General features: G+C 65.1%; 49 protein-coding genes, 1 tRNA gene and 1 pseudogene (1 of these 51 running past the window's edge). 31 read left to right on the top strand and 20 right to left on the bottom strand.

Features of this window, described 5'->3' with window-relative positions; translation table 11 throughout:
- Positions 1–1,745: the 5' portion of a putative bifunctional diguanylate cyclase/phosphodiesterase gene (locus D779_RS23175; RefSeq protein ID WP_052348218.1), read on the bottom strand. It extends 646 nt beyond the left edge of the window; 1,745 of the gene's 2,391 nt are visible here — the first part of the coding sequence; its start codon is at positions 1,743–1,745; its stop codon lies off the left edge, out of view.
- 624 nt (positions 1,746–2,369) lie between these two features.
- On the opposite strand from D779_RS23175, the gene D779_RS17035 reads away from it, so the two are divergent.
- From D779_RS17035 to D779_RS16990, 10 genes are all read left to right on the top strand, one after another.
- Complete coding sequence (locus tag D779_RS17035) at positions 2,370–2,948, top strand: TerD family protein (RefSeq protein ID WP_043756349.1); 579 nt, start codon at positions 2,370–2,372, stop codon at positions 2,946–2,948.
- A gap of 84 nt (positions 2,949–3,032) precedes the next feature.
- A complete protein-coding gene (locus tag D779_RS17030; protein ID WP_043756347.1) occupies positions 3,033–3,716 on the top strand; it encodes a TIGR00266 family protein in 684 nt (227 codons plus the stop codon).
- Positions 3,717–3,784: 68 nt separating this feature from the next.
- Positions 3,785–4,381, top strand: a complete 597-nt coding sequence (locus D779_RS17025) for a TerD family protein (protein WP_043756345.1) — start codon at positions 3,785–3,787, stop codon at positions 4,379–4,381.
- Positions 4,382–4,618: 237 nt separating this feature from the next.
- A complete protein-coding gene (locus D779_RS17020; RefSeq protein ID WP_043756365.1) occupies positions 4,619–5,782 on the top strand; it encodes a phosphoribosyltransferase domain-containing protein in 1,164 nt (387 codons plus the stop codon).
- 122 nt (positions 5,783–5,904) lie between these two features.
- Positions 5,905–6,483 carry a TerD family protein gene (locus D779_RS17015; protein ID WP_043756343.1) on the top strand — a complete coding sequence of 193 codons (579 nt, stop codon included), beginning with the start codon at positions 5,905–5,907 and terminating at the stop codon, positions 6,481–6,483.
- A 218-nt stretch (positions 6,484–6,701) separates the two neighbouring features.
- Positions 6,702–7,892, top strand: a complete 1,191-nt coding sequence (locus D779_RS17010) for a TerD family protein (protein ID WP_043756341.1) — start codon at positions 6,702–6,704, stop codon at positions 7,890–7,892.
- Between the two features lie 242 nt (positions 7,893–8,134).
- A complete protein-coding gene (locus D779_RS17005; protein WP_043756340.1) occupies positions 8,135–8,590 on the top strand; it encodes a tellurite resistance TerB family protein in 456 nt (151 codons plus the stop codon).
- 2 nt (positions 8,591–8,592) lie between these two features.
- A complete protein-coding gene (locus D779_RS17000) occupies positions 8,593–9,351 on the top strand; it encodes an HAD family hydrolase (protein WP_043756337.1) in 759 nt (252 codons plus the stop codon).
- Between the two features lie 16 nt (positions 9,352–9,367).
- Positions 9,368–10,237, top strand: a complete 870-nt coding sequence (locus D779_RS16995) for an HpcH/HpaI aldolase/citrate lyase family protein (protein WP_043756335.1) — start codon at positions 9,368–9,370, stop codon at positions 10,235–10,237.
- Between the two features lie 262 nt (positions 10,238–10,499).
- Positions 10,500–11,870 (top strand): reverse transcriptase family protein, encoded by a 1,371-nt coding sequence (locus D779_RS16990; protein WP_052348217.1) that lies wholly within the window; start codon positions 10,500–10,502, stop codon positions 11,868–11,870.
- Positions 11,871–11,882: 12 nt separating this feature from the next.
- Here the strand turns inward: D779_RS16990 and D779_RS16985 are convergent, their stop codons facing one another.
- From D779_RS16985 to D779_RS16965, 5 genes are all read right to left on the bottom strand, one after another.
- Entirely contained in the window at positions 11,883–13,130 is a 1,248-nt protein-coding gene (locus D779_RS16985) for an ATP-binding protein (RefSeq protein WP_043756334.1), read from the bottom strand.
- Between the two features lie 131 nt (positions 13,131–13,261).
- Positions 13,262–13,873: an HAD-IB family hydrolase gene (locus tag D779_RS16980; RefSeq protein WP_043756332.1), complete on the bottom strand. Its 612-nt coding sequence runs from the start codon at positions 13,871–13,873 to the stop codon at positions 13,262–13,264.
- A gap of 106 nt (positions 13,874–13,979) precedes the next feature.
- The gene (locus D779_RS16975) at positions 13,980–14,996 is read right to left on the bottom strand and encodes a TerC/Alx family metal homeostasis membrane protein (RefSeq protein ID WP_043756331.1); all 1,017 of its coding nucleotides are present in this window, start codon (positions 14,994–14,996) and stop codon (positions 13,980–13,982) included.
- A 148-nt stretch (positions 14,997–15,144) separates the two neighbouring features.
- Positions 15,145–15,678, bottom strand: coding sequence for an HD domain-containing protein (locus tag D779_RS16970; RefSeq protein WP_043756363.1), 534 nt, complete (start codon positions 15,676–15,678; stop codon positions 15,145–15,147).
- A gap of 41 nt (positions 15,679–15,719) precedes the next feature.
- The gene (locus D779_RS16965) at positions 15,720–16,676 is read right to left on the bottom strand and encodes a CHAD domain-containing protein (protein ID WP_043756330.1); all 957 of its coding nucleotides are present in this window, start codon (positions 16,674–16,676) and stop codon (positions 15,720–15,722) included.
- 175 nt (positions 16,677–16,851) lie between these two features.
- Here D779_RS16965 and tal point away from each other — a divergent pair, with 175 nt between their 5' ends.
- The 7 genes from tal (at position 16,852) to D779_RS16930 (ending at position 26,282) form a co-directional block, all read left to right on the top strand.
- Positions 16,852–17,823, top strand: coding sequence for a transaldolase (gene tal / locus D779_RS16960; protein WP_043756329.1), 972 nt, complete (start codon positions 16,852–16,854; stop codon positions 17,821–17,823).
- A gap of 217 nt (positions 17,824–18,040) precedes the next feature.
- Positions 18,041–18,871 (top strand): phosphate/phosphite/phosphonate ABC transporter substrate-binding protein, encoded by an 831-nt coding sequence (locus D779_RS16955; protein ID WP_043756328.1) that lies wholly within the window; start codon positions 18,041–18,043, stop codon positions 18,869–18,871.
- Positions 18,872–18,892: 21 nt separating this feature from the next.
- Positions 18,893–20,524, top strand: coding sequence for a HAMP domain-containing sensor histidine kinase (locus tag D779_RS16950; protein WP_043756326.1), 1,632 nt, complete (start codon positions 18,893–18,895; stop codon positions 20,522–20,524).
- A 108-nt stretch (positions 20,525–20,632) separates the two neighbouring features.
- Entirely contained in the window at positions 20,633–21,427 is a 795-nt protein-coding gene (rsmA, locus tag D779_RS16945; RefSeq protein WP_043756325.1) for a 16S rRNA (adenine(1518)-N(6)/adenine(1519)-N(6))-dimethyltransferase RsmA, read from the top strand.
- Between the two features lie 48 nt (positions 21,428–21,475).
- Positions 21,476–23,893 carry an endopeptidase La gene (lon, locus tag D779_RS16940; RefSeq protein WP_043756323.1) on the top strand — a complete coding sequence of 806 codons (2,418 nt, stop codon included), beginning with the start codon at positions 21,476–21,478 and terminating at the stop codon, positions 23,891–23,893.
- A 104-nt stretch (positions 23,894–23,997) separates the two neighbouring features.
- Positions 23,998–24,492: a universal stress protein gene (locus D779_RS16935; RefSeq protein ID WP_043756361.1), complete on the top strand. Its 495-nt coding sequence runs from the start codon at positions 23,998–24,000 to the stop codon at positions 24,490–24,492.
- Positions 24,489–26,282 (top strand): Na/Pi cotransporter family protein, encoded by a 1,794-nt coding sequence (locus D779_RS16930; RefSeq protein WP_081763567.1) that lies wholly within the window; start codon positions 24,489–24,491, stop codon positions 26,280–26,282. The genes D779_RS16935 and D779_RS16930 overlap by 4 nt, the downstream gene beginning before the upstream one ends.
- A gap of 65 nt (positions 26,283–26,347) precedes the next feature.
- On the opposite strand, the gene D779_RS16925 is transcribed toward D779_RS16930, so the two are convergent.
- Entirely contained in the window at positions 26,348–28,129 is a 1,782-nt protein-coding gene (locus D779_RS16925) for an ABC transporter transmembrane domain-containing protein (protein WP_043756320.1), read from the bottom strand.
- A gap of 307 nt (positions 28,130–28,436) precedes the next feature.
- Here D779_RS16925 and D779_RS16920 point away from each other — a divergent pair, with 307 nt between their 5' ends.
- A complete protein-coding gene (locus tag D779_RS16920) occupies positions 28,437–28,865 on the top strand; it encodes a CBS domain-containing protein (protein WP_043756318.1) in 429 nt (142 codons plus the stop codon).
- A 43-nt stretch (positions 28,866–28,908) separates the two neighbouring features.
- Here D779_RS16920 and nudB read toward each other — a convergent pair whose 3' ends face one another.
- The 3 genes from nudB to D779_RS16905 all read right to left on the bottom strand — a co-directional run bounded on the left by nudB (position 28,909) and on the right by D779_RS16905 (position 31,769).
- Positions 28,909–29,418 carry a dihydroneopterin triphosphate diphosphatase gene (gene nudB / locus D779_RS16915; RefSeq protein ID WP_094300804.1) on the bottom strand — a complete coding sequence of 170 codons (510 nt, stop codon included), beginning with the start codon at positions 29,416–29,418 and terminating at the stop codon, positions 28,909–28,911.
- Between the two features lie 32 nt (positions 29,419–29,450).
- Positions 29,451–31,229 (bottom strand): aspartate--tRNA ligase, encoded by a 1,779-nt coding sequence (gene aspS, locus D779_RS16910; protein ID WP_043756314.1) that lies wholly within the window; start codon positions 31,227–31,229, stop codon positions 29,451–29,453.
- A 234-nt stretch (positions 31,230–31,463) separates the two neighbouring features.
- Positions 31,464–31,769 carry an FmdB family zinc ribbon protein gene (locus D779_RS16905; protein ID WP_043756313.1) on the bottom strand — a complete coding sequence of 102 codons (306 nt, stop codon included), beginning with the start codon at positions 31,767–31,769 and terminating at the stop codon, positions 31,464–31,466.
- Positions 31,770–31,946: 177 nt separating this feature from the next.
- Between D779_RS16905 and D779_RS16900 the strand changes: the two genes are divergently transcribed.
- From D779_RS16900 to D779_RS16885, 4 genes are all read left to right on the top strand, one after another.
- A complete protein-coding gene (locus D779_RS16900; protein ID WP_043756311.1) occupies positions 31,947–32,801 on the top strand; it encodes an SDR family oxidoreductase in 855 nt (284 codons plus the stop codon).
- Positions 32,802–32,967: 166 nt separating this feature from the next.
- Positions 32,968–34,290 carry a DUF6118 family protein gene (locus tag D779_RS16895; RefSeq protein ID WP_043756310.1) on the top strand — a complete coding sequence of 441 codons (1,323 nt, stop codon included), beginning with the start codon at positions 32,968–32,970 and terminating at the stop codon, positions 34,288–34,290.
- Positions 34,287–35,168 (top strand): SPOR domain-containing protein, encoded by an 882-nt coding sequence (locus tag D779_RS16890; protein WP_043756308.1) that lies wholly within the window; start codon positions 34,287–34,289, stop codon positions 35,166–35,168. The genes D779_RS16895 and D779_RS16890 overlap by 4 nt, the downstream gene beginning before the upstream one ends.
- A 76-nt stretch (positions 35,169–35,244) precedes the next feature.
- Positions 35,245–36,030 carry a MinD/ParA family protein gene (locus D779_RS16885; RefSeq protein ID WP_043756306.1) on the top strand — a complete coding sequence of 262 codons (786 nt, stop codon included), beginning with the start codon at positions 35,245–35,247 and terminating at the stop codon, positions 36,028–36,030.
- A 46-nt stretch (positions 36,031–36,076) separates the two neighbouring features.
- Here D779_RS16885 and greA read toward each other — a convergent pair whose 3' ends face one another.
- The 3 genes from greA to carA form a co-directional block, all read right to left on the bottom strand.
- The gene (gene greA, locus D779_RS16880; protein ID WP_043756304.1) at positions 36,077–36,553 is read right to left on the bottom strand and encodes a transcription elongation factor GreA; all 477 of its coding nucleotides are present in this window, start codon (positions 36,551–36,553) and stop codon (positions 36,077–36,079) included.
- A 115-nt stretch (positions 36,554–36,668) separates the two neighbouring features.
- Positions 36,669–39,878, bottom strand: a complete 3,210-nt coding sequence (carB, locus tag D779_RS16875; protein ID WP_043756302.1) for a carbamoyl-phosphate synthase large subunit — start codon at positions 39,876–39,878, stop codon at positions 36,669–36,671.
- Positions 39,879–39,916: 38 nt separating this feature from the next.
- Positions 39,917–41,071 carry a glutamine-hydrolyzing carbamoyl-phosphate synthase small subunit gene (gene carA / locus D779_RS16870; RefSeq protein ID WP_081763569.1) on the bottom strand — a complete coding sequence of 385 codons (1,155 nt, stop codon included), beginning with the start codon at positions 41,069–41,071 and terminating at the stop codon, positions 39,917–39,919.
- Between the two features lie 265 nt (positions 41,072–41,336).
- Between carA and trxA the strand changes: the two genes are divergently transcribed.
- Positions 41,337–42,200 (top strand): thioredoxin, encoded by an 864-nt coding sequence (gene trxA / locus D779_RS16865; protein WP_043756301.1) that lies wholly within the window; start codon positions 41,337–41,339, stop codon positions 42,198–42,200.
- Positions 42,201–42,336: 136 nt separating this feature from the next.
- Here the strand turns inward: trxA and tilS are convergent, their stop codons facing one another.
- The 3 genes from tilS to D779_RS16850 form a co-directional block, all read right to left on the bottom strand.
- Positions 42,337–43,698, bottom strand: coding sequence for a tRNA lysidine(34) synthetase TilS (gene tilS, locus D779_RS16860; protein ID WP_043756299.1), 1,362 nt, complete (start codon positions 43,696–43,698; stop codon positions 42,337–42,339).
- Positions 43,699–43,752: 54 nt separating this feature from the next.
- Positions 43,753–44,709, bottom strand: coding sequence for an acetyl-CoA carboxylase carboxyl transferase subunit alpha (accA, locus tag D779_RS16855; RefSeq protein ID WP_043756297.1), 957 nt, complete (start codon positions 44,707–44,709; stop codon positions 43,753–43,755).
- 81 nt (positions 44,710–44,790) lie between these two features.
- On the bottom strand, positions 44,791–45,555 hold the full coding sequence (locus D779_RS16850; protein ID WP_043756354.1) for a metal-dependent hydrolase: 765 nt from the start codon (positions 45,553–45,555) through the stop codon (positions 44,791–44,793).
- Positions 45,556–45,680: 125 nt separating this feature from the next.
- On the opposite strand from D779_RS16850, the gene D779_RS16845 reads away from it, so the two are divergent.
- The 3 genes from D779_RS16845 to D779_RS16835 all read left to right on the top strand — a co-directional run bounded on the left by D779_RS16845 (position 45,681) and on the right by D779_RS16835 (position 48,109).
- The gene (locus tag D779_RS16845) at positions 45,681–46,571 is read left to right on the top strand and encodes a carbon-nitrogen hydrolase (protein WP_043756295.1); all 891 of its coding nucleotides are present in this window, start codon (positions 45,681–45,683) and stop codon (positions 46,569–46,571) included.
- A gap of 87 nt (positions 46,572–46,658) precedes the next feature.
- Positions 46,659–47,780: an anthranilate phosphoribosyltransferase gene (locus D779_RS16840; protein WP_043756293.1), complete on the top strand. Its 1,122-nt coding sequence runs from the start codon at positions 46,659–46,661 to the stop codon at positions 47,778–47,780.
- Between the two features lie 2 nt (positions 47,781–47,782).
- A complete protein-coding gene (locus tag D779_RS16835) occupies positions 47,783–48,109 on the top strand; it encodes a Rieske (2Fe-2S) protein (protein WP_043756291.1) in 327 nt (108 codons plus the stop codon).
- A gap of 94 nt (positions 48,110–48,203) precedes the next feature.
- Here D779_RS16835 and D779_RS16830 read toward each other — a convergent pair whose 3' ends face one another.
- Both D779_RS16830 and D779_RS16825 read right to left on the bottom strand, forming a co-directional pair.
- Positions 48,204–49,001: a DUF2726 domain-containing protein gene (locus D779_RS16830; RefSeq protein ID WP_043756289.1), complete on the bottom strand. Its 798-nt coding sequence runs from the start codon at positions 48,999–49,001 to the stop codon at positions 48,204–48,206.
- 2 nt (positions 49,002–49,003) lie between these two features.
- Positions 49,004–49,450 (bottom strand): hypothetical protein, encoded by a 447-nt coding sequence (locus D779_RS16825; RefSeq protein WP_043756352.1) that lies wholly within the window; start codon positions 49,448–49,450, stop codon positions 49,004–49,006.
- Positions 49,451–49,620: 170 nt separating this feature from the next.
- On the opposite strand from D779_RS16825, the gene D779_RS16820 reads away from it, so the two are divergent.
- On the top strand, positions 49,621–51,954 hold the full coding sequence (locus D779_RS16820) for a coiled-coil domain-containing protein (RefSeq protein ID WP_043756351.1): 2,334 nt from the start codon (positions 49,621–49,623) through the stop codon (positions 51,952–51,954).
- Positions 51,955–51,974: 20 nt separating this feature from the next.
- Here the strand turns inward: D779_RS16820 and mepA are convergent, their stop codons facing one another.
- Positions 51,975–52,778, bottom strand: coding sequence for a penicillin-insensitive murein endopeptidase (mepA, locus tag D779_RS16815; protein ID WP_043756287.1), 804 nt, complete (start codon positions 52,776–52,778; stop codon positions 51,975–51,977).
- A gap of 175 nt (positions 52,779–52,953) precedes the next feature.
- Entirely contained in the window at positions 52,954–54,363 is a 1,410-nt protein-coding gene (gene ffh / locus D779_RS16810) for a signal recognition particle protein (RefSeq protein WP_043756285.1), read from the bottom strand.
- 161 nt (positions 54,364–54,524) lie between these two features.
- Between ffh and D779_RS16805 the strand changes: the two genes are divergently transcribed.
- The 4 genes and pseudogenes from D779_RS16805 (at position 54,525) to D779_RS21825 (ending at position 57,262) form a co-directional block, all read left to right on the top strand.
- The gene (locus D779_RS16805; protein ID WP_043756283.1) at positions 54,525–55,331 is read left to right on the top strand and encodes a cytochrome C assembly family protein; all 807 of its coding nucleotides are present in this window, start codon (positions 54,525–54,527) and stop codon (positions 55,329–55,331) included.
- Positions 55,332–55,501: 170 nt separating this feature from the next.
- Positions 55,502–55,577 (top strand) — tRNA-Ala (locus tag D779_RS16800).
- Between the two features lie 92 nt (positions 55,578–55,669).
- Positions 55,670–55,843, top strand: a pseudogene (locus D779_RS23325) (DUF6538 domain-containing protein); the annotation flags it as partial.
- Complete coding sequence (locus D779_RS21825; protein ID WP_081763566.1) at positions 55,844–57,262, top strand: site-specific integrase; 1,419 nt, start codon at positions 55,844–55,846, stop codon at positions 57,260–57,262. It abuts the pseudogene before it with no gap.
- The last annotated feature ends 409 nt before the right edge of the window (positions 57,263–57,671 follow it).

Genomic DNA, 57,671 nt, shown 5'->3' with positions numbered 1-57,671 from the left:
AGCAGCGCCTCGAACCCGACCACCGAATGGTCCGAGGCGGCGACCTTGGGCTGATAATGCAGCGACAGTTCGCGACGATCCACCGCCTCGCGCAGCGCCAGTTCCAGCTCCAGCCTCCGCCTGGCCTGCTCGGCGAAGACCGGACGAAAGAAATGAAAGGCGTTGCGTCCGGCGGACTTGGCCGCATAGAGCGCCATGTCGGCATTCTTCATGAGGACATCCGGATTCGTCCCGTCGTCCGGATAGATGGCGATCCCCAGCGAGGTACGCATGTGGATGCGGTGACTCGGAAGCTCGAATGGCTGGGCGAACGAATCGAGCAGTTCATGCGCCAGCACCGCGGCATCGCCCGGCCGATCGAGACCGGCCATGAGGATCACGAACTCGTCGCCGCCGAGCCGCACCAGTGTGTCGCTGGCGCGCAGCCGGCCCTCGAGCCGCGCGGCGACCTCGCACAAGAGCTGATCTCCGACATGATGACCGAGGCTGTCGTTGACGGCCTTGAACTGATCCAGGTCGAGGATGAGCACGCCGAATTTCCGAAACAGACGCCGCGCTTGCGCGATGCCGTGCTCCAGCCGCTCCAGCAACAGTTTGCGGTTGCCCAGGCCGGTCAGCGGATCGTGCAATGCCTGATGCAGCAGTTTCTGATCCTTGTGGTAATCCTCGGTGACATCGTTGAAGACGGAGACGTAATGGGTGGGGATTCCCTCGGCGTCGCGGACCACATCGATGGTTCGGCGCTCGAGGAACGCCTCGCCGTTGCTGCGGCGGCTCCACATCTCGCCATCCCAGCGTCCCGTCGAGCGCAACCGGCTCCACAGAAGATCGAAGAAGTCGTCGTCGTGCCTGTCCGAGCGCAGCAGGCTGGCCGAGCGCCCGATGATGTCCTCGGATGCATAGCCCGTGATCCGCGTGAAGGCCGGATTGACCTCGAGCACGATCCCGTTGGGCGCCATCACCATGACGCCCTCGGCGGTATTCTCGATCACCGAAATGGCGAGCCGCATGCGCGCGGACCGCTCCTCGGCCTCGGTCTCCAGTTTCAGGCTGTGCTTCAGCAGACGCTCCTGGGCGGAGAGGAGCTCCTGATTGAGCCGCTCGACCAGCACCCTCTGCTCGTCCATCTCGCCGAGCAGCGACTGATTCTCGATCAGACGCTGCTGGGAGATCACCAGGGCATTGCGCGCCTGCGAGTGGCTGAACAAGGCCGCCAGGGCGAAACAGAGCCCGAGGATGAAGACCACGGGCCCCGAGCCCGGCGTATCCAGTATCATGATGGACGCCGGAATCATGAGACTGAGGATGTAGATGCGCGACGGCCACAGAACTGGAGCCAGGAGGGCCGCGCCTCCGCCGGCCAGGCCCGCGATGATCGTGATCAGCGCGAGCCGCTCGGTCGGCTCGGCGGCGGGAAAGACCAAAACCGGGAGCAGGGCCCAGACCAGGGAATTGAGCATGAGCGGCCACTCGAACATCCGGGCGCGGACCCTGATGCTCAGCCGTTCCCGCCGGAGCGCATGCAGGACGACCATCGCCATGCGCAGCGAGACGACGGACAATCCGGCCAGCAGCCAGAGCGGTTCGATCAAAGTGTCCGTCATGAGCCAGTGGATGCCCGCCATCCCGAGCATGGCGATCGCCATCATGGGGATACCGGCCCGGCCTTGCCGGAACGCCTCCTCGATCAGGGCGGAGCGGAGTGGATCGTTCGCGTCCGGGCGGGCGTCGACACGACTGGACATCACCGAATCGAGACCACCCCGAGCCGCGCTCGCCGACGCATCGGCATCGGCCGTGCCCCTGATAGGAGGGGACTCATCCATCCGTCGTCACATCCTGCGCCAGCACCTCTGCCTCCCTCGATGGCCGGTGGAAAGGACAGCCCGATTGCCTAGAGACCGAAACAGACTGCCAGCCACATTTTGCAACCGCTTTCAGAGTCACCGCAATACGCAGGGCGGAGGATCGCACCATCGCGCGGACCCTGTCATATCCGCCCGAGGAACACCGGATTCACAGCGTTGTCTTCTGATGGGCCGCAACCGATCCCAAGAGGGAGATCCAGGGCACCTGGACGGCGTTGAACCCCGCCAGGACTGGGCACGCTGTACCCTGCGAGCCGTGACTCGACTAAACTAAGCGGATTCCGCGCCTGGATCAGGAAACCGACGGCGCGATACCGGACAGGCCATCGCACCGGGCTTCGGCCGGTGTCCGCAATCGCGACCAGGCATCCTACCCCGCGAACCCCATCAGGTACGACGGGCGGGCAACAAGCCGATTTTCAGCCATCGAAGGCTCGATCGAATCATTAGTCTCAATCACCCGATTCACCACCCATCCCCCATTGAACTGAGGAGAAGCACATGGCCATCAGCCTGCAAAAAGGCGGCAACGTCAGCCTGACCAAGACCGACCCCGGTTTGACCAACGTCCTCGTCGGGCTCGGCTGGGACGCACGCTCCACCGACGGCGCCGCCTTCGACCTGGATGCGAGCGTCTTTCTGGTCGGGGAGGACGGCAAGGTCCTTTCGGACGCCCACTTCGTCTTCTACAACCAGAAGACCTCGCCCGACGGCGCCGTGGTCCATGCCGGCGACAACACCACCGGCGAGGGCGAAGGCGACGACGAGACCGTGACCATCAACCTGCCCGGCGTCGAGGCCGGCGTGCAGCGCGTCGTCTTCGCCGTCACCATCCACGAGGCCGAGACCCGCAAACAGAACTTCGGCATGGTCCGCAACGCCTTCATGCGCGTCCTCAACAAGGACTCCAACACCGAGCTGGCCCGCTTCGATCTCTCCGAGGACTACTCCACCGAGACCGCCATGGTCTTCGGCGAGATCTACCGTCACGGCGACGAGTGGAAGTTCAAGGCCGTCGGCCAGGGCTTCGCCGGCGGTCTGGCCGCGCTGGCCAAGGACCACGGCGTCAACATCGGCTGATCTTCAGCGGTCAGCTTCCAGCCGCCAGCCGCCGGCCGAACGCTGGCGGAGGCGGCGGCTTCCATGTAGCCAGAGAGGAATGCCATGCCGAATTTCACGGTCACCGGGGAGATCGATCCCTTCCTGCACGTGAGCATGCAGAAGGGCGAGAAGATCTATTGCGAATCCGGCGCCATGGTCATGATGGAGGAGGCGCTGCAGGTCAAGGGTCAGATGCGGGGCGGCCTGGGACGCGCCCTGATGCGCCGGCTCGCCACCGACGAATCCCTGTTCCAGCAGGAAATCGAGGCGGTCGGCGGCGGCGGCGACTGTCTGCTCTCGCCCGCCCTGCCGGGCGGCATCGAACTGCTCCAGGTCACCCCGGGCTCGCCCTTCACCCTGTCCGACGGCAGCTTTCTCGCCGCCGACAACGGCGTCGAGGTGCGCTCGCGGATGAATAGCCTCGGCGGAGGTCTGTTCGGCGGCACCGGCGGTTTCGTCATCATGGAGGCGGTCGGACAGGGAACGCTGGCGATCTCGGGATTCGGTGCGCTCTTCACCCTGGACATCTCGCCGGATCGCGACACCGTCATCGACAACAGTCACGCGGTCGCCTGGTCGTCCAACCTCCAGTTCGAGGTCGGCATGCCCCGCACCGGAGGCGGCTTCTTCGGCAACGTGGTCAATTCGGTGACCTCGGGCGAGGGTCTGGTGATCCGCTTCCGCGGCCAGGGCAAGGTCGTGGTCTGCTCGCGCAACCGTTCCATCTTCAATCCGCAGACGCACTGAGCGCGCTCCCCGGGGCCAAAGCGCCCGATACAGACACGACAACGATTCCACCACACGAGGTATCAGAGATGGGCATCAGTCTTCAGAAGGGTCAAAAGATCTCGCTCGACAAAGAGGCCGGCGGCGGCCTGACCCGCATCGTCATGGGTCTCGGCTGGGATGCCGCCCAGACCAAGAAATCGGGCTTCCTCGGCGGCATGTTCGGCGGCGGCGGCGACGACAGCATCGACCTCGACGCCTCCTGCCTCATGTTCGACGAGCAGGGCAACCTCCTCGACGCCGTCTGGTTCCGCCAGCTGCACAGCAAGGACGGCAGCATCATGCATACGGGCGACAACCGCACCGGCGAGGGCGAGGGCGACGACGAGCAGATCATCGTCGACCTGTCCAAGGTCCCGGCCGGGGTCAAGAGCCTCGTCTTCACCGTCAACAACTACACCGGACAGGACTTCTCGCAGGTCGCCAACGCCTTCTGCCGCATCGTCAACGCCGCCGACAAGGCCGAGATCGCCCGCTACGACCTCAGCTGCCAGGGCACCCACAACGCCATGATCATGGCCAAGGTCTATCGCCACAACGGCGAGTGGAAGATGCACGCCATCGGCGAGGTCGGCCAGGGCCGCACCTTCGAGCAGCTGCTGCCGCAGATCCAGCCGCACATCTGAGCGCCGCCCGTCCGAGTGACGGCGGCACGTCCGGCCCGATCCGAGTCCGGCTCGACCGGACCGGCCGCCCTCCCGGTATCCCGAAGGTATCCCGCCGGCATCGGCGACGGAGACGTCGCCGACTCGAACCGACCATACACCAGCATTCGAGGGCTCGTTCCGCGCATTCCTTTCGAGCGGAAGGCCCATAGCCGCGATCGAGGGGACACCCCTGCATCGCCGCGTCGAGGATCATTCGTGACGACACGCCATGTTCGACTGGACACGGGACGGCTCGCCGTCCGGGTCCATGAATCCGCCTTCGTGCTCGACGAGCTGTGCGGATTCGCCGCACGCAACAACCGCAACCGCGGATTTCTCTTTCTGAGCAAGGTGCTCGGCAAGCATTGGCCCGCCCGCCCGAGCCAGATGCGCCGCATCCATCGCCATCTGGCCGCCCAGCTGGCGCCGGCCGAAGGTCCCAGGGTCTTCATCGCCATGGCGGAAACCGCCACCGGGCTCGGACAGGGCGTCTTCGAGGCCGCACTGGAGCTCGAGCCGCACACCCCTGGACTCTTCGTCCATTCGACACGCTACCGGGTCGAGGAGCGGCGCTTCCTGGAGTTCCTGGAGCCGCACTGCCATGCCCCCGACCAGTATCTCTATCTTCCGCTGCGCCCGGACCATCTGGAGACCTTCGGCCAGGCCCGCGAGCTGGTCCTGATCGACGACGAGATCAGCACCGGCACCACACTGTGCAACCTGGTCGAGGCCTATCGCGCCTTCAATCCGGCGATCGAGCGGGTCCAGTTCGTCTGCATCACAGACTTCAGCGGAGCGGACAGCGCCGCACGCTTCAGCGACCGGCTCGGACTGCCGGTCTCCTGTCTGGCCGCGCTGCATGCCGACTTCGATTTCGAGCCCTGCCCGCCCCCGTCCGCGGAGCCGCCGCCGGCGGCGGTCGGCGACAATCGGCGCGAGCCCGGACAGATCGCCGACGGACTGGGACGCTTCGGTATCGATCGGCCGCTCGCGGTCCCGACCGAGGCGCTGTTCCATGCGACCCGGGACCTGGCCCCCGGGGCGCCGATCCTCATCCTCGGGACCGGAGAGTTCATGCACGCGGCCTTTCGCGTCGGTCTGGAGCTGGAGGAATGCGGATTCGCCGTCTCGATCCAGTCGACCACACGCTCCCCGATCCTGGTCGGGGCCGACGTGCAACGACGCCTGATCTTCGGCGACAATTACGGCGAAGGGATCGCCAACTATCTCTACAACGTCGATCCGGCCGACTACGCGCGGATCCTCGTCTGTCACGAGACGCCGCGCTCGGGACTCGAAGATCTGATCGATGCACTGAATCCGAATGGAATATCAGGGTCGAACTGCACGACCTACCATTATCCGGATGCCCCCGGCTGACGCCGGGCCCGCGACAGGGTCGCCCTCCCGCCGCCGTCGGACGCGATGCGATTCACCCGGCGGTCACGGCATCGGGGCAGAATAGACAGCAATTCATCTCTCGACAGCGAACGGAGACTCTCATGGCCATCAGCTTGAACAAAGGCGGAAACGTCAACCTGAGCAAGGAGGCGCCCAACCTGGTGAATGCCCTGGTGGGCCTGGGCTGGGACGCGCGCGCGACCGACGGACAGCCGTTCGACCTGGACGCCAGCCTCTTCATGGTGAAGGAGGACGGCAAGGTCCCGAGCGACGCGCACTTCATCTTCTACAACCAGAAGACCTCGCCGGACGGATCGATCAACCATACGGGCGACAACCTAACAGGTGCCGGCGAGGGCGACGACGAATCCATCGAGGTCGCCCTGCCCAAGGTCCCGCCCGAGATCCAGCGACTGGTGATCGTGGTCACCATCCACGATGCCGAGGCCCGTCATCAGAACTTCGGACAGGTCAGCAACGCCTTCGTGCGAGTCGTCAACAAGGACACCAACCAGGAGGTGGTCCGCTTCGACCTCTCCGAGGACTATTCGACCGAGACCGCCATGATCTTCGGCGAGCTCTATCGCCACAGCGGCGACTGGAAGTTCCGCGCCGTCGGCCAGGGCTACGCCGGCGGACTGCGCGCCCTGGCGCTGCAGCACGGCGTCAACGTCGGCTGACCCCGGAACCAATGAAAATCTGAACCGCAAAGGCGCGAGGAACGCAAAGACCTCGATTCCCGGGTAGGGCGCAATAGCGATAGCGTATTGCGCCGCAAGGAAGTCGGCACGGCGCCCGTTCGGTGCAATACGCTTCGCTATTGCACCCTACAGGATTCAGCCTTTGCGCCCTTTGCAATCTTTGCGGTTCGACTCTCATCCACAGAGGTAACGAGCGGATGAATTTGACACGCGGACAACGGGCGAAGATCGCCGACCTGGTACCGAACGGCCAGCGCTTCACGCTCGGGGTCACGGTGAGCGCGCCGGGCATGATCGTCGACATCGCCTGCTTCGGACTGGACGCCGACGCCAAGCTCTCGGACGAGCGCTACATGACCTTCTTCAACCAGCCGAGCACGCCCTGCGGCGGCGTCGCGCTCGCCACGCCGCCGGGCGACACCGCCGGCTTCGCGATCGACCTCTCCCGACTGCCGGCGAGCATCGCCCGCCTGACCATCACCGCGGCCATCGAGGGCGCGGGCACCATGTCGCAGATCGCCAGCGGACAGGTGCGCTTCATGGACGGCGGCTCCGAGGTCGGACGCTTCGCCTTCAGCGGCGGCGACTTCGCCCAGGAGCGCGCACTCATGCTGCTGGAGATCTATCGCAAGGACGGCGTCTGGCGCACCTGCGCGCTCGGTCAGGGCTTCAACGGTGGCCTCGATGCACTGGTCACCCATTTCGGCGGCACCGTCGCCGAGACCCCGCCAGCGCCTCCGCCCGAACCGCCCAAGCCCCAGGCTCCTCCGGTGGATTTGAGCAAGATCACACTCGAGAAGCGAGGCAACTCGGTGGCCCTGGAGAAGGCGGCCAACGGAAACCACGGCGAGATCCTCATCAATCTCAAATGGCGCAGCCTGCCCCAGCCGCAGAAGAAGGGACTGTTCGGCGGATTCGGTCCCAAGCGGACCGATCTGGACATCGGCTGTCTCTACGAGCTGATCGACGGCGACAAGAGCGCCGTCCAGGCACTTGGAAACACCTTCGGCAGCTACAACACCCCGCCCTATATCGCGCTCGACGCGGACGACCGCACCGGCACCAGCTCGGAGGGCGAGAACCTGCGTATCAACGGTCGGCATTGGGACCGCATTCGCCGGGTGCTGGTCTATGCCTTCATCTACGAGGGCGCTCCCAACTGGGCCGAGGCGAACGCGCTCATCACGCTCAAGACGCCGGGACAACCGGAGATCGAGGTCCGACTCGACTCGCACCGCAACGACCGGCCCATGTGCGCCATCGCCCTGCTGGAGAATCAGGGCGGCGCGGTCAAGGTCACCAAGCTGGTGGACTATTATCGAGGCCATGTCGACATGGATCTGGCCCACCGCTGGGACCTCGAATGGGCGCGCGGGCGCAAGGACTGAGCGGCTGAAGGATCCGATCTGCGTCCGCGCCGGGAGGACTCTGCTAAAATCCGGCCGCCGAGCGACCAGCGATCATTCCGGGTCTCTTGCCCCTTCGGAACAGGGACTCGGACCGAAAGGTGCCGAAGAGGGCACGCGAACAGGCGGGAGTGAACGAATTCGATCCCGGCCGGACCAAATTGGACGCGGACCGGCCGAAGCGCCACCCACATTCCACCGACAATAATCCCAAAGGTAACACCATGGCCTTCCAAGATTTCCTCAACAACCTCAAACAGAAAGCGGGCGACCTCAAGAACGAGGCGATGAAGTTCAAGAACAAGGACTTCCTCAACGCCGCCGTGAGCGGATCCGTGCTCATCTCCATGGCCGACGGCAACATCTCCTCCGAGGAGAAGCAGAAGATGATGCGCTTCATCGAGAACTACGAGCCGCTTTCGGTCTTCTCGAGCAAGGAGCTGATCGAGTCCTTCCAGAACGCGGTCACCCAGATCGAATTCGACAAGGATCTGGGCGAGGCCAAGGCCTACGACGCCATCCGCAAGATGAAGAACAACGACTCCGCCTCGCGTCTCATCCTGCGCCTCATCATTTCGATCGCCGGCGCCGACGGCAACTTCGACGACGACGAGAAGCGCGTCGCCCGCAAGATCGCCATGGAGCTGGGTCTCGACCCGGCCGAGTTTGAACTGGCCTGAGCGTGCGGACGCTGGTCTTCCTCGATCTGGACGACACACTGTTCCAGACCCGCCGCAAATGCCCGCCCGAGGCCGATCTGCACCCGGTCGCCTATCTGGAGGATGGCTCGGCCAATTCCTTCATGACCGAGGGGCAGAAGGCCTTGTGGCGGCTTCTGGACGACAACGCCACCCTGATCCCGACCACGGCCCGCAACCTGGGTGCGCTGCGCCGGGTGGATCTGCCGTTCCGGAGCTGGAGCATCCTCGACTATGGCGGGGTCATCCTGGATCCGCGGGGGGAGCCGGATGCGGGCTGGATGGAGCGGATGCGCGCGGCCTCGGGGGAGACCCTCGAAGAACTGGAGGCTCTGCTCGAGGAGGCGGAGTCCTTCGTCGCCCGCTCGGCGCTCTCGGTTCGGATCCGCATCATCGAGGATTTCGGTCTCCCCTTCTATCTGGTCGCCAAATACCGTTCCGGTCGTGCCGAAGATCTGGAGCGTCTTCACCGCGATCTGGTCCTGCCCTGGCTGAGCCTGCGCCAGGACCGCTTTCGTCTGCATCGCAACGACAACAACCTGGCCGTGCTGCCCGCCACGCTCGGCAAGGAGTACGCGGTGCGCTACCTGACCGAGCGTCTGAGCGATGCGGGAGAGACCCTCATGACCATCGGTGTCGGCGACAGCCTGATCGACGGGGCCTTCATGGCCGCCTGCGATTTCGCCATCACACCCCGCAACTCGCAGTTGTTCGGCGCGACGCTCGGGCGATTCGCCCGCTGAACAGGAGGTCTATCACATGCTCGAGGCATACCGTCTGCGCGGATCGCTCTACGTCCCGGTCACCCACAAGGACCTGCTGAACATCGCGAACGGGGCACGCTGGCCCGAGCTGCCCTCGGTCATCTTCTGCACCGAGGATGCCGTGGCCGACGAGGAGCTGGAATTCGGCCTGGACAGACTGCGCGACTGTCTGGCCCACATGAATCCGCGCTCGAAGACCATGCGCTTCGTGCGTGCCCGCAATCCGGACATCCTCGCCAGGCTGCTGGCGCTCCCCGGAGTGGACAAGCTGGACGGATTCGTCCTGCCCAAGACCGATCTGAGCAACATCGACGACTACATGGGGCTGCTCGCCGACTCGCCGCATCTCTGCATGCCGACCCTGGAGACGCGCGACGTCTTCGATGCCGGACGCATGACCGCGCTGCGCGATCAGATGCTGGAGCGCGGCTACCGAAACCGCATCCTGGCGCTGCGCATCGGCGGCAACGACCTGCTCTCCATTCTCGGCATCCGCCGCCCGCGCGACCGCACCCTCTACCGCACCCCGCTCGGCCACACCATCGCCCAGCTGGTGACCATCTTCAAGCCCTACGGATTCCAGCTCACCGCGCCCGTCTTCGAGCATATCGACCGCCCGGAGATCCTGAGCGAGGAACTGAGCGAAGACATCGCCCACGGTCTCTGCGGCAAGACGGCCATCCATCCGGTCCAGATCCCGGTGATCGAATCGGCCTTCGACATCTCGCCCAACGACCTGGAGGCCGCCCACCGCATCCTCCTGGGCGACCGCGCCGTCTTCAAGTTCGACGGCTCCATGTGCGAGGTAGCGACCCACAGCTCCTGGGCCCAGCACATCGTGGCACGTACCGCAGCCGATTCCTGAGCGGCCGGAAATCCCGAAGGTTGACGCTGCCATCGGCGCCCACATAGAGTGAGGCTGCGGACGGCGCCCCGAGGCGGCCGCGATCGGCGGCCTCTCCGGGGCTACCCCGGGGGAGATCCCCAACCAGGCATTCCGACGCACGTGCGTCCCTGCGCTCCGCGCAGGGCTGCACGCGCCTCCACGAGACGGGTCGGGGCGCCGCTCCGCCTCTCCCGCGCCAATCCGTCGGCACCGGCCCCGAATCGGACGGAGGTGATGCGGCTTGAACACCCTGAGACGCGACATCCAGACACTCGCCGCATCGCTGCTGGCGGGGCGATGGGCGCTTCCCGATCTGACCGATCGCCTCCAGCGGGCGCTGCACTGGCCGCATCCGCCAGCCAGCCTGCTCGCGGCGAGGCTGCTCCGCGATCTCGGCGAGCACCATGCGCCGGAGGCACGAACGCTCGCGTCCTGGCTGCTCCAGGACGCCCTTCTGCTCGCCCATCTGGAGCGCGGCTCGGACGCCCGCCCCCACATCGAATGGCTCCTGGATGCGCACGTCATGGAGGCCCAGCCGCCAGCCATGGCGGCAGACGTCCCTCAGCTCCCGACCACCGGCGACCTGGCGGACTGGCTGCGCATCTCCCCCGGCGAGCTCGGCTGGTTCAGCGACCTCTGGTGCAGTCAGGCCCGAGCGTCCCGCGAGCCGCTGCGTCACTACCGCTACCAGTGGCGCCACCGCGAGGATCGGCCACGTCTGATCGAGATCCCCAAGCCCCGGCTCAAGCGCCTTCAGCGCCGCGTCCTCCACGAGATCCTGGATCCGCCGCAGCCGCATCCCGCCGCACACGGATTCCGCGCCGGCCGTTCCTGTCTGACCTATGCACGGCCACACACCGGTCAGCCGGTCGTCGCGCGCATGGATCTGCGTGACTTCTTCCAGAGCGTCCCGATCCGGCGGGTCACCGCATTCTTCCGCTGTCTCGGCTATCCGGCACCGGTCGCGCGCGTCCTGCGCGGACTCTGCACCCACGGCGTCTCGCGTGACGTCCTGACCCGGGCCGGCCTCGATCTGCCCTGGGAGCGACGCCAGCGGCTCGCCTCTCCGCACCTTCCGCAGGGAGCGCCCACCTCGCCCGCGCTGGCCAACCTCTGCTGCTACCGGCTGGACTGCAGACTGACCGGACTCGCCGACAAGCTCGGCCTCCGCTACACCCGATACGCCGACGACCTGGCCTTCTCCGGAGCGGAGAGCCTGCGACACGGATTCGAGCGCTTTCACATTCTGGTCGCCCGCATCGCCTTGGAGGAGGGCTTCGAGCTCAACACCCGCAAGACCCGGCTTATGACCGCCGCCCAGCGCCAGTCCCTGACCGGAATCCTGGTCAACGCACACCCGAATCTCCCCCGCCGGGAGTACGACAGCCTCAAGGCCATCCTGCACAACTGCATCCGCACCGGACCCGCCGCCCAGAACCGCGCGGGGCTGCCGGACTTTCGCGGCCACCTGCGCGGCCGGATCGCCTATCTCGCTCAGATCAACCCGGATCGAGGTGCGCGCCTGCTGCGTCTCTGGGAGGCGATCGAGTGGCCGGACCGGCGAGCGACGGACTCGGCTGACGCAGAGACAGCCGGCCGGCGAGCGCGTTGAAGATCGGTCGATTCATCCCTCGCGCTCCTCAGGCAGAGTCGCGGCAAAGATCGTCAGACAGAGTTCGAGATCGCCGATCGTCTCGTAGAGAGGAGGCCGGCCCGACAGCCGCTCGCCCTCGCGCAGGATCAGCTCGACACCGAAGCCCCGCCGATCCATGAGATAGCTCCGGCCAAGCTCTGGATCCTCGATCGGGTAGTAGCGGGCGAAGAGGCTGGCAATGACCTCGTTGCGTGGAACGGACAACCGGGCCATGGATTCCAGCGACAGCGTGTTCGGCAGCGTGCCCGGCGAGTGGATCTCCAGACGGTCGCGGAACATGAAGAGACGGATCCGCTGACTGTGCAGCGAATAGTCGCGGTGCGCGACGGCGTTGACGATGGCCTCGAAGACGGCATCGAGCGGATACTGGGGATAGTCGATCCGGCCGAGCGGCTTGCGGGCCGAGGTGCGCATATTGCGCTGGACGAAGTGGAAGGCGTCCATGATCTGGCGGTCCAACGGCCCCCGGATCTCGCGCGCGTCGATCTGATCGTTCGGATCGTTCTCCAGCCCGCTATGGGCCACGGCGATGATCTCGGCGTTTCGCAGCCAGCGGCTCGGGTCCAGGGTACAGAGCAATACCCCCGCGACGCTCGGGACCCTTTGCCCGTCGACATCCCGCAGCAGATGCAATCGCGTCAGCTGATCGGCGGGATCGCCCTGCTCGGGCTTGAGAAAACGACGGAGCAAGAGGGCGTCCAGATCGTCGAAACCGCATCCCGGGACCTCCTGCTCCTCGAACCGGATCAGCCGAGCCTGGCTGCGCTGCTGAAAGAGCCGCGCCAAGGCATCTGGAGTCAGCTTGCGCTTGGCGTGCCCGACGCGGCGAAAATAGCCGTTGGCACTTTCGTGGACCCAGAGGCTTTTCGGGACCTCGGCCAGGATCACCGGCCGCGGCGCCCCATCCGGACCGGGCAACTCGAGATGACGCGTGACCAGGTCCAGAGGCGGCCTGATCCGATCCGTGCAGATCGCGGTGAGCCAGGTCTCGACGGCATCCAGATCCTCGAGCGGAATCCCTGGAATCTCCTTCGTCTTGTCGTCGACCCCGAGAACGAGCAGACCGCCGCTGGCATTGCCCATCGCCGCCAGCTCGTCCGACAGCCCGTCGGCATGCGGCTCGACGACCTTGCCGGCGCCACGCACCCTGACTTGCTTCATCTCCAGCGTCGAATCCTCACCGAGTCGGATACGGCGCATCAGTTCGTCAGCACGCATGCCTATGCCTCAAAGACGAAGAAGGATATTCGAGAAGTACGGTTTCCGTACCTCCAGTGTATCCGGCAACGCTTGGTGCCAGTGTCCGCGCAGGATAACCGGCACCATTTCTGGCATGCACTCCTTCCTCATCAGCCCGACTCGAACGGCCGATAGTGAGGATGATCGGCCGCGGCCAGCATCTCGCGGTCGCCGGCCGAATCGCCGTAGGCATGGAGCTCGACGGCCGAGAGATCGCCGAGCAGCGTCTCGAGACGGCGCACCTTTTCCGGACCGCGGCAGTTGAGCCCTTCCAGGCCACCGTCGAAGGCCGACTGGGTGCGCGAGGGCGCGGTGCAGAGCAGATCCTGGAAGCCCAGATGCTCGGCGATATCCTCCAGATAGAGGTCGAGCGAGGCGCTGACCATCACCAGACGATGCCCCTGGTCGCGATGCCAGCGAATGCGCTCCAGCGCCTGCGGACGCACCAGCGAAACGATACGCTTGGCGTGCTCGCGTCCGGCTGCGCTCAACCGCGGCACCGATTGGTCGCGGAAGAGTCTGGCCACGATTTTCTCCTTGAAGCGGTCGCGATTCGAGAGCCGCAGACCCACCTTGAGCCCCTCGAACGCGAGGCTGGCGAAGGCCAGACCGACGGTGAACCGGCCGAAGGCCAGGTTGAGAAAGGGGACGAAGGTGTCCCTGGTGGTGATGGTGCCGTCGAAGTCGAATGCGGCGACCACGGGCTTGGCTGTATCGGCCATGATGTAAATTCGGGTCTCTTCGGATTTGGCCGTCAGCCTCCAGCGGCCAGCCGCCAGCTGAAGCGCTGCGAGCTAGCCGCTGGAGACTGACGGCTCCAATAGCGGTCTACGCCGGCTCTTTCTTCTCCGGAAAGAGGAAGGAGGCGATCACGCCGATGGCGAGCGTCCCCAGCACGATCAGGAGACTGGCGGAGGGGCTGATATGGATCCCGGTATCCCCGATCGCGTGATTCCAGGACTGGACGACCATCTTGGCGGCGATGAAGAAGAGCAGCGCGATGACCGCCTTCTCCAGATGGACTAGATAGCGCGTCAGGGCCGCCAGCACGAAATAGAGACTGCGCAGACCCAGGATGGCGAAGATCATGGCCGCATAGACCAGCAGCGGCTCCTGGGTCACGGCGATGACGGCGGGAACCGAATCGAAGGAGAAGGCCAGGTCGGACGTCTCGATGGCGGCCAGACAGAGGAAGGCCGGGGTCGCGTAGACCAGACCCTTGCGGGTGACCGAATCCTTGACGTCGTCGCCGTCGCCGTTGACCAGAAGCTCGCGGTGCTTGACGAAGAATCGGTCGAAATGGAGCCTGGTGTAGATGGGCATGAGCCTGCCGGTCAGCCGCACGCTCCAGTGGTCCGAATAGTCCTCGATCTCCTCCTCGCCGCCACCGGCCTTGAGCATCTGCACGGCGCTCCAGGCGACCAGGGCGGCGAAGGCGAAGCCGACCCAGGGACTGGCCATGAAGAGGCTGGTGCCAACCAGGACGAAGATGGCGCGGAAGACGAGGGCGCCGATGATGCCCCAGTAGAGGATGCGGTGCTGCAGACCCGAGCGGATGCCGAAGGAGGCGAAGATGGCCATGAAGACCATCAGGTTGTCCACCGAGAGACTCTTCTCGAGCGCGTAACCGGCGAGATAGAGGTCGGCCCATTCCTTGCTGAAGCGCAGCCACAGATAACCGTAGAAGCTCAGGGCGAGCGCCACCCAGAAGATCGACCACTTGGCGGCGTCGGCGACGCTGATCTCCTTGACGTTCTTGTGGGCGAATAGGTCGAGATAGATGGATAGCCCGATGGCTGTCAGGAAGATCAGAATGGCTTCCGTGGGAAACCCGAAATGCTCCATAAATGGCTCCTGAGTGAGCTGGATGACTCAAGTGTGATGGAATGAACGAAGTGGGCTGGAACGACCGAGAAAGCCGCCCCCGGATGCCGGGCAGACGACTTTCGGCGAATCGGCGCTAAAAGACAAGACCGCGGCGCGCTAGGTTCCCTCAAGGCTTGGCCGCATAGGCCGCATCGAAGATGGCCTCCAGACCGGCGTGGGTGCCGCGCAATCGATCCACCACGTCGCGCGCCCAGTCGAAATAGGCGCGCCGACGCTCCAGATCCCAGGTGCTGGGCGGACTATTGACCATGTCCCAGAGGTTGCAGGTCTTGTCGGCCAGCTTGACCAGCCGCGCCGCTTCGCTCAAATCCGCGGCATGCTCGATCTGCAACCGCTTGCGCTCGGCCCTGGGCAGCGACTTGTCGTCGGTGACCTCCATCACGATCGCAGAGATCTCGCGGCCGAAATGTTCGGTCAACTCCTCGGGCATCGTCTCCGTATCCTCGACCGTGTCGTGCAGGAGCGCCGCGCAGAGCACGACCGGATCCGCGACCCGCGCCTCCGTCGACAGCAGACGCATGAGCGCAATGGGATGGTTGATGTAGGGCGAGGCATCCTGGTCCTTGCGCCGCTGATCCCGATGCTTGTGCGCGGCGAAGCTGAGCGCCTCGACCACGCGGTTGAAGTCGATCGTCTCCATGAAGTCTCCCGGGTCGTACATCGTTGGAACCGGTCCGCCGTTCAGCGTCCGGTGGCGAACAGCGCGCGGAAGAACGCCTGGTGGTCCTCTTCCAGATAGAACTCCAAGGCCGATTCGCAAGACTCGCGGGTCTCCTGCTGGCGCGAGAGCAGGTGGCCGATCAGGGCGCCCATGGCCAGCAGCGTCTCGGTCGAGGCCCAGCCCGCGTCGCGCATCCGCCGGGCCGTGTCGGTCAGGAAATGCACCTGAACCGAAAGATCCTGATAGGCGCCCAGATGATCGAGCAGGCGCTTGAGCGACTTGATCAGCCGGCGCGCATCGGCCTGGGGATAGAGCGGGGTGAAGAATTCGATCAGATAACGCAGCTTCTTGCAGCTCTTGCGCAGTTCGTGGAGCTGCTCGGGCGGCGAGGAGGCGCGGATTCCACGTGCCTCGCGCCGTACCCGCTTGGTCAGACGCCAGAGACGCTCGTCGGCCACCGCCCCGATCTCGCGCCCGGCGTTGGGTTCGTCGGGGTCGTCCGGGACCGGTTCGGCGAGAAAGGTGCTCCAGTCCTCGACCAGACCGCGAAATCCGTCGGACGCCAAGGCGGCGACCAGAGCGGCGCGCTCGCTGTCGTAGCGGCTGGCGAGATAGCGGCGCAGCGGCTCGAGGTGCGGACGCAGGGCTGGCGGCAGGCTCGCCGCGTAATCGTCGAAGGCATGCAGATAGACGTCGAGATCGCGGGTCGGGCCCGTCACCTGCTGCAGCCAGGCGAACCGGTACTTGAAATCCGCGGCGATCTCCTCCGAGAATACCCCTTTGATCTGACCCAGCGCCGAGCGGGTGCGGCGCGTCGCCACCCTCAGGTCGTGGAGACACTCCGGATCCCGATTGTCTCGCGCCCCGTCGACATTGGCGATCAGGGTATCGAACAGGTCTCCGAGAATGCGCTTGGCGGCGGCGGCGGCGCGCTCGTCCCGCTCGCGTCCCGGCTGAACGCCATTGGAATCATTCATCTACTGTCCCCTTTATCACGCGGCGAACGACGGCGCATGAGCGCGAAACCGGATCGCGAGCCGCGGGCATCGCACTTCGGTCCGTCGTAACCGTCATACAGATAGGCTATGTTCGGAGTCTGATGCTCGAGCACAGCGGATCCCCCCCATCCCTTCCAACGCGAGGTGCAGACCCATGAGCCGACTGGCGCAACTCAAGAGCATGACCACCGTGGTCGCCGACACCGGCGATTTCGAGGCGATCGCCGACTATCAGCCGCAGGATGCGACCACCAACCCGTCCCTGCTCTACAAAGCCGCCCAGATGCCGCAGTACCGCGAGCTGGTCGAGGATGCCGCACTCTTCGGCCGGGAGCGAGGAGGCGAGAACCGCATCGCCCAGGCACGCTGGACCATGGACAAGCTGGCGGTCAATTTCGGCACCGAGATCCTCAAGATCGTCCCGGGACGGGTCTCGACCGAGATCGACGCCCGTCTCTCCTTCGACACCGAGGCCACGGTGCGCCGCGCCGAGGGACTGGCCGAGCTCTACCAGCAGATCGGCGTCGATCCGAGCGAACGGGTCCTGTTCAAGATCGCCTCGACCTGGGAGGGCATCCGGGCGGCGGCCAGGCTCGAGCGTCAGGGCATCCACTGCAATCTGACCCTCCTGTTCAGCTTCGCCCAGGCGGTGGCCTGTGCCGATGCCGGGGTGACGCTCATCTCGCCCTTCGTGGGACGTATCCTCGACTGGTACAAGCATGCCGAAAACGTCGCCGGCTATCCGGCCGACGAGGATCCGGGCGTCCAGTCCGTGACCCGCATCTTCAACTACTACAAGCGTCATGGCTATGGGACCGTGGTCATGGGCGCCAGCTTCCGCAATCTCGACGAGATCCTCGAGCTCGCCGGCTGCGATTATCTCACCATCGCCCCCGCACTGCTGGGCGAGCTCGCCTCGACCGATGGAGAGGTACCGCGCAAGCTGGATCCGGAGAAGGCGATGACCATGGACATCGCCAAGGTCGATTACGACGAGCCCAGCTTCCGCTGGGAGCTCAACGAGGAGGCCATGGCGACCGAGAAGCTCGCCGAGGGCATCCGGCTGTTCGCGGCCGACACCCGCAAACTGGAGCAATTCACCCACGAGGTCTGCCAGACCTGCTGAGCCAGTCCAGGTACAGGGCCGAGGATGCCGCCTGGGTGGAATTGACCTCGCCCAGGCACTCCCTCCAGACCTGACCCGACACGGCAGGTCACCGCAAGAGCAGGCTGGTCAGCCGGGACGAAGGCTGACATCATCCCCTCCGAATCGCCGGCAAGCTGGACTGGCGCGAGACCGTCCCACATATTCCAGACTCGTGACTCACTCGAGGAGGCATCCGATGAAGCGCTCCATCCGTCTCGTGCTGGCCGCCATCCTGTGTGCGACAGCCGGTCTCGGGGTATCCGCCGAGCCGCTGACCTTCGGCATCGTCCCGCAGCAGTCGGCCAAGACGCTGGCTCAGCGCTGGACACCCATCACCACCTATCTCAGCAAGAAGACCGGGGAACGGATCCGGTTCGCAACCGCGCCAGACATCCCGACCTTCGAGCAACGGGTCCTGGCGGGCGAGTACGACATCGCCTACATGAACCCCTACCACTACACCGTCTTCCATCGGAGGCCCGGTTATGAGGCGATCGCCAAGGAGGCGGACAAGAAGATCAGGGGCATCCTGGTCGTCCGCGAGGATTCCGACCTCGAGACCCTCGCCGACCTCGCCGGACTGAAACTGGCCTTCCCCTCGCCCGCCGCCTTCGCCGCGAGCGTCCTGCCGATGGCCGAGATCAAGCAGCGCGGGATCTCCTTCGAGCCCAGCTACGTCTCCTCGCACGATTCGGTCTACATGGGCGTCGCGCGGGGCTTCTTCGCCGCCGGAGGCGGCATCATGCGCACCTTCGACAATACCGACCCGAGCGTCAGGTCGCAGCTGCGGATCCTCTGGACCACGCGCGGCTATACGCCCCACGCCATCGCAACCCACCCCAGGGTCGGCCCCACCGTCGCGAAGGCGTTGCAGCGGGGGCTCCTGGAGATGAACCGAGATCCGCGCGGACGTGCATTGCTCGAAGGCATCAGCTTCAAGGGCATCGAGGCCGCGCAAGACAGCGACTGGGACGATGTCAGGGCGCTGGACATCGATCTGCTCGACGCGCTGCTCGAACGGCACTAGCCGCACCGCGCTCGGCCGCACATGTCGATTCAGCTCAAGACCATCCTGGGGATCGCCCTGATCGAGGGTGTGCTGCTCATCGTCATCATCCTCACGATGATGGGCTTCATCCGCGAGTCGAACTACGAGGGTCTGCTGAAACGGGCCTCGACCACCGCGACCCTGTTCGCCGCGACGACCAAGGATGCGGTGCTCTCCTACGATTTCGCCTCGCTGGAGTCCTTCGTCGACGAGGTCCTGCACAATCCGGATCTGGTCTATGCCCGCGTGGTCGCGCCCGACGGACAGCCGTTCGCCGAGGCCGGCGACCTGTCCAATCTCGAAGACGGCCGCTTCGTCGCGGACCGTGGCATCGAGCATGTCGACGACGACGTCTTCGATACATCGGCCGACATCGCCGAGGGCGGCGTCATCTTCGGCCGCGTCGAGATCGGTCTGCACATCGGCGGCGTGACCAAGGCCATCCAGGCGGTCACCCGATGGAGCGCCGCGCTGGCCACGATCGAGATGGCGCTGGTGGCGCTCTTCTCCTTGATCCTCGGCAGCTATCTGACCGGCCAGCTCAAGAATTTGCGCGCCGCCGCGCGCAGCGTGGCCGAGGGCGATTTCGACATCGCCATCCCGGTGAAGGGCCGTGACGAGATCGCCGAGGTATCAAGCGCATTCAACCGCATGGCCGCGAACCTCAAGCACACCAACGAGGAGCGGAGCAGATACGAAAGACAGCTCAAGGAGCTGAACCAAACCCTGGAGCAACGGGTCCGCAAGCGGACCGAGGAGCTTCAGTTCAAGAACGACGAGCTCCAGACCGCCTACGAATCATTGAAGGATACCCAGGCCAAGCTGCTGCAGTCCGAGAAGATGGCCACGGTCGGCGTGCTCGCGGCCGGGGTCGCCCACGAGATCAACAACCCCATCGGTTTCATCATGGGCAATCTGGCAACGCTGCGCGAATACGTCGAGATCTACCACAGGATCATCGACGACTACGATGCCTGCTGCCGGGCCGACTCCGAGTCCGAGCGCCTGAGCCGATTGGACGCGCTGCGCCGATGGATGGAAGCCCAAGGCTACGACTTCATTCGCGACGACGTCCCGGGGCTGCTCGAAGACTGCGCGGAAGGCACCGAGCGCGTGCGTGACATCGTGCTGAATCTGAGAGAGTTCTCGCACCCGGCCCAGGCCGAGCTATCCGGACCGATCGACCCCAATCAGTGCGTCGTCTCGACACTCAAGATGCTCAACAACGAGCTCAAGTACAAATGCCGGATCAATACCGATCTCGGGGAACTCCCCGCGATCCAGGCATCGCCCGGACAGCTCAATCAGGTCCTGCTCAACATGCTGGTCAACGCCGGGCACGCCATCGAGGACCAAGGCGAGATCCGGGTGACCACCCGCCGCGAGGGCGACTCGATCCATATCATCATCGAGGACGACGGCAAGGGCATCGCCCCCCAGGCCCTGCCCCGGCTCTTCGATCCCTTCTACACCACCAAGCCGGTCGGCCAGGGAACCGGTCTCGGGCTCGCGATCTCCTATGGCATCATCAAGGATCATGGAGGCGAGATCGCTGTCGACAGCGAACCGGGCAAGGGCACGCGCTTCACGATCCGTCTTCCGATCGGCGCATCCGATCCAGCCGAGTCCTGAGCGGGCCGGGGCAGAGGACGAGAGACACCGCGCGGCCGGCTCACCCCTCGCCGATGAAGACGATGGCGGGGTCTACGCCGACAGGGGCCTTTCGGGTACCCTAGCCCGATGGAACACCAACCCCGCAAGCGCTTCGGCCAGAACTTCCTTCACGACCCCACGGTCATCCAGCGCATCCATGCCGCGATCGGCGCCAGACCCGGCGATCGGCTGGTCGAGATCGGCCCCGGACAGGGCGCCATCACCCAGGGACTCCTGAGCGCGGCCGGCACGCTCGACGTGGTCGAGCTGGACCGCGATCTCATCGAGCCGCTGCGCGCGCGGCTCGGCCCGCTGGGCGATCTGCGCATCCACAACGTCGACGCGCTCAGATTCGCGCTCTGCGATCTGGTCGGAGCGGAAGGCGGACTCAGGGTCGTCGGCAACCTGCCCTACAACATCTCGACACCGCTGCTGTTTCACTTCCTCGATCAGGCGGATTGCATCCGGGATCTCCACCTGATGCTCCAGAAGGAGGTGGTGGACCGCATCGTGGCGGATCCCGGCGACAAGATCTACGGCCGACTCTCGGTGATGGTGCAGAGCGTCTGCAGCGCCAGCAGCCTGTTCCGCATCGGCCCCGGGGCCTTCAATCCAGCCCCCAAGGTCGACTCGGCCTTCCTGCGTCTGCGCCCGCTGAATCCGCGCCCCCATCCGATCGAGGATGCGGCGCTGCACGCCCGCATCGTCGCCGCCGCCTTCGGCCAGCGGCGCAAGACGCTGCGCAACAGTCTATCCAAACTGATCGAACCCGCCACCTTCGCGGCCGCCGACATCGATCCGGGGCTGAGGGCCGAGAACCTCGACGTGGCGAGCTACGCAAGACTGGCGAACGCCGCTTGCAATTCCATGTCGAAGCCGTGAGATTCATGGACCAATAGTCAGATATTTTCCGAGAGAGGCATTGCTGTAATGGTGGAAGAGGAACGGACGGACGAGACCCAGGCAAGCGAAGACCAGGAGCACGAGCAGGAAACGGTGGCGGAGACGACGGTCCAGCTCGCCCGCGCCAACGACGTGCTGCCGACCGAGATCCACCTGCTGCCGGTCGCCGCGCGTCCCTTCTTCCCCGGCCAGGCCGTGCCGCTGATGATGAGCGCCGAGCACTGGGCACCGACCATGAAGGCGGTCGCCGATACCGAACATAAGATCCTCGGGGTGGTGCTGGTCGACAGCGAGACCTCCGAGGAGGCCGACAGTCACAACTTCCGCGGCATCGGCACCGCCTGCCGGGTCCATCGGATCCATCAGCAGGACGGCCATCTGCAGGTTCTGGTCGAATGTCTGCAGCGCTTCCGGCTCACCGGCTGGGTCAACCGCGCCGCCCCCTTCCTCGCACGGGTCGCCTATCTGCCCGAGCCCGAGGGCCCGCCGAGCAGCGAGATCAAGGCCTACGCCGTGGCGGTCATCAACACCATCAAGGAGCTGCTGCCGCTCAACCCCCTCTATGTCGAGGAGCTGCGCATGTTCCTCGACCGCTTCGGCCCGGACGACCCCTCGCACCTGGCCGATTTCGCCGCCAGCCTGACCACCTCCTCCAAGGATCAGCTCCAGGAGGTGCTGGAGATCGTGCCGCTGCTCCAGCGCATGGAGAAGGTGCTGGTGCTGCTCAACAACGAGCTCGAACTCGCCCGCGCCCAGCAGAAGATCCGGCGCACGGTCGAGGAGAAGATGCACAAGCAGCAGCGCGAGTTCTTCCTGCGCGAGCAGCTCAAGGCGATCCAGAAGGAGCTGGGTATCGCCAAGGACGACCGCACCGCCGAGATCGACACCTTCAAGGAACGACTCGAGGGGCTGACCCTGACCGAGCAGGCGCAGAAGCGGGTCGACGAGGAACTGAACAAGATGGGCATGCTGGAGACCGGCTCGCCCGAATACGCGGTCACCCGCAACTATCTGGACTGGATCACGCTGCTGCCCTGGGGCAAGCATTCCAAGGACAAGCTCGACCTCAAGCGCGCGCGCCGCGTGCTCGACCGCGACCATTACGGCCTGGAGGACGTCAAGGCGCGCATCCTGGAGTTCCTCGCGGTCGGCATCCACAAGGGCGAGATCGCCGGATCCATCATCCTGCTGGTCGGCCCGCCCGGCGTCGGCAAGACCTCGATCGGCCGCTCGATCGCCGATACGCTGGGACGGCGCTTCTATCGCTTCTCGGTCGGCGGCATCCGCGACGAGGCCGAGATCAAGGGCCACCGGCGCACCTATATCGGCGCCATGCCGGGCAAGTTCCTCCAGGCCATGCGCGACGCCGGCACCTCGAACCCGGTCATCCTGCTCGACGAGATCGACAAGATCGGCGCCTCCTACCACGGCGACCCGGCCTCCGCACTCCTGGAGGTGCTGGACCCCGAGCAGAACAGCGACTTCCTCGATCATTATCTCGACCTGCGGTTCGATCTCTCGAAGGTCCTCTTCGTCTGCACCGCCAACCAGCTCGACACCATTCCGGGACCGCTTCTGGACCGCATGGAGGTCATCAAGCTCTCCGGTTACATCGCCGAGGAGAAGCTCGAGATCGCCAAGAAGTACCTGCTGCCGCGCCAGATCGAGCGTGCCGGACTGGACAAGAAATCGGTCAAGCTGGACGTCAAGACGCTGCGCGCCCTGATCGAGGGCTATGCGCGCGACGCTGGGGTGCGCCGCCTGGAGAAGCAGCTCGGCAAGATCGTGCGCAAGGTCGCCGTGCGTCTGCTGGAGGACGAGGAGACGCCGATCCGGGTCGAGCGCGACGCCCTCAAGGACTATCTCGGCAGCCCGGTCTTCCGCGACGAGCGCAAGCTCTCGGGACCGGGCGTGGTCACCGGCCTGGCCTGGACCGCCATGGGTGGCGCGACCCTCTCGATCGAGGCGGCCCGCACACACACCTTCAATCGCGGATTCAAGCTGACCGGCAAGCTCGGCGACGTCATGAAGGAATCCGCCGAGATCGCCTACGGCTATCTGGTCAGTCACGCGGAAGCCTTCGATGCCGATCCGGCCTTCTTCGAGAAGTCCTTCATCCATCTGCACGTGCCGGCGGGGGCGACGCCCAAGGACGGACCCTCGGCGGGCATCACCATGGCATCCGCCCTGCTCTCGCTCGCCCGCGACGAACCGGTGCGCCGCATCGCCATGACCGGCGAGATCACCCTCACCGGCGAGGTCTTCCCGGTCGGCGGCATCCGCGAGAAGCTGATCGCCGCACGTCGAGCCGGCATCAAGGAGATCATCCTGCCGGCCGACAACGAGGGCGATTTCGAGGAGGTCCCCGAACACGTCGGCAAGGGATTCGAGGTCCACTTCGCCTCGCGCTTCGAGGACGTGGTGCCGCTGCTGTTCAAGGGCTGAGCGCGAACGCCCGGCCTTCTTCGTCGTCCAATAGGGCTCCTGATGTCGGGAAGGGGTTGTACACTCTCGACATCGGAGAGCATGCCTGGGAGATGGCGACGACGATGACAGACCCGACGGATCCGCGACCGATCCTGGTCCCGGTCGATTTCTCGACCCATTCCGAGGCGGCGCTCCTGTGCGCGGTCGAGCTCTCCAGGTGTTATCGAAGGCCGCTGCTCATCCTGCATGTGGTCCACGACCCGGCCACCATGCCCGGATACTACAGCCGGGCGCTCAAGAAGAAGCAGCTGCACCGCATCGAGGACGGCGCGACCGACATGCTGACCGAGTTCCTGCGCACCCTCGGCAGACACCACCCAGAGCTGAAAGAGCTGAGCGATGCCGAATCGCTGCTGGTCAAGGGGCTGCCCAGCACGCGCATCCTGGAGATCGCCGCCCAGCGATCGGTCGGCATGATCGTCATGGGCAGCAAGGGCCTCACCGGGCTCAAGCATCTCTTCCTCGGCTCGGTGGCCGAGCGCGTGGTGCACCGGGCGCGGATCCCGGTCACCATCGTCAAGTCGCCGCACGCACCCACGGCGGCCTCCCCCAAATGAGATGGAGGACGAGGCCCCCGAACCGCGCCGACCGGTGGAGACCGGCGCTCGGCGCCCTGCTGCTGGGTCTGACGGCAATCGCCGGCGCCGCCGAGGGGCTCTCGGGAACCGACAGCATCGACTGGACCGTCATGGGCATGGGGCTGTTCGGCGGTCTGGCGCTCTTCCTGTCCGGCATGGACCAGATGGCGGCAGCACTCACCGCCGTGGCCGGCGAGCGGATGAAGGACATCCTCGCCAAACTGACCACCAACCGCTTCATGGGGGCCCTGACCGGCGCCTTCGTCACCGCCGTCATCAACTCATCCTCGGTCACCACCGTCCTGGTCGTCGGCTTCATCAGCGCCGGGCTCATGTCGCTCGCCCAGTCGGTCGGGGTCATCATGGGGGCCAACATCGGCTCCACCGTCACGGCCCAGCTCATCGCCTTCCGCATCGACCACGCGGCGTTGCTGATGATCGGCATCGGCTTCGCCCTGCCCTTCGCAACCAGGCGCGAATCCGTCCGCCACTACGGCAACATGCTGATGGGTCTGGGGCTCGTCTTCTTCGGCATGACGGTCATGAGCGACGCCATGGCGCCGCTGCGGACCTATCAGCCCTTCCTCGACTTCATGACGACCCTTGAACAGCCGGCGGTCGGCGTCCTGGTCGCCGCCGTCTTCACCGCGCTCATCCAATCCTCGGCCGCCACCACGGGCATCGCCATCGTCATGGCCAGCCAGGGCTTCGTCACCCTGCCAGCCGGTATCGCCCTCGCCTTCGGGGCCAACATCGGCACCTGCGCCACCGCCATGCTGGCCTCCATCGGCAAGCCGCGCGAGGCGGTGCGGGCCGCGCTGGTGCACGTCTTCTTCAATGTCGCCGGGGTGCTCCTCTGGTTCGGGCTCATCGACCAGCTGGCACACTTCGTCCAGTGGATCTCGCCGTCACGGCCCGAATTGACGGGAACCGCCCGTCTGGCGGCGGAGGTCCCGCGCCAGATCGCCAACGCCCACACCCTGTTCAATCTGGCCAACACGCTCATCTTCATCGGCCTGGCCGGACAGTTCGCACGACTGGCCGAATGGCTGATCCCGGACAAGCCGCTCGGCGAGCAGTCCTTCATCGTCCAGGCAAAATATCTCGACGAGGAACTGCTCACCACCCCGTCGCTCGCCCTCGACCGGGTGCGGCTGGAGATCCTGCACATGGGCGAGAGCGTGCAGACCATGATGACGCGCATCATGCCCGCCATCCTGAACGGCAACCGCCAGACCCTGCGCGAGATCGAGCTGATGGACAACGACGTGGACACGCTGCACGAGCAGATCATCCTCTATCTGGGCAAGATCAGCCGCACCACACTCACGGAACACCAGACGCACGAACTGCTGCGTCTGCTCGACGCGGTCAACGACCTGGAGAACATCGGAGATCTGATCGAGACCGATCTGGTGGAGCGCGGCCGAGCGCGGATCGATGCCGGCGTCTCCATCAGCCCGCCCACCCGCGAGGTCCTGCTCGGACTGCATCGCGCGGTCGGCCGATCGCTCGCGTCCGCCCTGCAGGCGGTCGCCCAGAACAACGAGATCGCGGCCCGAGCCGTCACCTCCATGAAGCAGGAGATCGCCCGGATCGCCGAGTCGGCGGCCGCCCACGAGGCACGCCGACTGGTCGCGGAGGAGCCCAACCGCATCCCCGCCTATACGCTCGAGATCGACATCATCGAGAAGCTCAAGCGCATCTTCTATTTCGCCAAGCGCATGGCCAAGACGGTCGACGAGGAGATGGCCGGCGAGGCGGCTTGAGTCCAACCGCCAGCCGATCGACTCATTGCTCATGCCGCGCGATCCCTGCGTCTTGGCGGCTCACATCATCGAGCGTCCTGGAACTGCAGCGCCGCCAGCCGGGCATAGAGCCCGCCCTGGGACATGAGCTCCTCGTGCCGGCCGGAGGCGAGGATGCGGCCCTGATCCAGGACCAGGATACGGTCGGCGTTGCGCACCGTGGCCAATCGATGGGCGATCACGATGCTGGTGCGTCCGTGCATGAGCCGCTCCAGGGCGTCCTGGACCAGACGCTCGCTCTCGGCGTCGAGCGCGCTGGTCGCCTCGTCGAGCAGCAGCAGCGCGGGATCGCGCAGAATGGTGCGGGCGATGGCGATGCGCTGACGCTCGCCGCCGGACAGCCGCACGCCGCGCTCGCCGAGATAGGTGTCGAAACCCTGAGGCAAACGCTCGATGAAATCGAGCGCGTGGGCCGCCTCGGCGGCACACCGCACCTCGGCGTCGCTCGCCTCCAGGCCGTAGCGGATATTGTCCCAGGCATCGGCGCCGAAGATGACCGGATCCTGGGGGACCAGGGAGATGCGCCGGCGCAGATCGCCTGGGGTCAGCTGGCGGATATCCACCCCGTCGAAGCGGATCGTTCCCAGGGCCGGATCGTAAAAGCGCAGCAGGAGCTGGATGAGCGTGCTCTTACCGGCACCCGATGGCCCGACCAGGGCGACCCGCTCTCCCTGGGCGATGGTCAGAGAGAGATCGTCCAGGGCCGGGATCTCCGGACGCGCCGGATAGACGAAGCGCACCGACTCGAAGACGATCTCGCCGCGCGCCGGTGTCGGCAGGGACAGCGGCTCGGCGGGCGACTCGATCGCCGACCGGACTGCGAGCAGCTCCATCAGACGTTCGCTGGCACCGGCGCCGCGCAGCAGCTGCCCGACCAGATCGCTGAGCGACCCGACCGCACCGGCCACCACGATGGCATAGAAGAGAAAGGCCGAGAGCTCGCCGCCGCTCAAGGTACCGTCCAGCACCCGATGCCCGCCGACCCAGAGCACCAGGCCGATCGCACCGAAGGTGAGCAGGGTCGCGGTGCCGGAGAGGATGGCGCTGTTGGCCGAGCGCTCCATGGCGACGTCGAAGGCCGCCTCCACCTGCCCGGCATAGTGGCGGCGGTCGACCGGCTCGTGACAGCAGGCCTGCACCGTGCGGATGCCGTGGATGACCTCGTCGACATAGGCCCCCACATCCGCGATCCGGTCCTGACTGCTCCGCGACAGCCGGCGCACCCGCCGGCCCAGGATCCAGGCCGGACCGATCACCAATGGCAGCCCCAGGAGCACCAGACCGGTCAGGGCCGGACTGGTCACGGCCAGCATGATGATGCCTCCCAGGATCAGCAGCGAGGTGCGCAGCGCCATGGCCAGCGTCGAGCCCACGACCACCTGCAGCAGGGCCGTGTCGCTGGTCAGACGCGAGATGACCTCGCCAGCCCTGGTGGCCTCGAAGAAGCCGACGTCGAGCACCAGCACCCGCTCGAAAACGGCCTTGCGGATATCGGCGACCACGCGCTCGCCGATCCAGTTGAGCAGATAGCTGCGCGCCATCATGGCGCCGGCGGTGAGCACCACGACGCCGAGGAAGAGGATCAGCGACCGGTTCAATGCCTCGGCCGATCCCGTCCCCAGCCCCGAATCCACGACCACCCGAATCACCTGACCGAATGCCAGCACCGAGCCGGCGGCGATGACGAGCGCGACCAGCGCCAGCAGCATTCGCCTGGCATAGGGACGGGTGAAACGGATCAGATGTCTCAGCGCGCCCAGATTGCGGGTACCTGGGCGGTTGAGATCGGCGGTCGATGATTGGCGCATGACTTCTCTCTGACGAATGCTGAAGGTGGCCCTCGCCGGCGGCGAGGCTGGTTGCCAGACCCCATAGATGCGGCGAGCGCGCGCGAAATGCCAGCCAGAAACGTCCCGAGCCCCGGCGATTGCGGCGCGATGACCGCCAAAGGCCGCGAGGACTATTGAACTGACATCATTCGGAATTATATTGAATGATTGGCCACCGCCTCGTCTCAGCGCCCGACACCGCCGACCCGTGACCACTGGATGGCACCCTGAGGCACGACCTGGACCCGAAGCACCGCGCCCGAGGCCCCGACCGTCCGGAGGAACCATGAAGACAGCCCTGGAACTGCTCGACGAAAAAGGCAGCCGCGTCTGGTCGATCGGCCCGGACGCCAGCGTTCACGAGGCGCTCGGGCTCATGGCCGAACATCATATCGGCGCCCTTCTGGTCATCGACGACACGGGTCCGGTCGGACTGGTTTCCGAGCGCGACCATGCCCGGGACGCGGCGCGCAACGCGCGCTCGCCCCTGGAAACGCAGGTGCGCGACATCATGACCCGGCACCTCATCTGCGTCTCGCCCGACCTCGAACTCGATCAGGCCATGGCCGTCATGACCGAGCGGCGGGTCCGCCATCTGCCGGTCCTCGACGACGGGGTGATCCTGGGCATCATCTCCATCGGCGACATCGTCAAATCCATCAACGCCGGCAAGCATTTCGCCGTCGAGCATCTGGAGCGGGTCCTGGAATCCTGACGGCCCACGAAAGGACCGGATAGATTCCGGCCGAGGATGCGTCTCATCCGAGCACGGCGGCCAGATCCAGGATGGCATCGCGATTGGTCCAGGATCCGGTGAGCTCCGCCGCCTCGCGGGCCGGAAGCCAGAGATATTCCTGATGCTCGCGCGGATTGAGGCGGACGAAGCGCTGCGAATCCAGGACCAGCGCGAAGCGATACTCGCGGTTGAAGCAGATGTTGGGGCCATAGCGCCTGCGCCAGGCCGGGATGATGGGAAAGAGCGTCGAACGGCGCATGTCCACCAGCCCGCCACCGGCCAGGATCCCCGTCTCCTCGCGCACCTCGCGCGCGGCGGCGCTTCTGGGCGTCTCGCCCGGCGACAGGCTGCCGGTCACCGACTGCCAGAACCCCGCCGGACGCGTCCGCCGCAGCAGCAGAAAATCGCCTCGACGGGTGCAGATGACGACCAAGACGGACTGCGGCCGCTTGCGTTCCTCATGGGACTTGGCGCTCGCATCCTCGCCCTGACCGAGGGTCTCGGGGTCGGATCCCGCGACGAGATCCGACATCCTGCCGAACTCGAAGCGCCGCATCCCGGTCCTCAAGCCTTGGCTCTGAGACGCAGGGCCAGTTCCTTGAGCTGGGCCTCGTCCACCGCGGACGGCGCATCGGTCAGCAGACAGGCCGCGGTCTGGGTCTTGGGGAAGGCCATGACGTCGCGGATCGAGTGCGCGCCCGTCATCAGCATCACCAGACGGTCCAGACCGAAAGCGATGCCGCCGTGGGGCGGACAGCCGAACTTGAGCGCCTTGAGCAGGAAGCCGAAGCGGTCCTCGGCCTGCTCGTCGCTGATGTTGAGCAGCTTGAAGACACGGCGCTGGACGGCGTCGCGATGGATACGGATGGAGCCGCCGCCGATTTCGGTGCCGTTCAACACCATGTCGTAGGCGCGCGAGAGACAGGCGCCCGGATCCTGCTCCAGGGTGTCGAGCTGCTCCTCCTTGGGCGCGGTGAAGGGATGGTGCAGCGCGACCCAGCGGTTGCTGTTGGGATCGTGCTCGAACATGGGGAAGTCGACCACCCACAGCGGACGCCACTCGCCCTCCATCAGACCGCGATCCTGGCCGAGCTTGACGCGCAGCGCGCCGATCGACTCGTTGACCACCTTGGCCTTGTCGGCGCCGAAGAAGACCAGATCGCCGTCCTCGGCCCCGGTGCGCTCCATGATGCCCTGGACCGCGTCGTCGGGGAGGAACTTGAGGATGGGCGACTGCAGACCCTCGCGGCCCTTGGCGGCCCAGTCGTTGACCTTGATGTAGGCCAGACCCTTGGCGCCGTAGATGCCGACGAAATTGGTGTAGCCGTCGATCTCCTTGCGGCTCAGCTCGCCGCCCTTGGGCAGACGCAGGGCGACCACGCGGCCCTCTGGATCCTTGGCCGGACCGGAGAAGACCTTGAAGTCGACACCGCCCATGAGGTCGGCGACGTCGATCAGCTCCAGGGGCACGCGCAGATCGGGGCGGTCGGAGCCGAAGCGGCGCATCGACTCGGCATAGGTCAGACGCGGGAAGGGATCGGGCAGCTCGATCCCGTTCACCTCGCGGAAGAGGGTGCGGATCATCTCCTCCATCATCTCCATCAGCGCGTCCTCGCTCATGAAGGACATCTCGATGTCGAGCTGGGTGAACTCGGGCTGACGGTCGGCGCGCAGGTCCTCGTCGCGGAAGCAGCGGGCGACCTGGTAGTAGCGGTCCATGCCCGACATCATCAGCAGCTGCTTGAAGAGCTGGGGCGACTGGGGCAGCGCGAAGAACTCGCCGGGATGGGTGCGGCTGGGCACCAGATAGTCGCGCGCACCCTCGGGGGTGGACTTGGTGAGGATGGGCGTCTCGATGTCGAGGAAGCCCTGGGCGTCGAGGAAATTGCGCAGGACCTGGGTCACGCGGCTACGGGTACGCAGACGCGCCTGCATCTCGGGACGGCGCAGATCGACGTAGCGATAGCGCAGACGGATCTCCTCCGAGGCGTCGGCCGAGTGGGTGTCGAGCTGGATCGGCGGGGTATCGGAGGCGTTCAGGATCTCCAGACCCAGACCCAGGACCTCGACCTCGCCGGTCGGCAGATCCGGATTCACGGTGCCCTCGGGACGCGGACGCACCCGGCCCTTGATCTCGAGCACGTACTCGCTGCGCACCTGCTCCGCGAGCGCGAAGATCTCGGCGCGGTCCGGATCGAAGACCACCTGGACCAGACCGTCGCGGTCACGCAGATCGATGAAGATGACGCCCCCATGGTCGCGCCGCCGTTGAACCCAGCCGCACAGCACCACCTCCTGGCCATCATGACTGCTGTTCAACTCTCCACAATAATGCGTGCGCATCGGTCTATCGCCCCATCTGTTTTAGCGGTGGACGATCCGGCATGGAAATGGGCCGGGATCGTCATGAAAAAGCAGGGAAGGTTACTGTTAGCACTTGGTTGGCGCAAGTACGAAGCGACGCTAGGGCGCCTGTTGCGAGCCGGCCGAGACGAGGATGTCGAGCCCATACGGAGATCTCGGGCACGAGGGAAAAACCGGCCGGGCGCCAGCCATCGCTGGTACCCGACCGAACGATCAGGCGGCGCTCTTCTGGGCGGGCTTGGAGGCGGAGGAGCCGTCGCTCTTGCCGGTGCCGGCACTTGCGGACTTGGCGGTATCCTTCTTCTCGCCCGAATCGTGCAGGTTCTTCTTGGAGCCGCCCTTCTTGAAGTCGGTCTCGTACCAGCCGCCGCCCTTGAGGCGGAATCCGGCGGCCGAGATGAGCTTTTTCAGCGCCGGCTGGCCGCAGGCGGGACAGTCGGTCAGCGGCGGATCGCTGATCTTCTGCATCGCCTCCAATTCATGATCGCAGTTCTCGCAACGATACTCGTAGAATGGCATCGGTCGTTCCTCAATCAAACATCAGGTGGACAAAGACGCGAAGCCCATCGGGCTTCGAGCGTCGAAAACCAAAACCGCCCGCCGACTGGATCCATATCGAATCGGCTTGCAGCCGACGGCGAGATTCGCGTTAATGGGGCATCCTCAATCTGACGCCATCGATCATCCCGGGCACTCATGCACCAAGCCGAAGCACCCACCCTGCTCATCACCGGCTGTTCCAGCGGGATCGGTCACCACTGCGCCAAGGGCATGGCCGCGCGCGGCTGGACGGTGATCGCATCGGCGCGCCGTCAGGAAGACGTCGCCCGACTCGCCGACGAGGGATTGACCGCGGTTCGACTGGACCTGGACGACCCGGACAGCATCCGCCGCGGTCTCGAGGAGACCCTGGCGCTCACTGGCGGCCGCCTGGACGCACTCTTCAACAACGGCGCCTACGGACAGCCCGGCGCGGTCGAGGATCTGAGCCGCGACACCTTGCGCGCGCAACTCGAAACCAATCTGCTCGGCTGGCACGATCTGACCTCCCGGGTCATCCCCATCATGCGTCGCCAGGGACGGGGGCGGATCGTGCACAACAGCTCGGTCCTGGGGCTGGTCGCCCTGCCCTTTCGCGGCGCCTACGTGGCCAGCAAGTTCGCCCTGGAGGGTCTGACCGACACCCTGAGGCTCGAGCTGCGCGGGACCGGCATCGGCGTCTCGCTGATCGAGCCCGGCCCCATCCTCAGCCGCTTCCGCGACAATGCGTACCGTGCCTTCAGGGAGCGAATCGACGTCGAGAGCAGCCCTCACCGCGAGGCCTACCTGCAGGCCGAGGCGCGCCTGACCAAGGAGGGCGCGGCCCAGCCCTTCACACTGCCGCCGGAAGCGGTGCTGAAGAAGCTCGTCCACGCGCTGGAGAATCCTAGGCCCAAGGCGCGATATTATGTCACCTTTCCGACCCACCTGCTCGGTGTGCTCAGACGTCTGCTCCCGACCGCAGGGCTGGACTGGCTCCTCGCTCGCGTGTCGCGCGGCGGACGGGGCTGAACGGATTCCGGGAACCATGGTATCGATCAGGGATCGAGCGCAGGGAACGCACACTGCCGAGATGGCCGGAACGATGCCCAACTCCGAGTCCAGCGGTCCGGAGACCATGACTCGGGACGTCGCCCGGGCGATCTCGGCTCTTCACATGTCCTAAGGCGGTGCCCTCATGACACGCAAGACACAGGATAAGCCAAGGCTCTCACCGGAAATCATCGCCATCTTCGGCCAGCGCGAAGGCGTCGGCGCCACCACGACGGCGATCAACCTGTCGCTGGGCCTGGCGGCGGCCGGACGCTCGGTGCTCCTGATCGATCTGGATCCCAAGCGCAGCGCCAGCCAGGCCATCGGATACGAAGGCAAGGATCGCGGCGGCAGCGAGAGCGCCATCACCGAGGGCAAGCTGACCCGCGACATGATCGGGTCGACCAAGATCACAGAGATCTACCTGGCCCCGGCCAACGAGGGGCTGGGCGCGCTCGAGAACGCGCTCGCCAGGATGGAGGACGGCCACACCCGGCTCTATCAGGCGCTCGCCACCCTGTCCGCCCTCTCGATCGAATTCGATCATGTGGTGCTCGACTGCCCGCCCTCTTTCAACCCATTCACCCGCAACGCACTGATCGCGGCCCACCGGGTGCTGATGCCGCTGGCCTGCGAGCGCAAGCTGCTGGACAACCTGCCGAATCTGCTCAAGACCGTCACCCAGCTGCGCGCCGGTCTCCCGCAGCCGCTCTACGGGCTCTATCTGCTGATCAGGGCTCAGACCGAAACCGATGGCGAGAACAAGCTGCTCGCCCACCTGCGCCAGGAATACGGGCGCATGTCACTCATGACCGAGATTCCCTTCGACCCCGGACTGGCCGGAGACGCTCCGCCTGGCCAGCCCTTCCTGATGCAGAGCACCACGACCCCGATCAGCCAGGCCTATCTGTCGCTGGCGACCGAGTGGCTGACCCTGGGAGAGCTCGGCGATCAGCCCGACGGCACCTGGCGCATGCGCACGCGCCAGGAGCGGATGAAGCATTACCGGGAAAGGATGCTCAAGGGCATCGAGGGATGGCGGATCGATCCCCTGTCGCGCCTCTACGACCACCAGAAGGCGATGCGACACCAGGACGCCGAGGCGCTCGAGACCCTGTTCGCGGCGATACAGCGGCCCAATCTTCTCGCTCGGCTGACGAACCCCTGGGTCCTGGCGACCGTGGCGCTGATCGCGGTCGCCGTGTCCGCGGCCATACTGCTGGCGCCTCGACTCACGGATCCGCAGCACCGCATCGAGCTGGGCGCGCGCCTGATCGGACCCGAGCATTACTGGCAGGCCGGGAGCCTGCTCCTGTCCCGCGCCGACGAAACCGCCTATCGCGAGCTCCTGCTGGGGGCGAAACTGATCGCGAGGAACCGTGAACAGCTGACGCTCTGCGGCGAGCAGGCCCGCACCGACGGCGACACCAGCTGCACCATCGACCTGCCGCCCCGGGAGGCGCGATGAAGAAGCCCATTCGACCGCGGAGCCCGGCGACGGGACGCATCGGCCTCCGGGCGCTCGCCCTGCTGCTCCCCATGGCGGTCGCCCTGGCCGAACCGGTCCAGTCACTTCCACGCGCGGCGCCCGACTCGCCCCCGGATCCCCGGTGGCTGGAACAGCTGCCCCCCCTGTCGCTGCCGCTGCCGAGACCCAGCGACATCGTCTCCGGCCCGAGACCGGAGGTGGCGCGGACGCCCGCCCGGCCGCCGAGCCATGCCTCGCCTTCCGTGGAGCCCGAAACGAAGCCGAGGCCGGAGAGGACGACAGCCCACGACATGACCACGGCGCAGCCGACGAAGGAGACGCCGACCGCATCCCAGCCGGAACCTGCCGCGCAACGACCGCCCATCACCATGGCGGATACCGAACCGCTGGAGACGACACCGACCGGGCCGGAGCCAGTCCATCCGGAACCGCCCGCCGGGATCGGCGAGTCGAGCCTCGAGACCGCTCGAATGGAAGGAACCGAGCCCCAGCCGCCGTCTCCCGCGCCCATCGTCGCCGAACCCGCGCAGCCCGACACACCCCTGGAAGCGCAGACGCCTTCCGCCGCGCCCGCGCGGACCTCGAACCGCTACCTCTGGCACGTACAATTGCTCGCCGGACGCTCGCTCGAGAAGGTCGAGACCGACCGCGAAATCTTCGTGCAGCGATACCAGAACATGCTCGGGGGATTGGAACTGACGATCAGCCGTTCGAATTACGGCGATGCCCGCGACGAATTCTACCGTCTACGCGCCCTGGAATGGACGAACGAGGCGGAGGCGAGAGACTGGTGCGCCCGGCTGCGCGAGGCAGGACATCAGTGTCTGGTCACCCGTGTGAGCGGGAACGGCGAATGACCGAGAGGAACGCCCGAATGACAGAGCGCAAGACGATTCCGAGACCCAAGACGATTCCGAGATAGCGACCCAATCCATGCGTACCCTTTGCGTCACTTCAGGAAAAGGCGGGGTCGGCAAAACCACCCTATCCATCAATCTGGGTATCGCCATCGCCCGCACCGGCCGCCGAGTGCTCATGCTCGATGGCGATCTGGGACTGGCGAACCTCAACGTGATGCTGGGCATCATCCCCAAGCTCACGATCCACGATGTGGTTCGCGGACACAAGACACTGTCCGAGATCGTCATGCCGACGGACTACGGGATCGATCTCATCGCCGGGGCGAGCGGCATCGCCGAGCTCGCCGATCTCGGCGAGAGCGAGCGACAGAACGTGATGCGCGACCTGGAGGGACTGAGCGGCTACGATTTCCTCATCATCGACACCGGGGCCGGGATCGGCAGCAACGTCGTCCGCTTCGTGCTGGCGGCCGACGACGCGCTCATCGTCACCACGCCCCATCCGACCTCGCTGACCGACGCCTACGGCATCATCAAGACGGTGCTGGCCGAGGAATCGAAACCGCTCAAGCTGCTCGTCAACTGCGCCACCTCGGCCTCGGACGCGCAGCGGATCGCATCCCGCCTGAAGGGCGTGACCGACAAGTTCATGCACGGCACGCTCGAATGCATCGGCCATGTCCCGGACGACCCCTTGATCGAGAAGAGCATCCTGGCGCAGAAGCCGCACCTGCTCCTCAATCCCAGATCGGCCAGCGCGCAGCGCATCAACGAGGCCGCCATGCGGCTGCTCAAGGGAAGCGACGGCGACCTGAAGAGCAGCCTCGGACGGTTCCTGCGGAAGCTGCTCGGCCGTTAGGTGGAGCGCCGACCGAATGCCGGAAAGGCATCGAGTCGGCATCCGTTCAGATGTAGAGCACCTCGAGGATCTCGAACTCCCGGATACCGCCGGGGGCGTCGAGCGAGGCGATATCGCCCTCGGACTTGCCGATCAGGCAACGGGCGATGGGCGAGCTGACGGAAATCATGCCCTGCTTGAGGTCGGCCTCGTCGTCGCCGACGATCTGGTAGGAGAGCTCCTCGTCCTTGTCGAGCTCCAGCACCTTGACGGTCGTGCCGAAAACCACCTTGCCGTTCGCCGCCAACGTCGTGACGTCGATGATCTGGGCGTTCGACAGCTTGCCCTCGATGTCCTTGATCCGGCCCTCGACGAAGCCCTGCTGCTCGCGCGCGGCATGATACTCGGCATTCTCCTTGAGATCGCCATGGGCGCGCGCCTCGGCGATCGCCTCGATGATGCGGGGGCGCTCGACCCGCTTCAGATGCTCCAACTCTTCGCGCAATTTCTCAGCGCCCCTGGCGGTCAGAGGTACCTTGGTCATGGTGCTTACCTCGTATGGATGCGTCGCGGCGCACGCAGGCGCAACGCGAGACAGGCCCCTTGCGGACCATATACAAAAGACGGCGGGCGCTCGTGGGCGCCCGCTATTTTTCGAATCAGTTCAGATCTTGTAACCGATTGACGCTGACGATGTCCAGCTGTTTCAGCGCCAGACAGGTCGCCTCGGCACCCGAGATGGTGGTCGTGTAGGTGACCTTGTGCTGCAGCGCCGCGCGCCGGATGGCGGCCGAATCGGCGATCGCCTTGGACCCCTCGGTGGTGTTGACGACGAAGCCGATCTCGTTGTTCTTGATCATGTCGACGATGTGCGGCCGGCCCTCGGCGACCTTGTTGACGCCGATGCAGTCGAGACCGGCCGCGCGCACCGCGGCGGCCGTTCCATGGGTGCCGTAGAGGGTGAAGCCGAATTCGAGCAGATCGCGCGCCACGTGGATCAGGCGTGTCTTGTCGGCCTCGCGCACGCTGAGCAGGGCCTTGCCGCCCTTGCGCGGCAGCAGGCTGCCCGATCCCTCCTGCGCCTTGGCATAGGCCTCGCCGAAGGTCTCGCCCACGCCCATGACCTCGCCGGTGGACTTCATCTCAGGTCCCAGGACCGAGTCCACGCCCGGGAACTTGACGAAGGGGAAGACCGCCTCCTTGACGAAATAGTGCTTGGGCCGAACCTCGCGCGTCAGCCCTTGCTCGGCCAGGGTCTTGCCCGCCATGCAGCGCGCCGCCACCTTGGCCAGCGGGATGCCGATGGCCTTGGAGACGAAGGGCACGGTCCGCGAGGCCCGCGGATTCACCTCGAGGATGAAGATGTCGTCGCCCTTGATCGCGAACTGGGCGTTCATCAGCCCCACCACGTTCAGCGCTCGGGCCAGCTTGACCATCTGGTCGCGCATGCGATCCTGAGTCAGCGGCGACAGGGTGTAGGGCGGCAGCGAACAGGCCGAATCGCCCGAATGGACGCCCGCCTGCTCGATGTGCTCCATGATGCCGCCGATCAGCACGTCGCTGCCGTCGCTGATGGCATCCACGTCGATCTCGATGGCGTCGTCGAGGAAGCGGTCGAGCAGTACCGGCGACTCGTTCGAGACCCGCACCGCCTCGCGCATGTAACGGTTGAGCTCGGCCTCCTCGTAGACGATCTCCATCGCCCGCCCGCCCAGCACATAGGAGGGCCGCACCACCAGCGGATAGCCGATCTGCGCGGCGCGCTCGATCGCCTCGGCCTCGCTGCGCGCGGTGGCGTTGGGCGGCTGACGCAGACCCAGCTCCTGGATCAGCCGCTGGAAGCGCTCGCGGTCCTCGGCCAGGTCGATGCTGTCCGGGGTGGTGCCGATGATGGGCACGCCGGCCGCCTCCAGCGCACGCGCCAGCTTCAACGGGGTCTGACCGCCGTACTGGACGATGACGCCGAACGGCTTCTCCCTGGCGACGATCTCGAGCACGTCCTCCAGGGTCAGGGGCTCGAAATAGAGCCGATCGGAGGTGTCGTAGTCGGTCGAAACCGTCTCCGGGTTGCAGTTGACCATGATGGTCTCGAAGCCGTCGTCGCGCATGGCGAAGGCGGCATGGACGCAGCAGTAGTCGAACTCGATGCCCTGACCGATGCGGTTGGGACCGCCGCCCAGGACCATGATCTTCTGCCGATCGGAGGGCTCGGACTCGCACTCCTCCTCGTAGGTGGAGTACATGTAGGCGGTGCTGGAGGCGAACTCGGCCGCGCAGGTATCGACCCGCTTGTAGACCGGATGCAGGTCCAGGGCGTGGCGCAGCTCGCGGATCTCCGTTTCCTTGGCGCCGACCAGACCGGCGATACGCCGGTCCGAGAAGCCCTTGCGCTTGAGCATGCGCAGGACCTCGAGGGTCAGACCCTCACGACCGAGCGCGCGGACCTCGCCCTCGGTCGCGACCAGATCCTGGATCTGGGCCAGGAACCAGGGATCGATGCGGCTGAGGGCGTGGATCTCCTCCAGGCTCATGCCGGCGCGGAAGGCGTCGGCGACGTAGAAGATGCGCTCGGCGCCGGTCTGGCGCACCTCGAGGCGAATCGTCTCCACCGCCTCGGGATCGGCGAGATCGACGATCTCGTCCAGCCCGTAGCGGTCGGTCTCCAGACCGCGCAGCGCCTTCTGCAGCGACTCCTGAAGGGTACGGCCGATGGCCATGACCTCGCCCACCGACTTCATCTGGGTGGTGAGACGGGCGTCGGCCAGGGGGAACTTCTCGAAGGCGAAACGCGGGATCTTGGTGACCACGTAGTCGATGGTCGGCTCGAAGGAGGCCGGGGTGGCGCCGCCGGTGATGTCGTTGCGCAGCTCGTCGAGGGTATAGCCGACGGCCAGCTTGGCCGCGACCTTGGCGATGGGGAAGCCGGTCGCCTTGGAGGCCAGGGCCGAGGAGCGCGAGACGCGCGGATTCATCTCGATGATGATCATGCGCCCGGTATCCGGATCGATGGCGAACTGGACGTTCGATCCGCCGGTATCGACGCCGATCTCGCGCAGCACCGCGAGCGCGGCGTTGCGCATGATCTGATATTCCTTGTCGGTCAGGGTCTGGGCCGGGGCGACCGTGATGGAGTCGCCCGTGTGCACGCCCATGGGGTCGAAGTTCTCGATCGAGCAGATGATGATGCAGTTGTCCGCGCGGTCGCGGACCACCTCCATCTCGTATTCCTTCCAGCCGAGCACCGACTCCTCGATCAGCAGCTCGCGGGTCGGCGAGAGATCCAGACCGCGCCGGCAGATCTCCTCGAACTCCTCCTGATTGTAGGCGATGCCGCCGCCGCTACCGCCCATGGTAAAGGAGGGACGGATGATGGACGGAAAGCCGATCGATGCCTGGACCTGATTGGCCTCCTCCAGGCTGTGGGCGATGGCCGAGCGCGGCATGTCGAGCCCGATCTTGCGCATCGCCTGACGGAAGAGGTCGCGGTCCTCGGCCTTGTCGATCGCCTCGCGCGAGGCGCCGATCAGCTCGACCCCGTACTCCTGGAGCACGCCCTCGCGCACCAGATCGAGCGCGCAGTTGAGCGCCGTCTGGCCGCCCATGGTCGGCAGCAGCGCATCCGGGCGCTCCTTCTCGATGATGGCGGCCAGGGCACGCCAGGTGACCGGCTCGATGTAGGTGGCGTCGGCCATCTCGGGGTCGGTCATGATGGTGGCCGGATTCGAGTTGACCAGGATGACCCGGAACCCCTCTTCCCGCAGCGCCTTGCAGGCCTGTGCCCCGGAATAATCGAACTCGCACGCCTGGCCGATGACGATGGGGCCGGAGCCGATGATGAGAATGCTATGGATGTCGGTACGCTTGGGCATTTGGTGTCACGCGGTAATCGATGAAGGGAAACGCAGGATCAGGCGGCGTCGGCCTTGCGCTCCCGCATCAGATCGATGAAATGGTCGAAGACGGGTGCCACATCATGGGGGCCAGGGCTGGCCTCCGGATGCCCCTGGAAGCTGAAGGCCGGACGCTCGCGGTGATGGATGCCCTGAAGCGATCCGTCGAACAGCGAGCGGTGCGTCGCCTCCACCGTGGACGGCAGGCTCTCCTCGTCCACCGCGAAGCCGTGGTTCTGGCTGCTGATCATGACGACGCCGGTCGCGAGATCCTGCACCGGGTGATTGGCGCCATGATGGCCGAACTTCATCTTGAGCGTGCGCGCGCCGCAGGCGAGGCCCAGCAGCTGGTGCCCGAGACAGATGCCGAACATGGGGATACCGGACTCCAGCAGGTCGCGGATGGCGGCGATGGCGTAGTCGCAGGGCTCGGGATCGCCGGGGCCGTTCGAGAGGAAGACGCCGTCCGGCTCCAGGGCCAGAACGGTCGCCGCCGGCATATGGGCCGGGACCACGGTGACGTGGCAGCCGCGCGCGACCAGCATGCGCAGGATGTTGCGCTTGATGCCGTAGTCGTAGGCGACCACGTGGTAGGGCAGCTGCTCGGCGACCGGCTTCACCGGCTCGGGCAGCCCGGCCGGGAGCGTCCACACGCCCTGGGTCCAGGAATAGGCCTCCTGGGTCGAGGCGTGCTGCGCCAGATCCATCCCCTTGAGCCCGGGGAAGGCACGCGCCTCGGCGAGCGCCGTGTCGACGTCCACTCCGTCGCCCGCCTGGATGCAGCCGTTCTGCGCGCCCTTTTCGCGCAGGATGCGGGTCAGACGACGGGTGTCGATATCGGCGATCCCGACGACCTTCTGCCGTTTCAGATAGGCGTCCAGCGTCTCCTGCATGCGAAAATTGCTCGGCAGGATGGGCAGGTCGCGGATGATGAGGCCGGCCGCCTGAACCGCTTCGGACTCTTCGTCCTCCGGGTTGACGCCGACGTTGCCGATGTGCGGATAGGTGAGCGTGACGAGCTGTCTCAGATACGAGGGATCCGTGAGGATCTCCTGATAGCCGGACATCGCGGTGTTGAATACGACTTCACCGACGCTGATCCCATCGGCGCCAATCGACGTTCCGTGGAAGACCGAGCCGTCTTCCAGAACCAGAACTGCGGGTTTTCTCAAGGGTATCTCCGAATCCGGGCGAGGACGCGCGACGGCCGCGGCGGGAAGCACGAGCGGCGACATCAGCACGTATTAGGGTTGGGCCACTGGCTGCGCACTGACCCGGGTGAATTCTAATTAAGCGGCGCCATGCTGTCCATGAGGCTCGCCGTCCGAAACGCTCGGCCCGACACCCCGACCCCATGGCACCGACACTTGCATCCATCTCTCGGCATCTCTATTTTCGGCCGCTATCTCTCGTTTCCAAGCCAGTACGATATCTACCATGACCGATTCCCCGAATGTTGTGATCGCTACCGCTGAAAGTTTTCAATCCCTCGTCCTCGACGCGTCCTTCGATCGTCCGGTACTGGTCGACTTCTGGGCGGACTGGTGCGCACCCTGCCGCATGCTGATGCCGCTGCTCGCCAAGTTGGCGGACGAATATCGCGGCCGCTTCCTCCTCGCCAAGGTCAACACCGAGGAGGAGCAGGCACTGGCGGCCCAATTCGGTATCCGCAGCCTGCCGACGGTCCAGCTCTTCAAGTCGGGACGCGCGGTGGACCAGTTCATGGGCGCCCTCCCCGAGTCTCAGATCCGCGAGTTCATCGACCGCCATATCCCGCGCGCCACCGACGGGCTTCTGACCCAGGCCCAGCACCTGATCGCCGCCGGCAGCCTCGAGGAAGCGCGCGGACTGCTCGAAAGGGTCAAAGCCGAAGATCCAGACAACGCCCGACTGCGGCTGGCCGAGGTCCAGATGACGGCCGCCGAGGGCGACGTCGCCACCGCCCTCGACGAGATCGACAGGCTGCCGCTCGAGCTCGTCAACGACCCAGAGGTCGCCACCCTGCGTGGCCAGCTGCGCTTCTCCAGCGCCCTGTCCGACGCCCCGCCAGAGGCCGAGCTGAAGGCGCGTCTCCAACAGGACGACAAGGACAGCGAGGCCCGTTATCTGCTCGCGGCCCATCATGTGCTGCGCGCCGACTATGCCGGGGCGCTCGATCTGCTGCTGGACCTGATGAAGCGCGATCGCGCCTATGGCGACGATGCCGGGCGCAAGGGCATGCTAGCCGTGTTCGACCTGCTGGGCGGAGGCGGCGACCTGGTGGCCGGCTACCGCGCCAAGATGATGAACGCGCTCTATTGATCGGACGACCGCGCGGATAGGTAGGGAGCAATAGGCCGCCCAGAGGGGCGGCCGTATTGCGCCGTATGGATAGCGACCGGGGCCGAGACGACGGCACCGCAAACCATGCGGCGCAATACGCTGTCGCTATTGCGCCCTACGAGGAATCGCGGCCGGGTTGCGGCAGCCACGCCTCCCAGGGGTGGCCGGTCCATCGAATCTCGGCGCCGGCGGAGGCGCCTTCGTCTGGCGCGCAGGCGCAAACTCCGGCGATCGCGATCAGGGTCTCGCCCTCGAAGACCAGGGGGACATAGGCGCGCAGCCAGCCGGGGATGCCGGCGTCCTGGAACAGCTTCTTCAATGCCCGGCTCGGACGACCGGCCGACGAGCGGCAGGTCAGGGTGGACCGACCGAAACCGACCCGGAGACGTCGCCCCCCCGACCCCGCAGCCTCTGGGCGCCATTCGAGCCTCCCCAAGGGCTCAGGCAGCTGCAGCGAATGCGTCCCCTGCCCGATCGACCATGGAAGCGCCGAATCCGGCGCTGGAGCGCGCGGCAGCGGCTGCAGGACGAAGAGGTCGTCGCGGTAGCGCCGAACCTCGCACCCCGACCAGAGGACCTGCGGATTCGCGTCAGCGCGCGCCACCAGCATCTCGTCGAGGATACGCGCGAGGTGCCGGCTGTCGGGCGGACGAAATCCACCCAGCTTCAGCCAGCGCCGCACCACGCCCGCACGCAAGGGGCGCCCCAGATCCAGCAAGGCACGAATGGACAGGGTACCGGGGCGCCCGCCGGGGATATCCGCGAGCACGCGGTCGGCCAGCTCGTCCACCAGATCGGCGGCCTCGGCGCAGTGTCCGGCGCTGCGGGACAGGGTCGCGGCGCAGGATGGCCAGCGTGCCCGCAACAGGGGCATCACCCGATGACGCAGATAGTTGCGGTCGAAGGACAGGTGGTCGTTGCTCGGATCCTGGATCCAGTCGAGCCCGCGCGCATCGGCGAAGTCCATCAGCGCGGCGCGCGGCAGCCCGAGCAGCGGCCTCACCAGCCGCCCGGCCCCGAGCGGCAGGATGCGCGGCATGGATGCCAGGCCCTGGACGCCGCCGCCGCGCAACAGGGCCAGCAGCAGGGTCTCGGCCTGATCGTCCTGATGATGGGCGGTAAGCAGCAGATCGTCCGGATCGAGCAGATCCACGAAGGCGTCATACCGCGCCTCGCGTGCCAGCGCCTCCAGACTCTCGCCGGGAATCGGCCGCAGACCGAGCGGCCTGACCTCGCAGGTCAGCCCCAGAACCTCGCATCGCGTCCGGCAGCGCGAGGCCCAGACGGCGGATCGGGGATGCAGTCCGTGATCGACGTGAACGGCCGCAAGCTCGCCCGGAAGCCGCTCCCGCACCTCGCTCAGGGCGGTCAGCAAAACCTCGGAATCCAGCCCGCCGCTATAGGCGACCCAGCACCGGCGGACCGAATCCAGCTCGGAGAGCGCGTCGGCGAGACGGGCCGGATCGAGCTTGGGCATGGGCACGGCTTAGGACGAGAGCAAGCCGATCCGGAAGCCGGGAAGGTCCCGGCATCACTCCTTGAAGCGGCCGCAGGCCATCAAACGTTTGTAGCGGTCGGCGATCAGGGCGTCCAGCGGAAGGGCCTCGAGGGACTCCAACCGGGCGAGCAGCGCCTCCTTCAGATATTTGGCGGCCAGATCCGGGTTGCGGTGTGCCCCGCCCGGCGGCTCCTTGACCACCTGATCGACGAGCCCCTGCTCGAGCAGCTTGTCGGAGGTGATGGCCATGGCCTCGGCCGCCAGCTGGGCCTTGTCCGCGCTCTTCCAGAGGATGGAGGCGCAGCCCTCGGGCGAGATGACCGAATAGGTACTGAACTGCAGCATGCCGACCCAGTCGCCGACCCCGATCGCCAGCGCGCCGCCCGAGCCGCCCTCGCCCACCACGGTGCAGAGGATGGGCGTGCGCAAGGTGGACATCTCGCGCAGATTGCGGGCGATGGCCTCGCTCTGCCCGCGCTCCTCGGCACCGACGCCCGGATAGGCGCCGGGGGTGTCGATGAAGGTCAGAATGGGCATGCCGAAGCGCTCGGCCATCTGCATCAGACGCAGCGCCTTGCGATAGCCCTCGGGGCGCGGCATGCCGAAATTGCGCAGGATCTTCTCCTTGGTGTCGCGACCCTTCTGATGGCCGATCACCATGACCGGCCGCCCCTCGATGCGGGCCAGGCCACCGACGATGGCGCGATCGTCGGCGAAGGCGCGATCGCCGTGGAGCTCGTGGAATTCGTCGAAGATGCGGCGGACGTAGTCGAGCAGATAGGGCCGCTGCGGATGGCGCGACAACTGCGAGATCTGCCAGGGCGTGAGCGAGGAGAAGATGGATTCGGTCATCGCCACGCACTTCGACTGCAGACGCTCGATCTCCTCCTGGATGTTGAGCTCGTTATCGTGGCCGACCAGGCGCAGCTCTTCGATCTTCGCCTCGAGCTCCGCGATAGGTTGTTCGAAATCGAGAAAATTAAGGTCCATAGCCCCAGTATATTTATCGTTGTCTTACGCCAACGCGCCAATCTAGCGCAGCCCAACCCGCGAGTACAGCCTGTGCAGCCCTCAGCCGAGCGGCAGCATCCGCTGCAGCCGCGACCACCAGTCGCCGACCAGGGCCCGCGCGGAAGACACCTGATCCCAGAAGAGATCGGCCAGCCGGTTGGGATCCAGGGTCCCCAGGTCCATCCGCTCGACCCAGCCCCGGGCGTCGGGCGCCACCCAGGCCAGCGCGAGGACAACGGCGAGCATGGAGAGACTGCTCCAGCGGTCGTCCAGACTGAAGGGCTTGAGCGCCGTGCCGAAGGAGCGCTTCAAGCGGCTGTTGAAGAGATCCACGCTGTAGACCTCGTCTAGGAAGAGATGGGTGAAATAGCCGATGCCGACCATGAGACCGGCGGTCCAGGCCGACTCGGGCGGCTGCTCCCAGATCCAATAGGCGATATCGACCGTCGCCAGGGACGCGGCGGCGATGCCGAGCCAGGAATGCCAGATCCCGCGATGCACGGTGAAGCGGGTGAAGATCTCGAAGAAGCCGTAGCGCACGCAGAGAAAGACGCCGACCCAGATCAGGGTCAATTCGAGCGGCTGAAAGCAGTCCATCAGCGGCAGCGTCATGGCGAACGCCAGACCGGCGCCGAGCACGCTGAAGAGCGCGTTGACCGGCTTGGAGGTATCCGAGTCGATGTCCGGCAGCAGACTGCCGATCACGCCCAGGGCGAACAGGGGCAGGGTCTGACCGCCCTGCACCATGCCGCCCATGTGCAGACCCAGGGTCGCCGCCGCGCTGGCGAGGATGCCCCCATTGAGATGCGTCTGAAAGTTGGCCATCGATCCCCAATGTAATAGGTCGGCGTGCCCGGCAGACAGGCCGATCGCGTTCGGATGCATCCGACACTCGAATCGAGAAGGTAACATAGGATAATGGTCGCTCGACCGTCACCCCGAGGTTCCGCATGCCTGGCTCATCTTTGACACTCGCGCTCGTTCAGCAATCGGATCAGGGAAGCCCCGGCGCCAATCTGGACGATTGCGAGGCGGCGATCCGCGCGGCCTCCATCCGCGGCGCCAACCTGGTTCTGCTGCAGGAGCTGCACAACGGGCCCTATTTCTGCCAGATCGAGGATCCCGACCACTTCGACATGGCCGAACCCATCCCCGGCCCCACCACCGAGCGGCTCAGCGCACTGGCGCGCGAGCTGGAGCTGGTGATCGTCGGCTCGCTCTTCGAGCGCCGCGCCGCCGGCCTCTACCACAACACGGCGGTGATCGTCGACGCCGACGGGTCCCTGGCGGGCATCTACCGCAAGATGCATGTCCCGGACAACCCGGGATATTGCGAGAAATACTATTTCACCCCGGGCGATCTCGACTTCAATCCGGTCGACACCAGCGCCGGGCGGCTCGGCGTGCTGGTGTGCTGGGACCAGTGGTTTCCGGAGGCCGCGCGCTCCATGGCGCTCGCCGGGGCCCAGATCCTGCTCTATCCGACCGCGATCGGCTGGAGCCCGAGCGACTCGCCCGAGGAGCAGGAGCGCCAGCTCGACGCCTGGATGACCATCCAGCGCGGACACGCCATCGCCAACGGGCTCGCGCTCGCCGCCTGCAACCGCGTCGGCGTCGAGCAGGATCCGAGCGGAAACACCGCCGGCCTGCGCTTCTGGGGCAACTCATTCGTCTGCGGTCCGCAGGGCGAGATCCTCGCCCAGGCCGACGACCAGTCGCCCAAGCTGCTGGTGACCGAGATCGACCTGGAGCGGACCGAGCGGGTACGGCGCGTCTGGCCCTTCCTGCGCGACCGCCGCATCGACGCCTACGACGACCTGAATCTACGCTATCGCGATTGACCATCAGGGCACGCGACACAGGCCGGAATCGCTGCAGACCCTTCCGGCCCCGATCACAAACACACTCCAGAATCCGGAGGACAGACGATGAGCAGCACCCCGACCGCGTCGGACGACGCCAAACTGCAGATGCGTTCCATCATCCAGCGCATCGCCACCGGACCCGAGCTCTCCAAGGACATCTCGGCCGCCGATGCCTGCGCCGGCATGCGCGCCATCCTCGACAACAAGGTGGATCCGGTCCAGGCCGGCATCTTCTTCATCGCCCTGCGGATGAAGCGCGAGACCGACGAGGAGTTCAAGGGCATCCTGGATGCCATCCGCGAGGCGACCGGCCATGTGGTCGCGGACGTCGACGACGTGGTCGACATCGCCGACCCCTACGACGGCTACAACCGCTGTCTCCCGGCATCCCCATTTCTGATGCCCCTGCTGGCCGAATGCGGGGTGCCAGCCATCAGTCACGGCGCCCACGCGGTCGGCCCCAAGTTCGGTGTCACCCACCGCCACATACTGGATGCCGCCGGGGTGCCGGTCGACCTGAGCCCGGTCGAGGCCGCCGACCGGCTGAAGGACCCCGGCTGCGGCTGGAGCTATGTCGACCAGCGTTCCTTCTGCGCCCCGCTGCACAATCTGGTCGACCTGCGCGCCGCCATGGTCAAGCGCCAGGCCGTGACCACGGTCGAGGTGATGGCACGCCCCATCCACGGACGCAAACGCACCCATCTGGTGACCGGCTACGTCCACAAGCCCTATCCGCGCATCTACGCCATGCTCGCCCGTCATACCGGGTTCGACTCGGCCCTGCTGATCCGCGGTAGCGAGGGCGGGGTCATCCCCTCGCTGCGTCAGAAGGGAACCTGCGTCAATTACCAGAACCACGGCGAGGAACAGGCGTTCGAGATCGACCCTCAGGAACTGGGCATCGAGCAGCCGGTGAAGGCCGTGCCGCTGCCCGAGGACCTGCCCCAGACCACGCGTCCGGGCGACGAGATCGCCGTCGCGGTCGACATCCAGGCGACCGCCATCGCCGCGGCCAAGGCCGGCCTCGCCGCACTGGAGGGGAACAAGGGCCCCACCTACGACAGTCTGGTCTTCACCGGCGCCATCATCCTCTGGCACCTGGGACGCGCGTCATCCCTCGCCGCGGCGGCGGACCGCATCCGTTCCGCGCTGGATTCCGGCAAGGCCGCGCAAAGGCTGGGTTGAGCATGGACAGCCCCTACATCGCCGTCGCCCGGGCGGACGAGATCCAGCCCGGCAAGTTCGTCAAGGTCGTGATCGAGGGACGGCCCTATGTCGTCGCCAACGCCGACGGGCGCTATTACGCGGTCGAGGACAACTGCAGCCACGAGGACTACCCGCTCTCCTTCGGCTGTCTCGACGGCGACCGCATCAAGTGCTCGCTGCACGGCAGCCGCTTCAGCCTGGCCACGGGCGAACCGCAGGACGAACCGGCCGACGCGCCCATCCGTACCTACCGACTCGCGGTCGAGGATGGCCGAATCTGGATCGACCCCGGCAGCCCGGCCAATTGAGATGCCCCGGAACCGCCGAGTTGCACTCGGCGATTCCGCGGGAGATTCGAAGGAGGTTTCTGCAAATCGCCTTGGCTGAAACCCTCGCCTCGGCTCAGAGCCGCGATCTGCGCAGCGGACGGGCCTCGTCCAGGTCCGCGTCGATCCGGAACTCGGGTCCCTCCTCCACGTCCGCGGTACCGATGATGAGCGGATCCCTGCGCCTGGAACCGCCCACCTTTGGATCCTTGCGCCGAGGCGCCGCGCCTCCGGCTACCCGCGACGGACGTGCCGCCCCGGGCTGGGCCCGAGTGCGAGACCCCGAATCCAGCTCGCGCTCCTGGATCGCCGCGGAGAGCCCCTGCAGCATCTCCTCGGCCTCGTCCTGGGGCAGCGCCTCGTCGCGCTCCCGCTTGCGATGCGCATGGATGGCCCCGGACACGATCGAGGCGACCTGATCGGCCGAATAGGCATCGCTTTCGCGAACGCGCACGAACGGCAGTCCGGCCGCGGCGCAGATACGGTCCAGGACGTCCTTCCTGGGAGACGCCTTGCCGAAACGCGAGCGCGGGGCGAGGTTCAGGGCGCAGACGATCGCCGAGGTCTCGGCGCTGCAGACGAGGAAGTCGAATCCGCGCTCGCCGAGCCGGATGTAGGCACGCTCCTGATCGGCGCGCGACAAACGGCCGCGCAGACCGATCACATCGGCCGCGCGCACCTTGCCATAGACCCGATACCCGTTGCCGAGCGCGCGCTCGAGCACCGCCTTGAAGGCGAGTTGCCCCGGCGCAAACAGGGCCGGATCCACCTTGTAGGGCAACGAGAGACGGCGCCTCATCAGCCTCCAGAGACTCAGCAGCATCGCGATGAGCAGGATGAACCAGAGCCCGAGCAGAACGTAGAAATGCCCCATCGTCAGCCACCCGTATTGGGGATCGCCCCCAGACGAACCCCGTGCTTGTGATACCAGGCCCGATCGAGCGACCAGACCACCGAATCCACATCCGGCTGGGCGAGCAGCACCGCGATCGCCCGCAACTCGCTCTCGCGGAACGCGCGCTCGGCAGCGACCACCTCGGCATCGTCGGCCGGCCTCTCGGCCAGGGCCGGATCGGCCGCCTTCACGTAGGTTTCGAGCGGAACCAGGTCGGCATGCGGACTGCTCAGCGTGGCGATGCCGTTGAGGAAGACGAGAACCCGGAACCGATAAGGCGCTTGAGACAAGACCGGATCCGCCTCCAAAACATCATTGAGCTGCCAGACGCGCGGGGTCATCCCGAAGCGCTGCCAGGCGAGGGTGACGATGAGAAACACGAGGAGGAACGCGGAGATGATGATGGAATTGCGCGTCAGGCGATCCATGAGTCGAAAACCTCGAATGCTGTACACGATGTCCGTCGGACGGACGGCGGATGTCAGCCGCGCATCATGCTCGGACAGGTGGACCTGACGCAAGCCTGAGCGGATGCCCGGATCGCCGCAAGCGAATAGAATGGCACGCAGCCTAGCCGTCTTCCTCCATGGGCATCAGGATGGACACCAACTCCCACGAGACACGCCGTATCAGGATCCCGCTGACGGCCTATCTGCGTCTGCGCCCCTACGGCGATCATCTGCTGACCCCGGCCGTCGCGGTCTGGCTCGGCTTCGCCTGGGCCCTCATCCTGCTGATGGCGAGCCTCGAGGGCACCGTCTGGGGGCTGATCGGGGCGTCGATCGTGCCGCAGGAGAGCCCCTGGCTGAAGACGCCGGCCGGACTCTTCATGTTCGCGCTCATGTTCTCGGTCATCTGGATCGTGGACGCCTCGCTCATCATGTCCGAGCGCCCCATGATCCGCTCCAGACGCTGGAACCCCAATGCCCCGCGCGGGCTCGGCGCGCTGCTGCGCTGGTGGCTCGGCATCCTGACGCGACTGGCCATCGTCGGCGTCTCGCTCTATGTCACCGCACCCTTCCTCGGCAAGCTCATCCGTGCCGACGACATCGCCAGCTACCACCAGGCCCAGGTGGAGAGCTACCACGCGGAACGCGAGTCGCGGCTGCAGTCCGAGATCGCCGAAGAGACGCGCCGAACCGAGACGCTCTATGCCGAGCGCTCAGCCCCACTGGAGGCCGAGATCGAGCGCCTGAACCGATCGCTCGCCGCCGAGCGCGAACGGCGCATCCGGATCGAGGCCGAGCTGGCCCCCGTCATGGAGATCCTGCGCCGGGATCTGGCGGGCGCGCAGCAGCGGGTGGGCGACGAGATCCTGGGACGCGACGGCCGACCGGCGGGCCACGGACCCGAGGCGCGCAAATGGGAGGCCAACGCCGAGCGGCTCGCCGGGCAGCTGGAGGCCAAGCAGAAGGAACTCTCCCAGCGGACCGCACCCATCTCGGAGCGCATCGAACAGCTGAACCAGGCGCTGCGCAACCGTTCGGACGAGCTCGAACGGCTGCGCCAGGAGCAGCAGCAGCGGCTCGACGCCATCGCCGCCGAGGTCGCCGGCCGCCAGTCGGAGGCCATGCCGCCGCCCCTGAGCTTCGCCGCCCGCTCGCTCGCCCTGCAGGCGCTGCGCGACCGGCCCGAGGAACACGGCGTCCCCCATTTCGAGACGGTCGAGGGATTCGCCCAGGCCGCGCTCGGGGTGCTCTTCTTCTCGCTGATCGCCATCAAGCTGTTCGAGCCACCGGCCGTTCGCGCCTATTTCAGCGAAACCATCCAGATGCAGTACCGCAAGTATCTCGAGGGCGGACTCGCCGAGACCCCCGGCTTCGAGCTGCCCCAGGATCCGCGCCAGCGTCTCAATTCGGCCGAGTTCGTCCGGCTCTGGCTCGCCTTCGAGCGCGATCCGGCATCCTTCTACGGCGAGCGCCGGTCGCTGGTCGAGGCCCGCGCGCCGCTGCGGCGCTACCTCACCGAGCAGGCCATCGAGCAGGAGACCCTGGTCCAGCGGATGGAGCACCTGCGCGAGGAGCGCACCCATCTACAGAAACGCCGCGAGATCGAGCTGGCCGCGCTCGACCGGGAACTCGAGATCCGCACCTCGCAGCTCCAGGCCCAGCTCGCCGACGAGACCGAGGCGCTGCACAACCACCGCCGGATCGAGCTGGCCTCCGAGCTGCAGCAGGCCCGCGAGGACTGGCACCGCAGCCGCTCCCAGCAGGAGGCCGAGCTGCGCCAGCGCCAGGAGGAGATGGAGCACGAGCAGGAGATCGCCCGCGAGGAGCTGCGTCTGCGCGAGCGCGAGCTCGCCGACCAGCTCGCCCGCAGCGAGGCCGAGACACGCCAGTCCGAGCTCGCCAAACAGCTGGCGCACGCCGAGAAGATCGCCGAGCTCGACCTCAGACGCGAGCGCGAGCGACATCAGACCCGACTCAAGACCCTTCGCGAAGAATTGAGCCGACTGCGCGGAGTGGAGACCAAGCAGCTCGCCGAGCGCCAATCGCTGCGGGAGAGCGGACGCAAGCTGGACGACCAGATCGCCGCCGCAGAGCAGGGCATGGAGACATTGGCCGAGGAGCTCGCGGCGGAACGCGAGCGGATCGCCAGCCTGGCCCGGCAGGCCGACCAGGAGTCGCAGACGCCACCGCGCCGCTTCGGTTTCTGGGCGCGCGGCGAGAGCGAATCTGCGCGCGACGCCAGACGCGACCTCAAGTCGCTCGAAAAGGCCGAGCGCACCGACAAGGAGCGGCTCGCCAAGCTCACGGAGGAGCGACGCGTCCTCGACAGCCGCCGCCAGACCAACGCGACCGAACTGAACGAGATCGAGACCCGGCTCGCCGCCACCCAGACACGCATCGACTTCTACGAGGACAGCCTGGGCGAGCTCATGGGCACCGGAGAGACGGGAAACGCAGCCGGCCCGGAGCAAACGAGACTATAGGGATCGCGCATCCCGTACCCTCACATATCCCTCAGCAGGGCCGAGCAGGCCGCCGGCGGTGTCGGTTCGACGCGCCGCCCGCCCTTCTTGCTCGGCTTGCGCGCCTCTGGGCTGAACCACCAGGCCAGCTCCTTGCCGCAGCCCTCGCCGACGGGCACCGGGCTCTGGCTCGCGCACTGTCCGCTGCCGGGAGGGCAGGAGAGACGCACGTGGATATGGGCGTCGTGCCCCCACCAGGGCCGCACCTTGCGCAGCCAGGAACGGTCGCCGCGCGCGCTCCGGCACAGGGCCTGCTTGATCGCCGGGTTGGCGAAGATGCGATCGACCGAGGGATGACGCGCGGCGGTCTCGATCAGAAACCGCTGGTCCTCGCCCCAATAGCGGCTGATATCGTCGCCACCGGGGGCCACCATGCTGTCGGGATCCGAGCGGTCGTCCATCAGACGCCTGGCCATGGCCGGAGAGTCGGCCAGTGTGAGCCAGATGTCGACGTCCAGTCCGTTCTGATGGCTGCGATGCGAGGAGGACATGAGCCCTCCGCGCGGCTGGCTCAGGTCGCCGATCATCATGAGCCGATCGCCGTGGCGCTTCTGGGCGAGCCCCATGTCGGCGATGAATCGCAGCAGCTTGGGATGACCGTAATAGCGGTTGCGATAGCGGCGAATGCTGACATAACCGGGCCCGCTTTCGGGAAGCGCCAGGGCACCGGCGATACAACCGTTGGAGACCCCGCCGATGACGCGCGGCGGCCCGGAGCTGGGACGCTTCACCTCGCCCCAGGGCGAGGCCGAGGCCATCCCCGCCGAGAACAGCAATACCAGCATTCCCGATATAAGGAGAAAAGCGCGCCGCCGAAGAAGAAGGTAGATGTGCATCGATTGCGCCCCGTGATGGCCAAAGGTGGGTATGGAGCAGATGTGGGTCCGAAAGGGATCGATCGTCAAGCGGCCAGCCACCACCAAACGCTGGAGACCGGCCGCTGGAAGCTGGAAGCTCCACTCACATGGGGAATCCGCCGCCGGGAGGCATGCCGCCCGGAGGAAACCCGCCGCCCCCCATGAAGCCGGGCGGCAGGCGGCCCTGCATGGAGCGCATCATCTTGGCCATGCCCCCGCCCTTCATCTTCTTGAGCATCTTCTGCATCTGGGTGAACTGCTTGAGCAGCTTGTTCACGTCCTGGACCTGGGTGCCGGAGCCGGCCGCGATGCGGCGCTTCCGCGATCCCTTGATGATGGCCGGGAACTGGCGCTCCTGCTGGGTCATGGAGTTGATGATGGCGACCAGTTTGCCCATCTCCTTGTCGCTCGCCTTGTCCTTGACGTGGTCCGGGATCTGATTCATGCCGGGCAGCTTCTCCATCAGGCTCATCATGCCGCCCATCTTGTTCATCTGCTCCAGCTGATCCTTGAAATCGCTCAGATCGAAGTCCTTGCCCTTCTTGAGCTTCTTGACCAACTTCTCGGCCTGGTCCTTGTCGACCTTGGACTGGACCTCCTCGACCAGAGAGACCACGTCGCCCATGCCGAGGATGCGCGAGGCCACCCGATCGGGATGGAAGGGTTCGAGCGCCGTGGTGCGCTCGCCGGTGCCGAGGAACTTGATCGGCTTGCCGGTGATCTGGCGGATCGAGAGTGCCGCGCCGCCGCGCGCGTCGCCGTCCGTCTTGGTCAAGATGACGCCGGTCAGCGGCAGCGCCTCGTCGAATGCCTTGGCCGTGTTGGCCGCGTCCTGACCCGTCATGGAATCGACCACGAAGAGGGTCTCGACCGGGTTCAGGGTCGCATGGATGGTCTTGATCTCGTCCATCATCTCGGTGTCGACGTGCAGCCGGCCCGCCGTGTCGACGATGAGGACGTCCTTGAAATGACGGCGCGCGCTGTCGAGCGCGCGCTTGGCGATCTCGACCGGGTCCTCGTCGCCCCGGCTGGGACAGAACTCGGCCCCGACCTCGCCCGCGACCGTCTTCAACTGCTCGATGGCCGCAGGACGATAGACGTCGCAGCTCACCACCATGACGGACTTCTTCTGCTTCTCCTGCAGCCAGCGGGCGAGCTTGGCGACGCTGGTCGTCTTGCCCGAGCCCTGCAGACCGGCCATGAGGATGACCGCGGGCGGCTGGGCGATCAGGTCGAGCTGCTCGTTGGCCTGGCCCATCAGCTCGACCAGCTCGTCGTTGACGATCTTGATCAGCACCTGGCCCGGGGTCAGACTCTTGGTCACCGCCTCACCGAGCGCCTTCTCGCGAACGTCCTCGACGAACCGACGCACCACCGGCAGGGCGACGTCCGCCTCGAGCAGCGCCATGCGGACCTCGCGCAGGGTCTCCCTGATGTTATCTTCGCTCAGTCGACCCTGACCCCGCAGATTGGTCAGTACGCCCTCGAAGCGGTCCTGGAGATTCTGAAACATGCTACGACCTCGAATCGGCGCCTGGGATCGGCGCTATCTCAAGAAAAAACCATTGCCATCGGCTTACGGCATGACTTGTGAGTATAATGCAGGGTCAATGTCGGACGATATGATCACCCAACATTTCCGTGCCACCGTTCTAGCAAGATGAAGTCACGCATATGACTCATACCCTCCTCGCCTACATCGCCACCGCCAGCTATATGGCCGCCGCCGTCCTCATCGGCATGCGCCTGTTCCGCAAGGAGGGCTGGATTCCCGACCGCGCGCTTGCGATCTCGGTCGCCTTCGTCGGCCTGGCCATCCACAGCTGGGTCCTCTGGGACAGCATCTTCAGCAGCGCCGGAATCAACCTCGGCTTCTACCACGCCCTGGCACTCACCTCCTGGACCATCATCGCGCTGCTGCTGGTCTCGAGCCTGAACAAGCCGGTCGACAACCTGGGACTGATCCTGCTGCCGGCCGCCGCGCTGAGTCTCATACTCGAAACCCATTTCGCCGAGGTCGGATTCATGCGCGCCTCGGCCTCGTGGCCGCTCAAGATCCACGTGCTCCTGTCGATGCTGGCCTACAGCCTGCTGACCCTGGCCGCGGTCCAGGCGATTCTGCTCTCCGTGCAGGACCATCATCTGCGCCATCGCCAACCGGGCGGATTCGTGCGCACCCTGCCCCCACTGCAGACGATGGAAAGTCTGCTGTTCGAGATGATCAGCGCCGGCTTCGTCCTGCTGACCCTGGCGCTGCTCAGCGGTCTCGCCTTCCTGGAGAACATGTTCGCCCAGCATCTGGTGCACAAGACGGTGCTCTCCGTCCTCGCCTGGCTGGTCTTCGGCGGACTCCTGATCGGACGCTTCCGCAAGGGCTGGCGCGGACGCACCGCCATTACCTGGACCCTCGGCGGATTCGTGATCCTCATCCTCGCCTACTTCGGGAGCAAGGCCGTCCTGCAGTTCGTTCTGCACCGCTAGAGGATCCGCCGGTCCGTGCCCCGAAGCGGGCATGGACATCAGGCCAGCGAAATCGGGCACCCGGGGGCATGCGCCTCTTGTCTCGAAAGCCCTTCTGGGTGCAGAATCAAACCGTCGCCCGCCCGACCTGGAGACATCATCCATCTCAGGCGGTTCGACCCTCTCGATTCGGGGCCGTAGCTCAGCTGGGAGAGCGTCGCGTTCGCAATGCGAAGGTCAGGGGTTCGATCCCCCTCGGCTCCACCATTATTTCTATTTTTTAACTTATATTTCAATAAGTTAAAAACAAAGCAACAACCCATGAAGCAACTGGTGTAATACAATGGTGTGTTACATCTGTGGCTTCATCCCCCTCCTATCTCTACCGTAACCATTGTGGTGTGTTCTGTTTCCAAAAACGGGTACCAGAGCACCTACGTAGGTTATCCTCATCACTGCCCAAGTATTTTAGAATTTCCTTATATACTAAAGAACGTAGACTAGCACTCTCAAAAGCACGAAGACTCGTATTGATGTTTGATGACATTGCTCGAAAATATTTTTCAGATCCAGATTTATTTGCATCTGCAATGAAGTTGTTACGTCAACACATTGACGCTAGAGAACATTCCCAGTCATTCGCAGAGTACGAGGAACAGTTCCTGTCAAAGCTCGATTCAACTGAAAACGAGACAGCACTACTTGAGCAAGCCATTAGATTTCAACGCGAAATTAATGAATCAAGCAGCGCTACTGATCCAGACAAACAACCAAGGCTTGAATCAAATCATCTTAAGGAGATATTGTCAGCAATCAATAACCATCACCGTGCGCACGTTAACTCGATCCCTCTAAAAGAGGCTTTCGACAAATTTCTAGTCGAGAATCAGACAAGCTGGAGCAATATAACAACCGGACAAAATTATAGAAACGAAATATTCAACCTTTTCTATCAATTAACAGGTGATATATCAACTGGAGACGTAACAAAAGAACATGTTCAAGAATTCAAGGAACTAATATTAAAGCTCCCTTCGAACAGAAGTAAAAAGACACAATACAAAGACAAAACAGCTCGCGCCCTGTTGAAATCTGTTATTCCCGAAAATGATCAAATTAGCGCCACAACCAAGAAGAAATATCTCAACCGACTGTCAAGTTTCATTTCCTGGTTATATAAAAACAATTATTGCATCGCAGGCTTAACAAATTCTTTGTCGAACGTCATCAGAAGTGAGTCGATCACTCACGAAGAGCGCAAAGCATATACCTGTGATGATTTACGAAAGCTGTTCAACAGCAGACACTACACAACTGGGCTACACAAAGAACCTTATAGATTTTGGGTACCTCTAATTGGTCTCTTTACGGGCGCAAGACTCAATGAAATATGCCAACTATATGTTTCAGACATATACCAGCACGAGGACTCTAAAATATGGGTTATTGACATCAATGATAATGAAAAGGAAATAACAAAAAAGTCAGTCAAACGGCCAGACCATAGACGACTCATCCCCATTCACCGAAAACTAATACATCTTGGACTGATTGAATTTGCACAATCTACTAAGACAGAGCGCCTATTCCCAGAACTAACATACAATGAAAGAAACAAATACGGCTATAAGGCTCAAAAATGGTTTAACACAACATATACAAATCAAGCAAACTGCAACATCCAAACACCGAACACAGCATTTCATTCTTTGCGACACAACCTTGAAACATATCTCGCCAATAAACTTGAGATGCCTATTCACAAAATTGAAACGATGATGGGCCAAAAGCCATCCGGGGGAGTATCGACAGGACGATATATCAAGCCTATTGAATTACAAGAGCGCTCTGACTATATAAACAAAGTCAACTGGGATCACTGCATCGATTTTAAAGCCATAAGACCATGGAAACAGCAAGCGTTTGCCAGAAATATGATCAACGCAAAATAGATTATAAATTTGCTTCCACACGCCTCCTTATCTCTAACATCGGCATATATGGAATAATTCATAATTTTGCTGAATCAGATACATTTACCGCATCACCCTAAACATGATGTTATAAAAACGAATATTGATGTGCTTTGTATGTCTTGCACATTAATCATCCCTGCATAAACTCAGAGTCGCTGTATGCCATTCTAAGGGGTTTCCGCGTTACCGCCTTACCTTACCCATCAGAACGCTCAAAAAGCCTTCAGAAGAAGGCTAGAAACAATGAGAGCACCATGAAAGAAAAGGATGAAATCTTTCTAAGAATGCTTCGACGGCGGTGATCATAACTCCGGTCCACACTCATGCCGCCAGCGGTGTCAAATAGGGTTGTCGAGCGGGTGGCGGTCGTTGTCGTCGTGGCCGT

The sequence above is a fragment of the Imhoffiella purpurea genome, from assembly GCF_000585215.1.
Taxonomy (GTDB): domain Bacteria; phylum Pseudomonadota; class Gammaproteobacteria; order Chromatiales; family Chromatiaceae; genus Imhoffiella; species Imhoffiella purpurea.
This window is presented reverse-complemented; position numbering and strand designations above follow the sequence as displayed.

What these genes read in the sequence shown, in the direction of transcription:
- D779_RS17015 (WP_043756343.1), top strand. Translation starts at nt 5,905, where the DNA reads ATGGCCATCAGCTTGAACAAAGGCGGAAACGTCAACCTGAGCAAGGAG.
- D779_RS16835 (WP_043756291.1), top strand. Translation starts at nt 47,783, where the DNA reads ATGGACAGCCCCTACATCGCCGTCGCCCGGGCGGACGAGATCCAGCCC.
- D779_RS17005 (WP_043756340.1), top strand. Translation starts at nt 8,135, where the DNA reads ATGGCCTTCCAAGATTTCCTCAACAACCTCAAACAGAAAGCGGGCGAC.
- D779_RS16920 (WP_043756318.1), top strand. Translation starts at nt 28,437, where the DNA reads ATGAAGACAGCCCTGGAACTGCTCGACGAAAAAGGCAGCCGCGTCTGG.
- nudB (WP_094300804.1), bottom strand. Translation starts at nt 29,418, where the DNA reads ATGTCGGATCTCGTCGCGGGATCCGACCCCGAGACCCTCGGTCAGGGC.
- carB (WP_043756302.1), bottom strand. Translation starts at nt 39,878, where the DNA reads ATGCCCAAGCGTACCGACATCCATAGCATTCTCATCATCGGCTCCGGC.
- D779_RS16955 (WP_043756328.1), top strand. Translation starts at nt 18,041, where the DNA reads ATGAAGCGCTCCATCCGTCTCGTGCTGGCCGCCATCCTGTGTGCGACA.
- lon (WP_043756323.1), top strand. Translation starts at nt 21,476, where the DNA reads ATGGTGGAAGAGGAACGGACGGACGAGACCCAGGCAAGCGAAGACCAG.
- D779_RS16895 (WP_043756310.1), top strand. Translation starts at nt 32,968, where the DNA reads ATGACACGCAAGACACAGGATAAGCCAAGGCTCTCACCGGAAATCATC.
- D779_RS17010 (WP_043756341.1), top strand. Translation starts at nt 6,702, where the DNA reads ATGAATTTGACACGCGGACAACGGGCGAAGATCGCCGACCTGGTACCG.
- D779_RS16825 (WP_043756352.1), bottom strand. Translation starts at nt 49,450, where the DNA reads ATGGATCGCCTGACGCGCAATTCCATCATCATCTCCGCGTTCCTCCTC.
- D779_RS16805 (WP_043756283.1), top strand. Translation starts at nt 54,525, where the DNA reads ATGACTCATACCCTCCTCGCCTACATCGCCACCGCCAGCTATATGGCC.
- D779_RS16935 (WP_043756361.1), top strand. Translation starts at nt 23,998, where the DNA reads ATGACAGACCCGACGGATCCGCGACCGATCCTGGTCCCGGTCGATTTC.
- trxA (WP_043756301.1), top strand. Translation starts at nt 41,337, where the DNA reads ATGACCGATTCCCCGAATGTTGTGATCGCTACCGCTGAAAGTTTTCAA.
- D779_RS16965 (WP_043756330.1), bottom strand. Translation starts at nt 16,676, where the DNA reads ATGAATGATTCCAATGGCGTTCAGCCGGGACGCGAGCGGGACGAGCGC.
- D779_RS16995 (WP_043756335.1), top strand. Translation starts at nt 9,368, where the DNA reads ATGCTCGAGGCATACCGTCTGCGCGGATCGCTCTACGTCCCGGTCACC.
- D779_RS17025 (WP_043756345.1), top strand. Translation starts at nt 3,785, where the DNA reads ATGGGCATCAGTCTTCAGAAGGGTCAAAAGATCTCGCTCGACAAAGAG.
- greA (WP_043756304.1), bottom strand. Translation starts at nt 36,553, where the DNA reads ATGACCAAGGTACCTCTGACCGCCAGGGGCGCTGAGAAATTGCGCGAA.
- D779_RS16900 (WP_043756311.1), top strand. Translation starts at nt 31,947, where the DNA reads ATGCACCAAGCCGAAGCACCCACCCTGCTCATCACCGGCTGTTCCAGC.
- D779_RS16820 (WP_043756351.1), top strand. Translation starts at nt 49,621, where the DNA reads ATGGACACCAACTCCCACGAGACACGCCGTATCAGGATCCCGCTGACG.
- D779_RS21825 (WP_081763566.1), top strand. Translation starts at nt 55,844, where the DNA reads ATGTTTGATGACATTGCTCGAAAATATTTTTCAGATCCAGATTTATTT.
- D779_RS17035 (WP_043756349.1), top strand. Translation starts at nt 2,370, where the DNA reads ATGGCCATCAGCCTGCAAAAAGGCGGCAACGTCAGCCTGACCAAGACC.
- rsmA (WP_043756325.1), top strand. Translation starts at nt 20,633, where the DNA reads ATGGAACACCAACCCCGCAAGCGCTTCGGCCAGAACTTCCTTCACGAC.
- tal (WP_043756329.1), top strand. Translation starts at nt 16,852, where the DNA reads ATGAGCCGACTGGCGCAACTCAAGAGCATGACCACCGTGGTCGCCGAC.
- D779_RS16905 (WP_043756313.1), bottom strand. Translation starts at nt 31,769, where the DNA reads ATGCCATTCTACGAGTATCGTTGCGAGAACTGCGATCATGAATTGGAG.
- D779_RS16850 (WP_043756354.1), bottom strand. Translation starts at nt 45,555, where the DNA reads ATGGCCAACTTTCAGACGCATCTCAATGGGGGCATCCTCGCCAGCGCG.
- D779_RS16890 (WP_043756308.1), top strand. Translation starts at nt 34,287, where the DNA reads ATGAAGAAGCCCATTCGACCGCGGAGCCCGGCGACGGGACGCATCGGC.
- D779_RS16930 (WP_081763567.1), top strand. Translation starts at nt 24,489, where the DNA reads ATGAGATGGAGGACGAGGCCCCCGAACCGCGCCGACCGGTGGAGACCG.
- D779_RS16885 (WP_043756306.1), top strand. Translation starts at nt 35,245, where the DNA reads ATGCGTACCCTTTGCGTCACTTCAGGAAAAGGCGGGGTCGGCAAAACC.
- D779_RS16950 (WP_043756326.1), top strand. Translation starts at nt 18,893, where the DNA reads ATGTCGATTCAGCTCAAGACCATCCTGGGGATCGCCCTGATCGAGGGT.
- D779_RS16840 (WP_043756293.1), top strand. Translation starts at nt 46,659, where the DNA reads ATGAGCAGCACCCCGACCGCGTCGGACGACGCCAAACTGCAGATGCGT.
- D779_RS16925 (WP_043756320.1), bottom strand. Translation starts at nt 28,129, where the DNA reads ATGCGCCAATCATCGACCGCCGATCTCAACCGCCCAGGTACCCGCAAT.
- aspS (WP_043756314.1), bottom strand. Translation starts at nt 31,229, where the DNA reads ATGCGCACGCATTATTGTGGAGAGTTGAACAGCAGTCATGATGGCCAG.
- D779_RS16830 (WP_043756289.1), bottom strand. Translation starts at nt 49,001, where the DNA reads ATGGGGCATTTCTACGTTCTGCTCGGGCTCTGGTTCATCCTGCTCATC.
- D779_RS16975 (WP_043756331.1), bottom strand. Translation starts at nt 14,996, where the DNA reads ATGGAGCATTTCGGGTTTCCCACGGAAGCCATTCTGATCTTCCTGACA.
- D779_RS16970 (WP_043756363.1), bottom strand. Translation starts at nt 15,678, where the DNA reads ATGGAGACGATCGACTTCAACCGCGTGGTCGAGGCGCTCAGCTTCGCC.
- D779_RS16980 (WP_043756332.1), bottom strand. Translation starts at nt 13,873, where the DNA reads ATGGCCGATACAGCCAAGCCCGTGGTCGCCGCATTCGACTTCGACGGC.
- tilS (WP_043756299.1), bottom strand. Translation starts at nt 43,698, where the DNA reads ATGCCCAAGCTCGATCCGGCCCGTCTCGCCGACGCGCTCTCCGAGCTG.
- ffh (WP_043756285.1), bottom strand. Translation starts at nt 54,363, where the DNA reads ATGTTTCAGAATCTCCAGGACCGCTTCGAGGGCGTACTGACCAATCTG.
- mepA (WP_043756287.1), bottom strand. Translation starts at nt 52,778, where the DNA reads ATGCTGGTATTGCTGTTCTCGGCGGGGATGGCCTCGGCCTCGCCCTGG.
- D779_RS16985 (WP_043756334.1), bottom strand. Translation starts at nt 13,130, where the DNA reads ATGCGTGCTGACGAACTGATGCGCCGTATCCGACTCGGTGAGGATTCG.
- D779_RS16845 (WP_043756295.1), top strand. Translation starts at nt 45,681, where the DNA reads ATGCCTGGCTCATCTTTGACACTCGCGCTCGTTCAGCAATCGGATCAG.
- D779_RS17030 (WP_043756347.1), top strand. Translation starts at nt 3,033, where the DNA reads ATGCCGAATTTCACGGTCACCGGGGAGATCGATCCCTTCCTGCACGTG.
- accA (WP_043756297.1), bottom strand. Translation starts at nt 44,709, where the DNA reads ATGGACCTTAATTTTCTCGATTTCGAACAACCTATCGCGGAGCTCGAG.